Source organism: Amycolatopsis cynarae (assembly GCF_026802195.1).
GTDB classification, from domain to species: Bacteria; Actinomycetota; Actinomycetes; order Mycobacteriales; family Pseudonocardiaceae; genus Amycolatopsis_E; species Amycolatopsis_E rhizosphaerae.
On record NZ_CP113836.1, the window covers coordinates 5,374,754 to 5,431,098 of the forward strand.

Annotated in this window: 54 protein-coding genes (1 of these 54 cut by a window edge); 21 read left to right on the forward strand and 33 right to left on the reverse strand. The window is 71.2% G+C overall.

Annotated features, from left to right (window positions below):
- The 3 genes in view from ORV05_RS25675 to ORV05_RS25685 are tightly spaced (at most 33 nt apart) and all read left to right on the forward strand, a layout consistent with a single transcriptional unit that may run on beyond the window.
- Positions 1-541, forward strand: the 3' portion of a protein-coding gene (locus tag ORV05_RS25675; protein WP_268754568.1) for a TIGR03620 family F420-dependent LLM class oxidoreductase. It extends 305 nt beyond the left edge of the window; the window shows 541 of its 846 coding nt (coding positions 306-846); its start codon lies off the left edge, out of view; the stop codon is at positions 539-541.
- Positions 542-574: 33 nt separating this feature from the next.
- Positions 575-1,336, forward strand: a complete 762-nt coding sequence (locus tag ORV05_RS25680) for a hypothetical protein (protein ID WP_268754569.1) — start codon at positions 575-577, stop codon at positions 1,334-1,336.
- A 21-nt stretch (positions 1,337-1,357) separates the two neighbouring features.
- Positions 1,358-2,230 (forward strand): nuclear transport factor 2 family protein, encoded by an 873-nt coding sequence (locus ORV05_RS25685; protein WP_268754570.1) that lies wholly within the window; start codon positions 1,358-1,360, stop codon positions 2,228-2,230.
- Between the two features lie 18 nt (positions 2,231-2,248).
- Here the strand turns inward: ORV05_RS25685 and ORV05_RS25690 are convergent, their stop codons facing one another.
- Positions 2,249-2,731, reverse strand: coding sequence for a winged helix-turn-helix transcriptional regulator (locus ORV05_RS25690; RefSeq protein WP_268759898.1), 483 nt, complete (start codon positions 2,729-2,731; stop codon positions 2,249-2,251).
- Positions 2,732-2,853: 122 nt separating this feature from the next.
- On the opposite strand from ORV05_RS25690, the gene ORV05_RS25695 reads away from it, so the two are divergent.
- Both ORV05_RS25695 and ORV05_RS25700 read left to right on the forward strand, forming a co-directional pair.
- On the forward strand, positions 2,854-3,525 hold the full coding sequence (locus ORV05_RS25695; RefSeq protein ID WP_326938086.1) for an SDR family oxidoreductase: 672 nt from the start codon (positions 2,854-2,856) through the stop codon (positions 3,523-3,525).
- A gap of 32 nt (positions 3,526-3,557) precedes the next feature.
- A complete protein-coding gene (locus ORV05_RS25700) occupies positions 3,558-3,983 on the forward strand; it encodes a tautomerase family protein (protein ID WP_268754572.1) in 426 nt (141 codons plus the stop codon).
- A 20-nt stretch (positions 3,984-4,003) separates the two neighbouring features.
- Here the strand turns inward: ORV05_RS25700 and ORV05_RS25705 are convergent, their stop codons facing one another.
- From ORV05_RS25705 to ORV05_RS25720, 4 genes are all read right to left on the reverse strand, one after another.
- Positions 4,004-4,279, reverse strand: coding sequence for a DUF397 domain-containing protein (locus tag ORV05_RS25705; RefSeq protein WP_268754573.1), 276 nt, complete (start codon positions 4,277-4,279; stop codon positions 4,004-4,006).
- A 99-nt stretch (positions 4,280-4,378) separates the two neighbouring features.
- Positions 4,379-5,392 carry a ketol-acid reductoisomerase gene (gene ilvC / locus ORV05_RS25710; RefSeq protein ID WP_268754574.1) on the reverse strand — a complete coding sequence of 338 codons (1,014 nt, stop codon included), beginning with the start codon at positions 5,390-5,392 and terminating at the stop codon, positions 4,379-4,381.
- 41 nt (positions 5,393-5,433) lie between these two features.
- A complete protein-coding gene (gene ilvN, locus ORV05_RS25715; protein ID WP_144592135.1) occupies positions 5,434-5,940 on the reverse strand; it encodes an acetolactate synthase small subunit in 507 nt (168 codons plus the stop codon).
- The gene (locus ORV05_RS25720) at positions 5,937-7,799 is read right to left on the reverse strand and encodes an acetolactate synthase large subunit (RefSeq protein ID WP_268754575.1); all 1,863 of its coding nucleotides are present in this window, start codon (positions 7,797-7,799) and stop codon (positions 5,937-5,939) included. Before ORV05_RS25720 ends, ilvN begins: the two co-directional genes overlap by 4 nt.
- 351 nt (positions 7,800-8,150) lie before the next feature.
- Here ORV05_RS25720 and ORV05_RS25725 point away from each other — a divergent pair, with 351 nt between their 5' ends.
- Positions 8,151-8,603, forward strand: a complete 453-nt coding sequence (locus tag ORV05_RS25725; RefSeq protein ID WP_268754576.1) for a PH domain-containing protein — start codon at positions 8,151-8,153, stop codon at positions 8,601-8,603.
- An 80-nt stretch (positions 8,604-8,683) separates the two neighbouring features.
- Here ORV05_RS25725 and ORV05_RS25730 read toward each other — a convergent pair whose 3' ends face one another.
- From ORV05_RS25730 to ORV05_RS25745, 4 genes are all read right to left on the reverse strand, one after another.
- A complete protein-coding gene (locus tag ORV05_RS25730) occupies positions 8,684-8,878 on the reverse strand; it encodes a hypothetical protein (protein WP_268754577.1) in 195 nt (64 codons plus the stop codon).
- 13 nt (positions 8,879-8,891) lie between these two features.
- Positions 8,892-10,310: an amidase gene (locus ORV05_RS25735; protein ID WP_268754578.1), complete on the reverse strand. Its 1,419-nt coding sequence runs from the start codon at positions 10,308-10,310 to the stop codon at positions 8,892-8,894.
- On the reverse strand, positions 10,307-11,053 hold the full coding sequence (locus ORV05_RS25740; RefSeq protein ID WP_268754579.1) for a GntR family transcriptional regulator: 747 nt from the start codon (positions 11,051-11,053) through the stop codon (positions 10,307-10,309). Before ORV05_RS25740 ends, ORV05_RS25735 begins: the two co-directional genes overlap by 4 nt.
- 86 nt (positions 11,054-11,139) lie before the next feature.
- Positions 11,140-12,792, reverse strand: coding sequence for a purine-cytosine permease family protein (locus tag ORV05_RS25745; RefSeq protein ID WP_268754580.1), 1,653 nt, complete (start codon positions 12,790-12,792; stop codon positions 11,140-11,142).
- Between the two features lie 219 nt (positions 12,793-13,011).
- On the opposite strand from ORV05_RS25745, the gene ilvD reads away from it, so the two are divergent.
- Positions 13,012-14,856 (forward strand): dihydroxy-acid dehydratase, encoded by a 1,845-nt coding sequence (gene ilvD, locus ORV05_RS25750; protein WP_268754581.1) that lies wholly within the window; start codon positions 13,012-13,014, stop codon positions 14,854-14,856.
- 121 nt (positions 14,857-14,977) lie between these two features.
- Here the strand turns inward: ilvD and ORV05_RS25755 are convergent, their stop codons facing one another.
- A complete protein-coding gene (locus ORV05_RS25755; RefSeq protein WP_268754582.1) occupies positions 14,978-15,613 on the reverse strand; it encodes a DoxX family protein in 636 nt (211 codons plus the stop codon).
- Positions 15,614-15,661: 48 nt separating this feature from the next.
- Positions 15,662-16,576, reverse strand: coding sequence for a 2-hydroxyacid dehydrogenase (locus tag ORV05_RS25760; protein ID WP_268754583.1), 915 nt, complete (start codon positions 16,574-16,576; stop codon positions 15,662-15,664).
- Positions 16,577-16,711: 135 nt separating this feature from the next.
- On the opposite strand from ORV05_RS25760, the gene ORV05_RS25765 reads away from it, so the two are divergent.
- The gene (locus tag ORV05_RS25765; RefSeq protein ID WP_268754584.1) at positions 16,712-17,905 is read left to right on the forward strand and encodes a PQQ-dependent sugar dehydrogenase; all 1,194 of its coding nucleotides are present in this window, start codon (positions 16,712-16,714) and stop codon (positions 17,903-17,905) included.
- A 186-nt stretch (positions 17,906-18,091) separates the two neighbouring features.
- Complete coding sequence (locus ORV05_RS25770) at positions 18,092-18,913, forward strand: HEAT repeat domain-containing protein (protein ID WP_268754585.1); 822 nt, start codon at positions 18,092-18,094, stop codon at positions 18,911-18,913.
- 95 nt (positions 18,914-19,008) lie between these two features.
- Here ORV05_RS25770 and ORV05_RS25775 read toward each other — a convergent pair whose 3' ends face one another.
- The 4 genes from ORV05_RS25775 to gatC are packed head-to-tail and all read right to left on the reverse strand — an operon-like array spanning position 19,009 to position 22,892.
- Positions 19,009-19,590 (reverse strand): hypothetical protein, encoded by a 582-nt coding sequence (locus ORV05_RS25775; protein ID WP_268754586.1) that lies wholly within the window; start codon positions 19,588-19,590, stop codon positions 19,009-19,011.
- Between the two features lie 3 nt (positions 19,591-19,593).
- Positions 19,594-21,102, reverse strand: coding sequence for an Asp-tRNA(Asn)/Glu-tRNA(Gln) amidotransferase subunit GatB (gene gatB, locus ORV05_RS25780; RefSeq protein ID WP_268754587.1), 1,509 nt, complete (start codon positions 21,100-21,102; stop codon positions 19,594-19,596).
- Complete coding sequence (gatA, locus tag ORV05_RS25785; RefSeq protein ID WP_268754588.1) at positions 21,099-22,592, reverse strand: Asp-tRNA(Asn)/Glu-tRNA(Gln) amidotransferase subunit GatA; 1,494 nt, start codon at positions 22,590-22,592, stop codon at positions 21,099-21,101. Before gatA ends, gatB begins: the two co-directional genes overlap by 4 nt.
- On the reverse strand, positions 22,593-22,892 hold the full coding sequence (gatC, locus tag ORV05_RS25790) for an Asp-tRNA(Asn)/Glu-tRNA(Gln) amidotransferase subunit GatC (RefSeq protein WP_144589260.1): 300 nt from the start codon (positions 22,890-22,892) through the stop codon (positions 22,593-22,595).
- Between the two features lie 215 nt (positions 22,893-23,107).
- Here gatC and ORV05_RS25795 point away from each other — a divergent pair, with 215 nt between their 5' ends.
- A complete protein-coding gene (locus tag ORV05_RS25795; RefSeq protein ID WP_144589262.1) occupies positions 23,108-23,761 on the forward strand; it encodes an ACT domain-containing protein in 654 nt (217 codons plus the stop codon).
- Positions 23,762-23,809: 48 nt separating this feature from the next.
- Here ORV05_RS25795 and ORV05_RS25800 read toward each other — a convergent pair whose 3' ends face one another.
- Both ORV05_RS25800 and ORV05_RS25805 read right to left on the reverse strand, forming a co-directional pair.
- The gene (locus tag ORV05_RS25800) at positions 23,810-25,270 is read right to left on the reverse strand and encodes an SDR family oxidoreductase (RefSeq protein WP_268754589.1); all 1,461 of its coding nucleotides are present in this window, start codon (positions 25,268-25,270) and stop codon (positions 23,810-23,812) included.
- A 14-nt stretch (positions 25,271-25,284) separates the two neighbouring features.
- Complete coding sequence (locus tag ORV05_RS25805) at positions 25,285-27,339, reverse strand: MMPL family transporter (RefSeq protein ID WP_268754590.1); 2,055 nt, start codon at positions 27,337-27,339, stop codon at positions 25,285-25,287.
- 67 nt (positions 27,340-27,406) lie between these two features.
- Between ORV05_RS25805 and ORV05_RS25810 the strand changes: the two genes are divergently transcribed.
- A complete protein-coding gene (locus tag ORV05_RS25810) occupies positions 27,407-27,856 on the forward strand; it encodes a MarR family winged helix-turn-helix transcriptional regulator (RefSeq protein WP_268754591.1) in 450 nt (149 codons plus the stop codon).
- A gap of 31 nt (positions 27,857-27,887) precedes the next feature.
- Here ORV05_RS25810 and ORV05_RS25815 read toward each other — a convergent pair whose 3' ends face one another.
- Genes ORV05_RS25815 through ORV05_RS25830 form a run of 4 tightly spaced genes read right to left on the reverse strand, consistent with a single transcriptional unit; the run spans position 27,888 to position 32,260 of the window.
- On the reverse strand, positions 27,888-28,385 hold the full coding sequence (locus ORV05_RS25815; RefSeq protein ID WP_268754592.1) for a GNAT family N-acetyltransferase: 498 nt from the start codon (positions 28,383-28,385) through the stop codon (positions 27,888-27,890).
- Entirely contained in the window at positions 28,378-30,474 is a 2,097-nt protein-coding gene (gene ligA / locus ORV05_RS25820) for an NAD-dependent DNA ligase LigA (RefSeq protein WP_268759899.1), read from the reverse strand. Before ligA ends, ORV05_RS25815 begins: the two co-directional genes overlap by 8 nt.
- A gap of 37 nt (positions 30,475-30,511) precedes the next feature.
- Positions 30,512-31,222, reverse strand: a complete 711-nt coding sequence (locus ORV05_RS25825) for a hypothetical protein (protein WP_268754593.1) — start codon at positions 31,220-31,222, stop codon at positions 30,512-30,514.
- Positions 31,223-31,231: 9 nt separating this feature from the next.
- Entirely contained in the window at positions 31,232-32,260 is a 1,029-nt protein-coding gene (locus ORV05_RS25830; RefSeq protein ID WP_268754594.1) for a uroporphyrinogen decarboxylase/cobalamine-independent methonine synthase family protein, read from the reverse strand.
- Between the two features lie 63 nt (positions 32,261-32,323).
- Between ORV05_RS25830 and ORV05_RS25835 the strand changes: the two genes are divergently transcribed.
- Positions 32,324-33,058, forward strand: coding sequence for an LURP-one-related/scramblase family protein (locus tag ORV05_RS25835; protein WP_268754595.1), 735 nt, complete (start codon positions 32,324-32,326; stop codon positions 33,056-33,058).
- An 86-nt stretch (positions 33,059-33,144) separates the two neighbouring features.
- A complete protein-coding gene (locus tag ORV05_RS25840) occupies positions 33,145-34,188 on the forward strand; it encodes an MBL fold metallo-hydrolase (RefSeq protein ID WP_268754596.1) in 1,044 nt (347 codons plus the stop codon).
- Here ORV05_RS25840 and ORV05_RS25845 read toward each other — a convergent pair.
- Entirely contained in the window at positions 34,173-35,453 is a 1,281-nt protein-coding gene (locus ORV05_RS25845) for an MFS transporter (protein WP_268754597.1), read from the reverse strand. The two genes, ORV05_RS25840 and ORV05_RS25845, sit on opposite strands and share 16 nt — an antisense overlap.
- Positions 35,450-35,908 (reverse strand): carboxymuconolactone decarboxylase family protein, encoded by a 459-nt coding sequence (locus ORV05_RS25850; protein ID WP_268754598.1) that lies wholly within the window; start codon positions 35,906-35,908, stop codon positions 35,450-35,452. The genes ORV05_RS25845 and ORV05_RS25850 overlap by 4 nt, the downstream gene beginning before the upstream one ends.
- Positions 35,909-35,955: 47 nt before the next feature.
- On the opposite strand from ORV05_RS25850, the gene pdxR reads away from it, so the two are divergent.
- Entirely contained in the window at positions 35,956-37,365 is a 1,410-nt protein-coding gene (gene pdxR, locus ORV05_RS25855; RefSeq protein WP_268754599.1) for a MocR-like pyridoxine biosynthesis transcription factor PdxR, read from the forward strand.
- A gap of 50 nt (positions 37,366-37,415) precedes the next feature.
- Here pdxR and ORV05_RS25860 read toward each other — a convergent pair whose 3' ends face one another.
- Positions 37,416-38,918 (reverse strand): fatty acyl-CoA synthetase, encoded by a 1,503-nt coding sequence (locus ORV05_RS25860; RefSeq protein ID WP_268754601.1) that lies wholly within the window; start codon positions 38,916-38,918, stop codon positions 37,416-37,418.
- Positions 38,919-38,963: 45 nt separating this feature from the next.
- Between ORV05_RS25860 and ORV05_RS25865 the strand changes: the two genes are divergently transcribed.
- Positions 38,964-39,407 (forward strand): GNAT family N-acetyltransferase, encoded by a 444-nt coding sequence (locus ORV05_RS25865; protein ID WP_326938161.1) that lies wholly within the window; start codon positions 38,964-38,966, stop codon positions 39,405-39,407.
- Here the strand turns inward: ORV05_RS25865 and mnmA are convergent.
- The 6 genes from mnmA to ORV05_RS25895 all read right to left on the reverse strand — a co-directional run bounded on the left by mnmA (position 39,397) and on the right by ORV05_RS25895 (position 45,363).
- Complete coding sequence (mnmA, locus tag ORV05_RS25870) at positions 39,397-40,515, reverse strand: tRNA 2-thiouridine(34) synthase MnmA (RefSeq protein ID WP_268754603.1); 1,119 nt, start codon at positions 40,513-40,515, stop codon at positions 39,397-39,399. The genes ORV05_RS25865 and mnmA overlap by 11 nt on opposite strands.
- Entirely contained in the window at positions 40,515-41,711 is a 1,197-nt protein-coding gene (locus tag ORV05_RS25875) for a cysteine desulfurase family protein (RefSeq protein ID WP_268754604.1), read from the reverse strand. The genes mnmA and ORV05_RS25875 overlap by 1 nt, the downstream gene beginning before the upstream one ends.
- Positions 41,712-41,781: 70 nt before the next feature.
- Entirely contained in the window at positions 41,782-42,648 is an 867-nt protein-coding gene (locus tag ORV05_RS25880; protein WP_268754605.1) for a lysophospholipid acyltransferase family protein, read from the reverse strand.
- Complete coding sequence (locus ORV05_RS25885; protein WP_268754606.1) at positions 42,645-43,427, reverse strand: GNAT family N-acetyltransferase; 783 nt, start codon at positions 43,425-43,427, stop codon at positions 42,645-42,647. Before ORV05_RS25885 ends, ORV05_RS25880 begins: the two co-directional genes overlap by 4 nt.
- A 172-nt stretch (positions 43,428-43,599) precedes the next feature.
- Positions 43,600-44,559 carry an electron transfer flavoprotein subunit alpha/FixB family protein gene (locus ORV05_RS25890; RefSeq protein ID WP_268754607.1) on the reverse strand — a complete coding sequence of 320 codons (960 nt, stop codon included), beginning with the start codon at positions 44,557-44,559 and terminating at the stop codon, positions 43,600-43,602.
- Positions 44,560-44,577: 18 nt separating this feature from the next.
- Positions 44,578-45,363: an electron transfer flavoprotein subunit beta/FixA family protein gene (locus ORV05_RS25895; RefSeq protein WP_144584738.1), complete on the reverse strand. Its 786-nt coding sequence runs from the start codon at positions 45,361-45,363 to the stop codon at positions 44,578-44,580.
- A gap of 212 nt (positions 45,364-45,575) precedes the next feature.
- Here ORV05_RS25895 and ORV05_RS25900 point away from each other — a divergent pair, with 212 nt between their 5' ends.
- From ORV05_RS25900 to ORV05_RS25920, 5 genes are all read left to right on the forward strand, one after another.
- The gene (locus ORV05_RS25900; RefSeq protein WP_268754608.1) at positions 45,576-46,418 is read left to right on the forward strand and encodes a DegV family protein; all 843 of its coding nucleotides are present in this window, start codon (positions 45,576-45,578) and stop codon (positions 46,416-46,418) included.
- A gap of 93 nt (positions 46,419-46,511) precedes the next feature.
- Complete coding sequence (locus tag ORV05_RS25905; protein ID WP_268754609.1) at positions 46,512-47,339, forward strand: ATP-binding protein; 828 nt, start codon at positions 46,512-46,514, stop codon at positions 47,337-47,339.
- Between the two features lie 25 nt (positions 47,340-47,364).
- Entirely contained in the window at positions 47,365-48,138 is a 774-nt protein-coding gene (locus tag ORV05_RS25910) for a class I SAM-dependent methyltransferase (protein ID WP_268754610.1), read from the forward strand.
- Positions 48,135-49,616: a glycoside hydrolase family 57 protein gene (locus ORV05_RS25915; RefSeq protein WP_268754611.1), complete on the forward strand. Its 1,482-nt coding sequence runs from the start codon at positions 48,135-48,137 to the stop codon at positions 49,614-49,616. The genes ORV05_RS25910 and ORV05_RS25915 overlap by 4 nt, the downstream gene beginning before the upstream one ends.
- Positions 49,617-49,733: 117 nt before the next feature.
- A complete protein-coding gene (locus ORV05_RS25920; RefSeq protein ID WP_268754612.1) occupies positions 49,734-50,987 on the forward strand; it encodes a glycosyltransferase family 4 protein in 1,254 nt (417 codons plus the stop codon).
- 71 nt (positions 50,988-51,058) lie between these two features.
- Here ORV05_RS25920 and ORV05_RS25925 read toward each other — a convergent pair whose 3' ends face one another.
- The 3 genes from ORV05_RS25925 to aceA all read right to left on the reverse strand — a co-directional run bounded on the left by ORV05_RS25925 (position 51,059) and on the right by aceA (position 54,690).
- Positions 51,059-51,514, reverse strand: a complete 456-nt coding sequence (locus ORV05_RS25925) for a nuclear transport factor 2 family protein (protein WP_268754613.1) — start codon at positions 51,512-51,514, stop codon at positions 51,059-51,061.
- A 209-nt stretch (positions 51,515-51,723) separates the two neighbouring features.
- Positions 51,724-53,328, reverse strand: a complete 1,605-nt coding sequence (gene aceB, locus ORV05_RS25930) for a malate synthase A (RefSeq protein ID WP_268754614.1) — start codon at positions 53,326-53,328, stop codon at positions 51,724-51,726.
- A gap of 84 nt (positions 53,329-53,412) precedes the next feature.
- Positions 53,413-54,690: an isocitrate lyase gene (aceA, locus tag ORV05_RS25935; RefSeq protein ID WP_268754615.1), complete on the reverse strand. Its 1,278-nt coding sequence runs from the start codon at positions 54,688-54,690 to the stop codon at positions 53,413-53,415.
- A gap of 226 nt (positions 54,691-54,916) precedes the next feature.
- Here aceA and ORV05_RS25940 point away from each other — a divergent pair, with 226 nt between their 5' ends.
- The gene (locus ORV05_RS25940) at positions 54,917-56,341 is read left to right on the forward strand and encodes a short-chain fatty acyl-CoA regulator family protein (RefSeq protein WP_268754616.1); all 1,425 of its coding nucleotides are present in this window, start codon (positions 54,917-54,919) and stop codon (positions 56,339-56,341) included.
- The last annotated feature ends 4 nt before the right edge of the window (positions 56,342-56,345 follow it).

The window sequence follows — 56,345 nt, forward strand, 5'->3', positions numbered from 1 at the left end:
CGTCGCGTCGATCCGGGAGTACCTCGACGGGATGGACGCCGCCGCACTGTCCATTCCGGACGCCACACCGCGGCCCCGCCGCGTGCTGGCCGCGCTCGGGCCGAAGATGCTGCGCCTGGCCGCGGAGCGCGCCGACGGCGCGCATCCGTACTTCGTGCCGCCCGAGCACACGGCGCGGGCGCGGGAGGTCCTCGGACCGGACGCCTACCTCGCGGTCGAGCAGGGGGTGGTGCTGACGGCGACGGGGGCGCGGGACATCGCGCGCCGCGAGGCGGCGGTGTACCTGGAGCAGGCCCGGCATCACCGGGAGAACCTGCGGCGGCTCGGGTTCACCGACGACGATCTCGCCGGGGGCGGGAGCGACCGGCTGATCGACGCCGTCATCGCCTTCGGCGAGGAGGGCATCGCCGAGCGGGTGCGGGCGCATCGCGACGCGGGCGCCGACCATGTGTGCGTCCAGGTGCTCACCGGCGACGACCGCCTGCCCCGCGCCGAATGGCGCGCACTCGCCGCGGCGCTCGCCGGACCCGCCGAACCGTGAGCATGCCATCGTGATCGATGCGAGCATCGGTGCATGGATCTGCCGCCCGTACCCGCCACCGTCGCCGCCCTGACCTCGGGCGGGGGCCCGAGAGGGGCCGTGGCGCTCGCCGCGGCGTACAGCCGTTTGGAAGACCTCGACGACTGGGACGACCCGGACGACGTGGACGAACAAACCGGCCGAGTCGTCGATCTACTCAAGGAAGCCGAAGCCAACGGCGTCGCCGAGGACGAGACCGCCGAGCTGTGGCGGTATGCCGAACACCTCCAGAGCCGCGCGGCCGAGAACCGGCAGTACCAGGAGGAAATGGCGGCCTACGTCGCCAAGCACGGGACGACGCCGCGAGGGCGGCTCGACGCGAAGCTGAGGCAGGCGCGCGAACTCCACGAGGCCGGGGATCGTGCCGCGGCACTCGCGTTGTTCCGCGAGGTCGCGGAAATCAGCCCCTGGGACAGCGAGTTCAGCGGCTGTCTCGACCGCATCGACACCGGCTGGTGCCGTCTGCTCCACGACGCGGCCCGCGTCGAGGGACCGGCGGCGGCGCGGAAGATCTGGCAAGAAGCCAGGACCCACTACCGGGCGGCAAAGTTCCCCATCACGCCGCACGCCTGGCCGCTGGTCGAACTGCTGCTGGGCACCGGCGTGCCGGACCTCGTCGAGGTCGTCATCCGCGAGTGGATCGAGGCCGCCGAACAGCGCGGCGAGGCGGACGTGCCGGTGACCGAGGACGAGCAGCGGATCTTCGCGCTCGCCCTGGCCGAAATCGAGGGCGCCCGCACTGGACAACCGGAGTGATCAGTCCGTATTTTCGGGAGCATGAGCGACTCACCCCGTGAAGTGTTCTTCCGGCTGTCCGAAGGCATTTCGGACGGCCGCTGGACCGAACTCGGCGACCTGTACGCCGAGGACTGCGTCGTCGAGCACCCCCAGCGCCCCCCGGCGGGCTCCCGGATGACCGGGCGGAAGGCCGTCGCCGACCGGTTCGCGGCGACGGCCGGTTCGATCGAGTTGAAGGCCCGTGACGTGGTGGTCCACGAGACCACCGATCCCGAACTGGTCGTGGCGGAATTCGCCTACCATGGGCGCCACGGCGAGCGCACCTTCCGCAGCGCGAACGTGCAGGTGCTGCGGGTCCGCGACGGCCTGATCGTGCACTCGCGCGACTACCACGACTACCTGAAGATGGCCGCCGCGCGGGACGGGCTGGACGCACTGGCGGCGCAGTACGCGCCGGGGAGCGCGCCGCTGCCCACGTCACCCGAGGTGACCGTCTCCGCCCCCGGGAGCAGCCCGCGCGGGATCATCGAGCGGCTGCTCCACGGCGTCACGAACGGAGAGGGCGCGGCTCTCGCCGGGCTGTACGCCGAGGACTGCCACGTGACACACCCGTTCCATCCGACGGCACCGGTGCTGACCGGCCGCGACGAACTCCGGGCACACTTCGCGCCCGCGCGCGGCGCCCGGCTGCGGGCCCATGACCTGGTCACCTACCAGGGCCAGGATCCGGAACTGATCGTCTCCGAGTTCCGCTACGCCGACCGCGGCGGCCTCTTCGTGCTCTCGAATCTGTTCGTCACCTACATCCGCGACGGCCTCATCACCCGGTCGCGTGACTACGGCGACCATCTCGCCCTCGCCGCGGGCACCAGTACCCTGCCCGAACTGCTGGACGCCGCGCGCGCCGCGTGACCCGCGCCTGGCGGCCCGCTAGCCTCGCCGCCAGGCGGGGTTCAGCCGGATCTCGATGTCGTCGGACCTCGCCTCCGGCGCCGGGTCGGCGGTGGCGCGGACCCGTATCGCACGGCCGGTGTCCGCGTCGACGAACGACAGGGGCGGGCGGCCTTCCTGCAGGTACTTGTCGCCCCATTGCATCAGTGACAGGAACACCGGCAGCAGGTCCTCGCCGGCCTCGGTCAGCCGGTACTCCTCGCGGGCCCGGCTTCCCGGCTCCCGATAGGGAACGGGCGCGACGATCCCCGCGGCCTTCAGCTGTTTGAGTGCCCGCGACACCGCGGGTGCCGAGGTCCCGATCCGCGTCACGAAGTCGTCGAACCTGGTCGTGCCGTAAAAGAATTCCCGGACCACCAGGAACACCGTCTTGGTGCTGAGCAGGTCCAGCACCCGCCCCGCCGAGCATCCGTCACCGATGGACCAGGCATCCCGGTCGCGCAACCGTTCCTCGAACGTCATGGCCACCTCGTCATTGTAACTAATGCTTGCGTTACCCAGCAGGGCGTGGTTCCATCTGGCTAACGAGTACGTTATTCAGATGGAGGGGTGCCGTGGTTTCATTAGCGGGCAAGGTGGCCTTGGTGACCGGGGGGCGGCGCGGACTCGGCGCGGCACTGGTGGACGAGGCGCTGGCGCGTGGGGCGCGAAAGGTGTACTCCACCGCGCGCTCTGGCTACCTCGACGACCGCCCGGAGGTGGTGACCGCCGAACTGGAGGTCCGTTCGGCGGCGTCGGTCGCCGCCCTCGCGGAGGTCGCCTCCGACGTCGAGATCGTGTTCAACAACGCGGGGATCCTGCTGCCGGATCCGCTGCTGACGGGCGATTTCGAGCGCGTCACCGACACGTTCGACATCAACGTCTTCGGGCCGCTGCGGGTGGCGCGGGCGTTCGCGCCGATCCTGGCCGCGAACGGCGGGGGCGCACTGGTGAACATGCACTCGGTGCTGTCCTGGCTGGCCGGCAGCGGCGCCTACGGGGCGTCCAAGGCGGCGGCGTGGTCGCTCACCAACTCGCTCCGGCTCGAACTGGCGGGCCAGAACACCCGGGTCGTCGGCGTGCACGCCGGGTTCATCGACACGGAGATGGTCTCCGCCGTCAAGCTGCCGAAGGCGACCCCGGCCGAGGTGGCCGCGCGGATCATGGACGGCCTTGAGGCCGAGGCCACGGAGGTGCTCGCCGACGACGTCACCGTCACCGTCAAGGCGGCGCTGTCCGGCCCCGTGGAAAGCCTGACCTTCTCAGCCCTCCGCTGACACCAACATCGCGACACTCGAGGAGTACGAACATGCCACTGTGGACCATCCACCACACGCCGGGAATCTTCACCGACGAGGAAAAGCACCAGCTCGCCTCGCGCATCGCGGACCACTACGAACAGGTCGGGCTGCCCCGGTTCTACGTGGTCACGCTGTTCCACGAGACCCGGCCCGAGGACTTCTACGTCGGCGGGAAGCCCACGCCGGCCGGGGTCCGCATCGCCATCGACCACATCGCCCGGCGCAACCCCGACCAGGAGAGCCGGCGCCGGACCGCCCAGTGGGTCAAGGGCATGCTGCGGCCCCACCTCGACCGGATCGAGGGACTGCACTGGGAATTCCACATCGACGAGACCAGCGACGAACTCTGGATGATCAACGGGATCGTACCGCCCCCGGGGGGCTCCGACGCCGAGAAGCTCTGGGCCGAAAGCAACTCGGCGTCCCCCTACTGACCGGCTCCGCCGGGCAGGTCTTAGTCCACGGGAAGGTCGAACTCGCCGTCGCGGGCTCCGGCCACGAAGGCGGACCACTCGGACGGGGTGAAGACGAGCACCGTGCCGTCCGGTTCGGACGACTGCCGCAGCACCGTGTAGGTCACCCCGTCGGTGTGCGGTACCAACGCGAACTCGAGAGCGTCCTCAATGGTCTCGCCGGGTGGTTCGGCACGCTGCCACTCAACGGCATCCCAATCCAGTTCGTCCCGGACATCGGCCTTGTCGTCGGTAGCCCCTTTAGCGCCTGTAGTCATGGTTTCACGGTAGCGCTGCCACCCGGGAGCCGAAACACGACAAGGGGCTCCAGCGTGGACAATCCACGCCGGAGCCCCTTGCCGGACTTGGGCCGCTGGTCAGGCGGTCTCGGTGATGGGACGGTCCACCCAGGACATCAGGCCGCGCAGCTTGCGGCCGGTCTCCTCGATCGGGTGGCGCTCGCCGGCTTCCTGGAGCTTCTGGAAGTTCGGCCGTCCGGCCTCGTCCTCGGCGACCCATTCGCGGGCGAACGTGCCGTCCTGGATCTCGCCCAGGATCTTGCGCATGTTCTCCTTCACCTCGGGGGTGATCACGCGCGGGCCGCGGGTGAGGTCGCCGTACTCGGCGGTGTCCGAGATGGAGTACCGCATGCGGGCGATCCCGCCCTCGTACATGAGGTCGACGATGAGCTTGAGCTCGTGCAGGACCTCGAAGTAGGCGATCTCCGGCGCGTAACCGGCCTCGGTGAGCACCTCGAAACCGGTCTGCACGAGGGCGGAGGCACCACCGCAGAGGACGGCCTGCTCACCGAACAGGTCGGTCTCGGTCTCCTCCTTGAAGGTGGTCTTGATGACACCGGCCCGCGCCCCGCCGATGGCGGCCGCGTAGGACAGCGCCAGCGCCTGCGCGTTGCCGGAGGCGTCCTGCTCGACCGCGATCAGGCAGGGCACGCCCTTGCCGTCGACGAACTGGCGGCGCACCAGGTGCCCCGGGCCCTTCGGGGCCACCATCGCGATGTCCACATTGGCCGGCGGGTTGATCAGGCCGTAGCGGATGTTGAAGCCGTGCCCGAAGAAGACGGCGTCGCCGTCGGACAGGTTCGGCTCCACGTCCTCGGTGTAGATGAAGCGCTGCTTGGTGTCCGGCGCCAGGATCATGATCAGGTCGGCCTCCTTGGAGGCCTCCGCCGGGGTGAGCACCCGCAGGCCCTCTTCCTCGGCCTTCGCGCGCGACTTCGACCCCTCCGGCAGACCGATGCGCACATCGACACCGGAGTCACGCAGGCTCAGCGCGTGGGCGTGGCCCTGGCTGCCGTACCCGATCACGGCGACCTTGCGACCCTGGATGATGCTCAGATCGGCGTCGTCGTCGTAGAAGATTTCGACTGACATGAGGGGAACTGACTTCCTTTCGGTTTTCTGCGTTCGTGGTGCTAGCGCGGTGAGGTGGCGGTGATGGAACGGGCGCCCCGGCCGACCGCGACCATGCCCGACTGCACGATCTCACGGATACCGTAGGGCTCCAGCATCCGCAGCAGCGCGCCGAGCTTGTCACCGGTGCCGGTCGCCTCGATGGTCAGCGCCTCGGGTGACACGTCGACCACCTTCGCGCGGAACAGCTGCACGGTCTCCAGCACCTGGCTGCGCACCGTGGCGTCGGCTCTGACCTTCACCAGCAGCAGCTCGCGCTGCACGGACGTGGACTGCTCGAGTTCCACGATCTTGATGACGTTGACCAGCTTGTTGAGCTGCTTGGTCACCTGTTCGAGCGGTAGCTCCTCAACGGCGACCACGATCGTCATCCGGGACACCTCGGGGTTTTCCGTGGGCCCGACTGCGAGGGACTCGATGTTGAAACCGCGGCGGGAAAACAGCCCGGCAACCCTGGCGAGCGCCCCGGGCACATTCTCCACCAACACGCTCAGCGTATGCGTGCTCACTTGGTCACCTCGTCGTCGTCGAAGAGCGGGCGGATCCCGCGGGCGGCCATGACCTCGTCGTTGCCCGCCCCGGGGCCGACCATCGGCCACACCTGGGCATCCTTGCCGACCACGAAGTCGATCACGACGGGACGGTCGTTGATCTCCATCGCGCGGCGGATGACGTCGTCGACGTCCTCCTTCGTCTCACACCGCAGCCCGGCGCAGCCCAGCGCCTCGGCCAGCAGGGTGAAGTCGGGGATGCGGTGCTTGTGGGTACCGAGATCGGTGTTGGAGTACCGCTCGGCATAGAACAGGTTCTGCCACTGGCGAACCATGCCCAGATTGCCGTTGTTGATCACGGCGACCTTGATCGGGGCGCCCTCGATCGCGCAGGTGGCCAGTTCCTGGTTGGTCATCTGGAAGCAGCCGTCGCCGTCGATCGCCCACACCGCCTTGTCGGGCCTGCCGAACTTCGCGCCCATCGCCGCGGGCACCGCGTAGCCCATGGTGCCGAGGCCGCCGGAGTTGAGCCAGGCGCGGGGCTGCTCGTAGCGGATGAACTGGGCCGCCCACATCTGGTGCTGCCCCACGCCCGCGGCGTAGATCGCGTCCGGGCCGACGAGCTTGCCGATCCGTTCGATCACGTACTGGGGCGAGAGGGTGCCGTCGGCGGGCCACTCGTAGCCCGCGGGGAAGGTCTGCCGCCATGCGTCGATCTGGGTCCACCACGCGGTCAGCTCCGGCGCGCCGGAGCGCTCCGTCTCGGCCTTCACCGCCTCGATGAGGTCCTTGATGATTTCGGCGCAGTCGCCCACGATCGGCACGTCCGCCTTGCGGTTCTTGGAGATCTCCGCCGGGTCGATGTCGGCGTGCACCACGGTGGCGTCCGGCGCGAACGAGTCGAGGCGCCCGGTCACCCGGTCGTCGAAGCGGGCACCGAGGGCGACCAGCAGGTCGGCGCGCTGCATCGCGGCGACCGCGGCGACCGTGCCGTGCATGCCGGGCATGCCCAGGTGCTGGGGGTGCGAGTCGGGGAACGCACCCCGCGCCATCAGCGTGGTCACCACCGGGATGCCGGTCATCTCCGCCAGTGTGCGCAGCTGCTCGGAAGCCTCCGCCTTGATCACCCCGCCACCGACGTAGAGCACCGGCCGGTGCGCCTGCGCGATCAGCCGGGCCGCCTCACGCACCTGCTTGCCGTGGGGCCGCAGTGTGGGCCGGTATCCGGGAAGGTGCATCTCCGGGGGCCACGAGAAGGAGGTCTGCTCCTGCAGGACGTCCTTGGGGATGTCCACCAGCACCGGGCCGGGGCGGCCGGTGGAGGCCAGGTGGAAGGCCTCCGCGATCACCCGCGGGATGTCCACCGGGTCCTTGACCAGGAAGTTGTGCTTGGTGATCGGCATGGTGATGCCGCAGATGTCGGCTTCCTGGAAGGCGTCGGTGCCGATCAGGGACCGGGTCTGCTGCCCGGTGATCGCGACCACCGGAACCGAGTCCATGTTGGCGTCGGCCAGCGGCGTGACCAGGTTCGTCGCGCCGGGGCCGGAGGTGGCCATGCACACCCCGACCTTGCCGGTGGCCTGGGCGTAGCCGGTCGCGGCGTGCCCGGCGCCCTGTTCGTGGCGGACGAGGACGTGACGCACCTTCGTGGAGTCGAGAAGCGGGTCGTAGGCCGGCAGAATCGTGCCACCCGGAATGCCGAACACGACCTCGACGCCGACCGCCTCGAGCGAGCGCACCAGCGACTGCGCACCGGTGACCCGTACCGGCGTACCGGCGGGCGGCGCGGGCTTGGGGCGGGCCCCGAGCTGGGCGGGCGACGCGGGAGCCGGCGCTTGGCCGGCCTTTGTTTCCGATCGCGGGGTGGCGCTTGTCATCTGTTCTGCCTCGTCGGTCTCGTGGGGGGTGTCACTCGTTCGGGTGGGCTTGGTCGGGTTTGCCGCTCGGGCAACAAAAAACCCTCGCCGACCACAAAGGTCGCACGAGGGTCGCGCGTCGACGCAGCGGGCTTCGTCCCCTAAGCGTCGACGCGCCGGGGAAGTACGAGGCCGTTCTGCGATGTCACGGGCACGACGTTAACGGCTCGTTGCAACGAGTGTCAACTCTGCGGGATCGTGATCCCGGATACTGGGCAGTCCCACAGTCGGACGCCCGGTGGTTCCCCGCGGGCCGTCCGGGAGAGGACCCCCGTCTTCGCCGGGGAGGACCGCGCGGTGCACCATCTTGGGGTGGCCGACAAACAGCCCGAGCCGGGCCGGAAGGCGGTGTTCCGCATCCCGGGAACCGCGTTCCTCGCGATCGTGTTCCTGATGGTGTGCCTGATTCCGGTGTCCTTCAACGGGGTTCCGGGCCTGTGGGCGCTCTACCTCGTGCCGCTGGGCCTGATCCTGTTCGTGGTGCGCACCCGCACCGTGGCCACCGCGCAGGGCCTGGCGATCCGCACCATGCTCGGCCACCGCGACCTGCCGTGGGAGGCGCTCAAGGGCCTGGCCATCACCAAGCGGTCGAAGGTGCGTGCCGTGCTGGGCGACGGCAGCCAGATCACGCTGCCCACCGTGCGCCCCCGGCACCTGCCGGTCATCTCGCTGGCCAGCGGAGGCCGGGTGAAGGACCCCAGCGGCCTCACCGACGACATCACCCCCGAAGACCTCGCCCCCGGCGACTCCCCCGGCCAGGACTGACCGCCGCTGCCCGTGCCCTGAAGGTCGCCTGCAAACAGGGCCGTGAGGGACCCCCTCACGGCCCTCGTCCGCCGCTCGGGTCAGGCCGACCAGTCCTCGATCCGGGCGGAGGCGCGGAAGCGCAGGGCCGGGTCGGCGTAGCGGGCGGCGCTCACCTCGTACAACGCGTCCACGGCCGCGCGCTGCGGTCCGTAGGCGGCCGCGTAGGCGGCGATCTCGGTTTCCGACGCGGGCAGTTTCGCGGCGGCGAGCAGGGTTTTCAGCACTTCGATCATCGCGGGATCCTTCTCAGGCGGCGGCGGGCAGGGCGGGGGCGGGGACGCGCAGGTGCCAGTCGGTGCTCTGCTGGAAGGCGTCCCCCGTGCGCAGGAGGACGGCCTCCCCGAAGGCGGGGCCCGCCAGTTGCAGGGACAGCGGCAGCCCGCCCGCGGTGAAGCCCATCGGCACCACCAGGACCGGATTGCCGACGCTGTCCCAGTACGGCGTGTGGATCAGCTGGAACAGCCCGGCCACGTCGATCTGCCCCTCGGGCCCGGTCAGTGACTCGTAGCTGGGTGCCCCGACGGAGATCGCCGGGCAGGCGATCACGTCGACGGTGGAGAACAACCGCCCGATCGCGTCCTGCGCGACCCGTCGCACACGCTGCGCCTGCACGTAGTCCGCGCCGGACACCTGCGCGCCGAGCGCCAGCATCGCCCGGGTGGCCACGAAGTAGTCGTTCCACCTGCCGGACAGATCGGTCCGGTGGTAGGCGAGCGCCTCGCAGCCCATGGTGATCATGTCCGCGGTGATCATCTCCTGCCAGTACGGCAGGGTGACCTCCACGACCGTCGCGCCCCGCGCCGTCAGCACGGCCACCGCGGCGTCGAACACACCCTCCAGCGCCGGGTCGCTGCCTTGCGGGAAGTGGTGCTCCCGCACCACACCGATGCGCAGCCCCGTCAGATCGCCGTCGAACTCCGGCGCGCTGAACGGGGCGTCCACACAGTCCGGGTCGCTGGCGTGCGGCCCGGCGATCACCTCCAGCACGGCCGCGCAGTCCCGGGCGCTGCGGGCCAGCGGCCCGACGTGGTCGAGGCTGTATCCGAGCGGCACACAACCGGACTTCGGCACGCGACCGAACGTCGGCATCAGCCCGCTCACCCCGCAGAACGCGGCCGGGATGCGGATGCTGCCCGCGGTGTCGGTGCCGAGGCCGGCCAGGAACATCCCGGCCGCGACGCCGCTGCCGGTGCCGGAACTGGACCCGCCGGGCCAGGTGTCGGGATTCCACGGATTGCGCGGGATGGGGAACGGTTTCGCCGGATCCGGCATGCCCACGGCGAACTCCATCGTCGTCGTCTTGCCGGTGATCACCGCCCCCGCGGCCTTGAGCCGCGCCACGGACGGCGCGTCCTTGCCCGCGCCCCAGGCGCGGTCGAGCACCAGGCTCTGTGCCGTCGTCGGCCCCTCCGCCATGGCGAGGATGTCCTTGACGCCGAAGGGAATGCCGTGCAGCGGTCCCCGGTCCACCCCCTGCGCCAGTTCGGCGTCGGCCGCCGCGGCGCGTTCCAGGGCGTACTCGTCGAACCGGGCGAGGTAGGTGCCGAGCACCGCGTCGGAGGCGTCGGCGGCGGCGATCGCGGCCTCAGTCAGCCGCACCGAAGTGACGGTGCCCTGGCGCAGTGCCTCGGCGGCGCCGGTGAGGGTCTGGGGCAGCTCGGTCATGAAAACTCCTTGCGGGTGCGCCACGCGCGCGAGACGAACCGGAAACGCTCGCCGCGGGTGTGGATGAAGGCCAGGTCGAAGGGACGGCCGTGGGGGTCGTAGATGATCTGCTCGCTGATGATCAGCGGGGCGCCCACGCGGACGCCGAGCGCCGGAGCCACCAGCGGGTCGGCCGGTTCGCAGCCGAAGATGAACTCCGATTCGGACAGTTCGACGCCGGCGTCGGCCAGCAGGGCGTACCAGTCGGACACGAACGGGGTGTCACGCACGCGCGCCGCCTCGGGGAACAGCACGTAGTTGGTGACCAGCCCGACGGGCTCCTCCTCGTGCAGCGCGACGTACTCCAGGCGCAGGCAGGGGGTGCCTTCCGGCACCGCGAGGCGCTCGGCGACGGTGGCGGGCGCCTCGACCACCGAACGGTCGAGCACGCGTGGCCGCATGCGCCGGTTGAACACGCTGTCGCGGCTGGGGGCCATCACGCCATGGGCCTCCGGCAGTGCGGTGTCCACCGGCTGCACCACCACGTGCGTGCCGATGCCCTGGACGCGTTCGATGAGCCCCTCGGCCCGCAGCAGGGCGAGCGCCTCCCGCACCGTGGCGCGGGTGGCGTGGTGGGAGGCCATCAGATCGGCTTCGCTGGGCAACTGCCCGTCGGGATACCGGCCGCCCTGCACGGCCGCGCGCAACATGTCCCGCAGGCGGCGCACCTCGTGCGCCCGCTGCCGCCGTGAATCGGAGGTCATTCCGGGGGACGGTAAGTACCCGGCGTTGCCCCCCGGTCTCCGCAAGATCACCTCGCCGTTAAGCGGGGCGGCGCTGGTGGAGACGCTCATGCCACCTCCAGCGTCTCGGCCTCGGGCGAACGGGTTCCGGGCAGGCCGAGCGGGACCGCGCCCTTCGGCGGACGCCAGGCGCTGGGCTTGCAGGCGTCGTGGCACCGGCCCTCCGTGGAGCAGCACAGCGAGCAGATGGTGCCGCCATGGAACGGGCAGGTCGCCATGTCGGCCACGTCGTAGTCGCCCTCGCACACCGAACACGGCAGTTCGGCCGCGTCCTCCGGCAACTCGGAGACCCGGGCGACGTACCAGCGCCCCTTGGTCGCCAGTGCGACGACCGGGGGCAGCACGAGCGCCACGGCGAGCGCGATGAACGGCGACAACGCGGCGGCGGCCGCCCCGAAGGCGCCGTAGTAGGCGATCATCGACACCGCGCCCGCCGCGATCATCGAGCCGAATCCGACCGGGTTGACGTGGTAGAGGTGCGCCCGGTGGAACACCAGTTCCGCCGGGGCGAGCCTGAGCAGCCGCTTGTTGATCACCTGGTCGGAGACCATGGCGGCGATCCAGGCCACGCCGATGTTGGAGTACCAGGCCAGCACCTCCACGATGTGGCTGAAGATGTCGATCTCCATGAGCACCAGCGCCAGGCCCACCTGGAGGAACACCCAGGCGGCGCGGCCGGGGTGGCGGTGCAGCAGGCGGGAGAAGAAGTTCGACCAGGACAGCGAACCCGAGTAGGTGTTCATGATGTTGATCTTGATCTGGGACAGCAGCACCAGCAGGCCGGCGAGGACCAGCGCGACGGTGTGGTTGCCGGTCAGCCGCTCGTAGACCACGGTGAACAACTCCACCGGAACTCCGACCTGTTCCGCGCCGACCTTCGTGGAGGCGTAGCCGACCAGCAGCGTGGAGGCGAAGAAGATGCCGACGGCGAACAGGGCGAACCCGGGGCCGCCCATGATCACCGCGAGCCGCCACCGGCCCCGGTTGCCCTCCGCGGGGTCGGGCATCAGGCGCAGGTAGTCGCCCTGCTCGCCCACCTGCGTGGCCAGCGACAGTTGCGCGGCTGCGATGGTGAACACGGCGAGCACGGTCAGTCCGGCGCCGCCCGCCGGGGAGACCGTGGCCGGGTGCACCATGTCGTGCCCGGCGTCCGGCGCGGTCGCCGCGGTGCCCAGCGCCAGTCCGATCAGCGCGATCCAGACCGGCCAGGTCCAGGCCTGGAACCTGGCGCTGAACGACATGCCGTACAGGGTCAGCGGGATCATCACCGCGGACACCACCACGTAGGACAGGTGGATCTCCAGGTGGGTCAGCGCGGTCACCGCCTGCGCCATGATCGCGCCCTCGTAGGCGAGGAAGATCAGCGTGTACGTGGCGTACACCAGCGAGGTCAGCGTGGAGCCGAGGTAACCGAAGCCGGAACCCCGGGTCAGCAGGTCTATGTCGACGTGCTTGCGCGCGATCGCGAAGGCGATCACCAGTGTCAGCGGCAGCGTGACGGCCGCCGCGACGGCGAAACCGACGAGCGCGTTGGCGAAACCGAACGCGTCCACGAACGCCGCGTCGAGTGCGTAACCCGCCATCGCGGAAATGCCGACCAGGCAGGACAGGAACACCATCCAGGGCGACCACTGGCGAAACGCCGCCGGGGTGTAGCGCAGCGAGTAGTCTTCCATCCGCGGGTTATCGGCAAGCCCCATAATCCGCTCCCTTCGTTCGGTGGGGGAGGCGAATGCGAAAGCTAGAAATGGGTTATTGCCGGGATGTATCCGGTTTCCCCGCGCCCCGTTACGCCGGATGCCGGAACGGTCGCAGCGCTACCGACCTGCGTTTTCCCACATGTTGGGCACGGTTTCGCCGGATACCGGCCCGCCCCGGCCGCCGGGGCGGGCGCGCGGTGCCCGGCGTAACCTGATTGCATGCCTCAGTTGCGTTCCCGAACCACCACCCACGGCCGCAATGCCGCGGGCGCCCGCTCCCTGTGGCGGGCCACCGGCATGACCGACAGCGACTTCGGTAAGCCGATCGTGGCGATCGCCAACTCCTACACCCAGTTCGTGCCCGGCCACGTACACCTCAAGAACCTCGGCGAGATCGTGGCCGAAGCGGTGGCCGAGGCCGGCGGGGTGGCCCGGGAGTTCCACACGATCGCGGTGGACGACGGGATCGCCATGGGCCACGGCGGCATGCTCTACTCGCTGCCCTCGCGCGAGATCATCGCCGACTCGGTGGAGTACATGGTCAACGCGCACCAGGCGGACGCGCTGGTGTGCATCTCCAACTGCGACAAGATCACGCCGGGCATGCTCAACGCCGCACTGCGGCTCAACATCCCCACCGTGTTCGTGTCCGGCGGGCCGATGGAGGCGGGCAAGGCGGTCGTGGTCGACGGGGTCGCGCACGCACCGACCGACCTGATCACCACGATCTCGGCCTCGGCCAACGCCGCGATCGACGAGGAGGGCCTCGGCGTCGTGGAGCGCTCGGCCTGCCCGACCTGCGGCTCCTGCTCGGGCATGTTCACCGCGAACTCGATGAACTGCCTCACCGAGGCGCTGGGCCTGTCGCTGCCCGGGAACGGCTCCACCCTGGCCACGCACGCCGCCCGCCGCGCGCTGTTCACCGAAGCGGGCCGCACCGTGGTGGAACTGGCCAAGCGCTGGTACGGCGAGGACGACGAGAGCGCGCTGCCCCGCTCCATCGCGAACAAGAAGGCGTTCGAGAACGCCATGGCGCTGGACATGGCCATGGGCGGTTCGACCAACACCGTGCTGCACGTCCTCGCCGCCGCGCAGGAGGGCGAGGTCGACTTCACCATCGACGACATCGACGCGATCGGCCGCCGGGTGCCCTGCCTGTCCAAGGTGTCCCCCAACTCGGACTACCACATGGAGGACGTGCACCGGGCCGGTGGCATCCCGGCGATCCTCGGTGAGCTGAACCGCGCCGGCCTGCTGAACAAGGACGTCCACGCGGTGCACTCCCCCAGCCTCGAGGCGTGGCTGTCCACTTGGGACATCCGGGCCGAGTCGCCCTCCGCCGAGGCCGTGGAGCTGTTCCACGCGGCGCCGGGCGGGGTCCGCACCACCGAGGCGTTCTCCACCTCGAACCGCTGGTCCTCTTTGGACACCGACGCGGCGGGTGGCTGCATCCGCGACATCGAACACGCGTACACCGCCGACGGCGGCCTGGCCATCCTGCGCGGCAACCTCGCCGAGCGCGGCGCGGTGATCAAGTCCGCGGGCATCGACGAGTCGCTGTGGGTCTTCCAGGGCCCCGCGCGGGTCGTGGAGAGCCAGGAAGAGGCCGTCTCGGTCATCCTCGGCAAGAAGATCCAGCCGGGTGAGGTGCTCGTGGTCCGCTACGAAGGCCCCGCGGGCGGCCCCGGCATGCAGGAGATGCTGCACCCGACGGCGTTCCTCAAGGGCGCGGGCCTCGGCAAGAAGTGCGCGCTGATCACCGACGGCCGGTTCTCCGGTGGGTCGTCGGGCATCTCGGTCGGGCACATCTCCCCCGAGGCCGCTTCCGGCGGCGTGATCGGCCTGGTGCAGGACGGGGACCAGATCCTCATCGACGTGCACCAGCGCAGGCTCGAACTGCTCGTCGACGAGGAGGTGCTGGCCGAGCGGCGGTCGAAGATGGAGACGAGCGAGCGGCCGTGGCAGCCGGTCGACCGGCAGCGGCCGGTCACCGCCGCGCTGCGGGCCTACGCCCGGATGGCGACCTCGGCCGACACCGGCGCCGTCCGCGACGTCAACCGCTAAACCCCATCGAAAACGGCCGTGAGGGACCCCCTCACGGCCGTTTTTGCCGTTGGCCGGTGAATCCGGGGTGTCAGTGGTGCCGCGGGGGCGGACCCCGGGCCCCGGCCGGCGAATCCGGGGCTCAGCGGAACAGCGAGAGCACGATCGCCATCGCGCCGGCCGCCAGGACGAAGCCCACGAAGCCGAACGGCACCGGGCGGCGCCGCCAGGGGGTGTTGACGTCGAGGGAGATCCGGCCCGGACCGGTGAACAGCAGCGCGAGCGCGATCCCGCCGAGCACCAGGTGGTACTCGAAGCCGGAACCGGCGGCGTTGCTGTCGAGGAAGAACCCGGCGCGGTACTCCAGGTACACCACGTTCGCCGTGATCGCCAGCAGCGCGCCCGCGGCCGCCGGGGTGAACAGCCCCAGGACCAGCAGGCCACCGGCGACGATCTCGGTGACCCCGGCGACCCAGGACAGCGCGGTGGTCTGGCTGGTGTAGCCGTGCGCGGCGAGGATCCGGGCGAACTCGGCGATGCCCGGACCGGAGAACAGGCCGAACACCTTCTGCAGGCCGTGGGCGCCGAGGGCGCCACCGAGCACGATCCGCAGGATCAGCAGGCCGAAGTCCAGCCCGCCGTGCCAGCGCGCGGCCCGGTCGTCGTCGTAGGCCAGGCGGTCTTCCGGGTCCGGGAGGCCGGCTCCGGGGTCCTGCGGGTCGAAGTAGCCGGACTCCGTGAACAGGCTCGGCCGGGCGTACTCATCACCTTGGGTCACGCGCGCAGAGTAGGCCATCACGCCCGCCCGGCATAGCGGTTCGGCGCGTCAATATTCGCCGTGCACCAGATTGTGGGGCAGTTCGCCACCGGCGTAGCGCGCGATCTCCGCGGCGGCCACCGCGTAGGAACGCCGCTGCAGGCCCCGCGTCGCCCCCGCGACGTGCGGGGTCAGCACGAGGTTCGGGGCCGTCCACAAAGGATGTTCCGGGGGCAGCGGCTCGGGATCGGTGACGTCGAGGGCGGCCCGCAGCCGCCCGGAGGTCAGTTCCGCCAGCAACGCGGGGGTGTCCACGACCGGGCCCCGGGACACGTTGACCAGTACCGCGCCGTCGGCCATCGCGGCGAGGAACGCCGAGTCGGCCATGCGGCGGGTCCGCGAGGTCAGCGGGACCATGAGCACGACGACGTCGTGGGTTCCCAGCAGAGAGGGCAGCTCCGCCACGCCGCGCACCCCGGGGCGGGCCCGCAGCCCCACCATCGTGGTGACCGCGTCGAACGGCTCCAGCCTGCGGCGCAGCTGGTTGCCCAGATCGCCTGCCCCCACGATCAGCACCCTCTTGTCCTGCAGGGTGTCGGTGGTGTGCCGGTGCCACCGGTGGGCTGCCTGGTCGGCGGCGAACTCGCGCAGGTCGCGGAACATCGACAGCAGGGCCGCCACCACCCATTCGGCGGTGCTGCCGCCGTGGGCCCCGCGGCAGGTGGACAGCAGGACCCCGGCGGGCAGCGCACCCACCCAGTCCTCCGCCCCGGCGGACAGCAACTGGATCAGCTTCAGGTTGGGCAACTGCTCGAACAGCGTGCCCCGCTCGCCCGCCCGGTGCGTACCGGGGATCAGCACCTCCGCCCCGGCCGCCTCCGGTGGCAGCGGAGCTCCCCAGGTGTAGCGGACCGTCCGCACACCGGGGATCTCGGCGAGGGCGCGGACGCCGTCGTCGTCGGGAACCAGAACGGTGATGGTCATGATCACCACCGTATCGCCGCGGTGACGCCCTCGCGGCCGGTGCGATGTCCGCTCACCGCACCCGATCGGGGCCCTGGCCCGCCTCGGGCAGGCACTTACCGGTGTCTCACGCGCGCCCGCCTAGGCTTGAGTCCTATGCGTGTTCGGTTGGGGAGGACGTGGGGGGCCGCGCCGTGGCTGCTGGCCACTGCCGTCCTGCTCGCCGGATGCGCGCGCTTCGACGATCGCGCATCCGGGCAGAGTTTCACCCCCGCCCCGGAGCTGACCGCCCCCGCGGGCCCGCAGCCCCGACTGCCCGAGATCGACGGCACCTCCCGCACCAATCCCCGGCCCGGCGGCACCCCGACCTCGATCCCCCCGCCCCAGGGCTGCACCGACTACGACAAGGCGGTCGTGGCGACCTGCCTGGACACGGTGTCGGCGATCGCCGCGCTGCCGGGCGGCGGCTCGGATCCGGGGGCGCTGGCGGCGGAACGCCGCAGCGGCCGGATCATGCAGGTCTCCGCCAACACCAAACCCGTCCAGCTGGCCTCGCTCAAGGTCGACGCGACCGGTGACGGCGGGCTGACCGGGCTGGCGCTGTCCCCCACCTTCGGCGAGGACCAGCTCGTCTTCGCCTACATCACCACCGCCACGGACAACCGGGTGGTCCGGCTGACGAGGGGCCAGCAGCCCAAGCCGGTGCTCACCGGTATCCCGAAGGGCGCCACCGGCAACCGCGGTGCGCTGGCCGTCGACGGCAAGGGCGCGCTACTGGTGGCCACCGGGGACGCGGGCAATCCCGCCGCGGCCGCCGATCCCCGCTCGCTGGCGGGGAAGGTGCTGCGCATCGACACCGCGGGCAACGCCGCGCAGGGCAACCCCGCTCCCGGCAACCGGGTGATCGCCGGCGGGCTGCACTCCCCCGGCGGGATCTGCAAGTCCGGGGATCTGACGCGGCTGTGGGTCACCGACCACGGCACCATCGACGCGCTCTACCGGGTCAATCCGGGTGCCGCGCTGTCCGCGCCCGCCTGGACCTGGCCGGACCGGCCGGGGGTGGCGGGCTGCGCGGACGGCGGTCAGTCGGTGCTGGTCGCCACCGCGGGCAGCGCCGTCCAGCAACTGCCGCTCACCGCGGAGGGCGCCGTCGGCGGCACCCCGAAGCCCCTGCTGGACGGCAAGAACGGAACGGGTTACGGGCGCTACGGCGGCCTCGACCCGATCGACGGGCAGTTCGCCTTCATCGGCACGGTGAACAAGGACGGCGGGCAGCCCGTGTCCAGCGACGACCGCGTGGTCGTGATCCAGCTCCAGCCGAATCCCAACGGCGGCAGCGGCAAGGACTGACCCCGCCCGGCACGGGGCCTTCGAACCACCGGCCCGGCGCCGATCAAGGAGTCACTCGTCCTCGGCCACCAGGCCCCTGCGTCGTTCTTCCCGCACGAGGGCAACCCTGGTCAGCCGTGGGGTTCTCCGGCGAAAGCTGTAAAAACTCGTGCATGTGGTGCGCGGGGGTTGCCGTACCGTGGCGGCGTGGACGTGGAACCGGGTGAACTGGTCGACCGGGCTGCCGCCGTCTCCGACCCCGAGTCCGACGAGTACTGGGGACTCATCCGCCGCCTGCACGATCGCACGGACCGCGCCGTGTTCGACGTGGCGCTGACCGCCGCCCGATCGACGGAAATCCGGCGCCGGCTGGTCGGCCTCGATGCGCTCGGCCAGATCGGGTACGCCGCCGACCGGCCTTTCCGGGCCGAGACACTGGCCGCGCTGCTGGCCGAGGCGGCACAAGCCGCCGACGACCGGCTGATCGCCTCGGCCGTGACCGCACTCGGCCACCTGTCCGACCCGCGCGCGCGTCCCGGCATCCTGCGCCACGCCGCCCACCCGAGCAAGGAGGTGAGGTTCGCCGTCGCGGTGGCACTGCCCGGTGCGACGGACGCCGACGCACCCGACGCCGACGTCGTCGAGGCCCTGATCCGCCTGACCCGCGACCCGGACACCCAGGTGCGGGACTGGGCCACCTTCGGACTCGGCACCCAACTGGACGCGGACACACCGGCCGTCCGCGCGGCCCTGACCAACCGCCTCGACGATCCCGACGGCGACACGGCCGGGGAGGCTCTGCTCGGGCTGGCCCGCCGCCACGATCCGCGGGCCCTGCCCAGGGTGCTGGCCTGGCTCGACGACGACCCCGGCAACCTGATCATCGAGGCGGCCGGGGAACTCGCCGCCCCCGAGTGCCTGCCGGCGCTGCTGCGTCTGAAGGACCGGGATGACGGCGGAGACAACGCATGGTCGGCAGGACTTGACGAGGCCATCGCCGCCTGCGCGTCCGCCCGGCCGACGGGTTAGCGGTTTCCCGTGAGGGGACCCCTCACGGTCGTATTTGCTGTGAGGAGCCCCCTCACAGCAAAGTCCGGTCGGTTACGGATTGCCGCGAAGCGCTGTCAGCGACCGCGGCGTGACGGGGACGGCGCGAGAGCGCGCCTGGAGGCCCGTACGTCGAGCACGGCCACGGCCAGGGAGGCGAGCCCGCCCAGCATCCCCAGGTAACGGCCGAGACCACCGTAGGCCCCGACGCCGCCCTCCTGAAGGACCACCGACGCGTCCTCGCCGTGCACACGGTCGATGGAATGCCAGAGCACGCTGTCCATGGCCAGCCAGCCGAGGACCATCAGGACCACGGCCACCGCCGCGGCCATCAGCCACAGCTGCGGCAGGCCGCTCACCCGCGCCCGGCGGGACTGGCCGAACAGCACCACGGCCAGCCCCGTCAGCACCAGCAGCAACGGCCCCGCCCAGGCGAGGAACCCGGTGGCCCAGGCGTCGCGCGCGACCTCACCGGCCGGCACCTCGCGCAGGGCCTCTTCGGCGATCTGGTTGCGGGCCGCCAGGTTCGTCCAGGGCAGGAACAGCGCGGCCACCGCGACCGCCCCCGCGGCGAGCGCGGTCCACTCCCGCCAGGAGACCCGGCCGGGCGAGAACCAGCCCGCCCGCGGCGCGGGAACGGCCCCGGTCCGGCTGCCCACGGCCTAGCCCTGGCCGACTCGCTCGAGGATGAGCTCGCGCACGCGTTTCGCGTCGGCCTGGCCCTTGGTCGCCTTCATCACCGCACCGACGATCGCCCCGGCGGCCTGCACCTTGCCGCCGCGGATCTTGTCGGCGATGTCGGGCTGCGCGGCCAGCGCTTCGTCGACCGCGGCGAGCAGCGCCGAGTCGTCGGAGACGACCTTCAGTCCGCGCTTCTCCACGACCTCGTCGGGCTCGCCTTCCCCGGCGAGCACCCCCTTGACCACCTCGCGGGCCAGCTTGTTGGTCAGCTCACCGGTGGAGACCAGTTCGATCACCCTGGCCACCTGCCCGGGGGTGATCGGCAGGGCGGTCAGCTCCACCTCACGGGAGTTGGCCTCCTGGGCCAGGAAGTTGATCCACCAGCCGCGCGCGTCGCCGGGCTTCGCCCCGGCTGCGACCGTCGCCTCGACGTGGTCGACCGCGCCCGAGTTGAACAGGTCCCGCAGTTCCTCGGCGGTGAGCCCCCACTCGGCCTGGATCCGCTGCCGCCGGGCGGCGGGCATTTCGGGCAGCGTGCCGCGCAACTGCCCGACCCACTCCGCGGGCGGCGCGATCGGCACCAGGTCGGGCTCCGGGAAGTACCGGTAGTCCTCCGCGGTCTCCTTCGTGCGGCCGGGCGAGGTGGTGCCGTCGGCCTCCTGGAAGTGGCGGGTCTCCTGGGTGACCTTGCCGCCGTCGGCGAGCACCGCGGCCTGCCGGGTCATCTCGTAGCGCACCGCGCGCTCGACGCTGCGCAGCGAGTTGACGTTCTTGGTCTCGGTGCGGGTGCCGAACTCGGTGGCGTCCTTGGCCATCAGCGACACGTTCGCGTCACAGCGCAGGGAGCCCTGGTCCATCCGGACGTCGGACACGCCGAGCGCGAGCAGCAGGTCCCGCAGCGCGCTCACATAGGCCCGTGCCACCTCCGGGGCGCGGGCGCCGGTACCCACGATCGGCTTGGTGACGATCTCGATCAGCGGCACGCCTGCGCGGTTGTAGTCCAGCAGCGAGTGCTCGGCACCGTGGATCCGGCCGGTGGCACCGCCGACGTGCAGCGACTTGCCGGTGTCCTCCTCCATGTGCGCGCGCTCGATCTCCACGCGCACCACTTCGCCGTCGTCCAGCGTCACGTCGAGGTAGCCGTTGAACGCGATCGGCTCGTCGTACTGGGAGGTCTGGAAGTTCTTCGGCATGTCCGGATAGAAGTAGTTCTTCCGGGCGAACCGGCACCACGAGGCGATCTCGCAGTTGAGCGCCAGGCCGATCCGGATCGCCGACTCCACTGCCTTGCCGTTGACCGCCGGCAGCGAACCGGGCAGGCCGAGGCAGGTCGGGCAGACGTGTGTGTTGGGCTCGCCGCCGAAGAGGTTCGCGCAGCCGCAGAACATCTTCGTGTTCGTGTTGAGCTCGACGTGCACCTCGAGCCCGAGGACCGGGTCGAAGCGCTCGAGGACCTCGTCGTAGTCCATCAGGTCGGCAACCGCGGTCACAGCGTTGCTCCCTTCAGCTCCGGAACCCGGTCGATGATGCTGCCGCGCGCCACCTCGTAGGCGGCGCCGACGCGGTAGAGGCGGTCGTCGGCCAGCGCGGGGGCCATGATCTGCAGCCCGACCGGCAGCCCGTCCTCGTCGGACAGCCCGCTCGGCACGCTCATGGCCGCATTGCCCGCGAGGTTGGCCGGGATGGTGCACAGGTCGGCGAGGTACATCGCGAGCGGGTCGTCCACCCGCTCCCCGATCTTGAACGCCGTGGTCGGGGTGGTGGGCGAGACGAGCACGTCCACCCGCTCGAACGCGGCGTCGAAGTCCCGCTTGATCAGCGTCCGCACCTTCTGCGCGGAACCGTAGTAGGCGTCGTAGTAGCCCGAGGACAGCGCGTACGTGCCGAGCATGACGCGGCGCTTGACCTCGGCGCCGAAGCCCGCCTCACGGGTCAGCGACATGACCTCTTCGGCGCTGTGCCTGCCGTCGTCGGCCACCCGCAGCCCGTACCGCATCGCGTCGAAGCGGGCGAGGTTCGAGGAGCATTCACTGGGCGCGATCAGGTAGTACGCCGGCAGCGCGTAGGTGAAGTTCGGGCAGGAGACCTCGACGACCTCCGCGCCCAGTGCCCGCAGCTGCGCGACGGCGGCCTCGAAGGACCGCTGCACCCCGGCCTGGTAGCCGTCCCCGGCGAACTCGGTGACGACGCCGACCTTCACCCCGGTCAGGTCCCCGCGCAGGCCCTCGCGGGCCGCGGCGACCACCGGCGGCACCGGCGCGTCGATCGAGGTGGAGTCGAGCGGGTCGTGCCCGGCGATGACCTCGTGCAGCAGTGCGGCGTCGAGCACGGTGCGGGCGCACGGCCCGGCCTGGTCCAGCGAGGAGGAGAAGGCGACCAGGCCGTAGCGGGACACCCCGCCGTAGGTGGGCTTCACGCCGACGGTCCCGGTGACCGCGCCGGGCTGGCGGATCGAACCGCCGGTGTCGGTCCCGATGGCCAGCGGCGCCTCGAAGGCGGCCAGCGAGGCCGCCGACCCGCCGCCGGAACCGCCGGGGATGCGCGTGGGGTCCCACGGGTTGCGGGTGGGCCCGAACGCCGAGTTCTCGGTGGAGGAGCCCATCGCGAACTCGTCCATGTTCGTCTTGCCCAGGATCGGCACGCCCGCTTCGCGCAGCTTGCGCGTGACGGTCGCGTCGTAGGGCGGAACCCAGCCTTCGAGGGTCTTCGACCCGCAGGTGGTGGGCATGTCGCGAGTGGTGAGCACGTCCTTGAGCGCCAGCGGCACCCCGGCCAGCGCGGAGGCGGGCTCGGCGGCCTCGTCCACCGCCCTGGCGGCGGCGAGCGCACCCTCCGCGTCGAGGTGCAGGAAGGCGTGCACGGCGCCGTCCACCTCGGCGATCCGGTCCAGGTGCGCCTGCGTCACCTCGACGGCGGACACCTCGCGGGCGCGAATCTTTTCCGCCAGTTCGGCGGCGGTGAACCTTGTTAGGTCGGTCACTTACTGTTCCTCCCCCAGAATCCGCGGTACCCGGAACCGGCCCTCTTCGGCGGCCGGTGCGCCCGCCAGCGCCTGCTGCTGGGTCAGCCCCGGGCGCACGACGTCCTCACGGAAGACGTTGGTCAGCGGCACGGCATGCGAAGTCGGCGGGATGTCGTCCCCGGCGACCTCGCCGACCTTGGCAACCGCGTCCAGGATCTGGTCGAGCTGACCTGCGAAAACGTCGAGCTCGTCGTCGGTGACCGCCAGCCTGGCGAGTTTGGCGAGGTGCGCGACCTCGGCACGGGAAATGTTGGGCACGCGGGTTACTCCCGGGGTGTGCTGTCAATGGTTTCGGTAAGGGGCAAGTCTATGGCGAGCGCCGCAGGTGGCTCGACGGGGTTGTGCACAGCTTGCGTGCGGAACGGTCTCGGAACGCGGACAGCACCTCCCCCCGCGCCGCCCCGTCTGTCACAATCGGCGACCGGCAGCACTCCACGGCAAGGCTGGAGCGCTCGACCCGAAAGGGGTTCACGTTGTCCTTCCTGATCCGGGTTCAACTCCCGGACTCCCCAGGAACCCTCGGTGCGGTCGCCACGGCGCTCGGCACGATCGGGGCGGACATCCTCAGCGTGGACGTGGTCGAGCGTACCGGTGGGATCGCCATCGACGACCTGGTGATCGAACTGCCGTCGGGGCGGCTGCCGGACGCGCTCATCACGGCCGCCGAGAGCATCCCGGGGGTGGAGGTGGACGCGGTCCGGCCGTATGCCGGGCTGCTGGACTCCCACCGGGAGCTGGAACTGGTCGAAGACATCGCCGCGCAGCCCGCCCGGGGCCTGGAGCTGCTGGTCGAGGGCGTGCCCAGGATCATCCGCGCGGGCTGGTCGATCGTGGTTTCCCACGCCGAGGACGGCATCCACCGCCTGGCCTCCTCGAGCGCCGCGCCGGAGGTGCCGATCACCGAGCTGCCCTGGCTGCCCCTGCAGCGGGCCACCGTGCTGGACGGCGAAGACGCGTGGGTGCCCCAGACCTGGCAGGAGCTGGGCACCGAACTGGCGGCGACCCCGCTGGGCAAGCCGGACCGTGCCCTGCTGGTCGGCCGCCCCGGCGGGCCGATGTTCCGCGCGGCCGAGGTCGCGCGGCTGGCCCATTTCGCCGGGATCGTCGCCGTCGTCCTCGACGGCTGAGCTCGCGCTTCCGGGTGAAAGTGCGCGCCCAGCGCATGCCGTGTCCGCTCAGCGCAACCCGTGTTCGGCGGCACCGGTGATGTTGCGCGCCATCCCGCCGAAGATCACCCGGTGCCAGGGCACGAGTGCCTTCCAGTACAGGTGCCCGGCCAGCCCGTGGGGCAGGAAGATCGCCCGCTGCCGGTAGACCGACCCCCCGCCGGTGTCCTGGTTCGCGGACAGTTCGAGCCAGGCCCGGCCCGGCAGGCGCATCTCGGCACGCAGGCGCAGCAGGTGCGGCCGCTCGACGCGTTCCACGCGCCACCAGTCCAGCGCCTCGCCCACGTGCAGGCGGCGCGGATCGCGCCTGCCGCGCCGCAGGCCCACGCCCCCGGCCAGCCGGTCGATCCAGCCCCGCACCGCCCACGCGAGCGGGAAGGAGTACCAGCCGTGCTCGCCGCCGACGGCCTCGATCACCGACCACAGCGTGCCGGCGTCCGCCGGGGTCCGGAGCTCCCGCACGTCCTGGTACACGCTCCCGCCGGACCAGCGGGGATCGGTGGGCAGCGGATCGGAGGGCGCGCCCGGGGTGCTCGCGTCCGACCACCGGGTCGGCACGTCGGCGGCGCGGGTGCGCGCCAGCGCCAGTTCCACGGCCCGGTCGTAGGGGGTGAGGCCGCCCTCGGGATCGGGGATCCACGCGGCGATGTCGCGGTCGTGGCAGACCACCTCGTGGACCAGGGACTCGATGAGCGGCACCGCGATGCTGCGCGGCACGGGCGTGACCAGGTTGACCCACTGCGCGGACAACCACGGCGTGAGCACGGGGACCGGCACCACCAGCCGCCGCGGCAGCCCGGCCACCACCGCGTACCGGCGCATCATCTCCAGGTAGGTGAGCACCTCGGGGCCGCCGATGTCGAACGCCCGGTTCACCTCCGGCGGCAGTTCGGCCGCCCGGACCAGGTAGTGGAGTACGTCGCGGACGGCGATGGGCTGGATCCGGTTGTGCACCCAGCGCGGGGTCACCATGGCGGGCAGCCGCTCGGTCAGGTAGCGCAGCATCTCGAAGCTGGCCGAGCCCGAACCGAGGATGATCGCGGCGTTGAGCACCACGGTCGGCGCCCCCGAGCCGAGCAGAATGCGGCCGACCTCGGCCCGGGAGGCCAGATGGGCGGACAGGGGTTCACCCTCGGGCGTGATCCCGCCCAGGTAGACGATCCGGCCCACGCCCGCCCGGGCGGCCTGCCCGGCCACGGTTTTCGCGCCCTGCCGGTCCAGGCGGACGAAGTCCTTCCGGTGCAGGGAGTGGACGAGGTAGTAGACCACCTGCCGTCCGTCCAGGGCGGCGGCGACGCTCGGCGCGTCGCCGACGTCGCCGCGCACCACCTCCACCCGGTCGTGCCAGGCGGTTTCGGCCAGCTTCCCCGGATCCCGGGCCACGGCACGGACCTCGTGCCCGGCCCTGAGCAGTTCCGGGACCAGGCGCCCGCCGAGGTAGCCGGTGGCGCCGAACACCACGCACCGCATCCTCCGATCGTCGCTCAGGTCAGGCGCGACGGCCACCAGACGCGCTTGTCCAGCTCCAGTGACAGCGCCGGGACCAGCAGGGAACGCACGATCAGGGTGTCCAGCAGCACCCCGAAGGCGACCAGGAAGGCGATCTGCGCGAGGAACAGGATCGGGATCACCGCCAGGGCCGCGAAGGTCGCCGCCAGCACCACGCCGGCCGAAGTGATCACGCCGCCGGTGAGGGTGAGCCCCCGCAGAACCCCCTTGTGGGTGCCCAGGCTCAGGGTTTCCTCCCGCACCCGGGTCATCAGGAAGATGTTGTAGTCCACGCCGAGCGCGACCAGGAACACGAACGCGAACAGCGGCACCGCCGGATCGGCGCCCGGGAAGCGGAACAGGTGGTTGAACACCATCGCCGAAACACCCAGTGTCGCGCCGAAGGACAGCAGGACGGTCACGATCAGCAGCAGCGGGGCCACCAGTGCGCGCAGCAGCAGCGCCAGGACCACGAAGATCACCGCGAGCACGATGGGGATGATCACCGCCCGGTCGCGCCGCGAAGTCTGCTGGGTGTCGAGTTGGATCGCGGTCCGCCCGCCGACCTGCGCGTCCGCGCCCGGCACGGCGTGCACGGCGTCCCGGATGCGCTGCACCGTGGCCAGTGCCACCTCGGAGTCCGCCGGGTCCGACAGGACCGCGTACACCTGCGTGCGGCCGCCCACGGTGGTGGTGGGTGCGACCTGCGCGACCCCCGGCACGTGGGCGGCGCGGACCACCTCGTCGGCACGCCCCGCGTCGGCGATGATCACGGTCGGGGAGCCGGAGCCGCCGGGGAAGTGCCGGGCCTGCGCCCGCTGCCCGCTCACCGAGTCCACTTTGGTCAGGAACAGATCGGACTGCGCGGTCCCGGAGGCCTTCAGCTGGGGCAGGAAGGCGACCCCGGCCAGGAGGACCACGCTGGTGACCACCCAGACCGTGCGGGGCCGGGCCTCGACGGCGCGGGCGATCCGCGCCCAGAGCCCGCCGGTTTCGGGATGCGGCGAGCCGAGTTTCGGGCGCAGCGGCCAGAACGCGGCGCGCCCGCACAGCGCGAGCGCGGCGGGCAGGAAGGTGAGCGAGGCCAGCAGGGCCGCGACGATGCCGATGGCGGCGACCGGACCGAGTCCGCGGTTGGACTGCAGATCGGAGAACAGCAGGCAGAGCACCCCCAGCACGACCGTCACCGCGGACGCGACGAGCGGGGGGAGCACGGCGCGCCAAGCGATCCTCAAGGCCTCGAACCGGTCTTCGGTGTCCCGGAGCTGCTCGCGGAACCGGGACACCAGCAGCAGGGCGTAGTCCGTGGCGGCGCCGAAGACGAGAATGAACAGGATGCCCTGGCTCTGGCCGTTGAGCGTGAGCAGGTCGTGGTCGGCCAGCACGTACACGGCGAGGCTGGCCAGGCCGAGCGCGAACACGGCCGAAAGCAGCACCAGGACGGGCAGCAGCACGCTGCGGTAGACCAGCACGAGGATCACCGCCACCACCAGGCCCGCCACGACCAGCAGGAGCCCGTCGATGCCGCCGAAGGCGGTGACCATGTCCGCGATCTGCGCGGCGGGCCCGGTGACCAGCACGGTCAGCCCGGACGGGGGTGAGGCGAGTTCGGCGCGGATCGTCTTGACCACTTCACCGGGTTTCTGCCCGGTCTTGATCGGTACGACCAGTTGCAGGGCCTGCTTGTCTTCGGACAGCTGTGCCCGGGGCAGCGGCCCGGCGACGCCCGGGATCTGTCCGATCCGGACGGCCGTCTCGGTGAGGAAGGCCGTGTCCGGCCCGGTGATCCCGGCCGGGCGCTCGGCGACGACGACGGCGGGCAGCACCTGCGTCGGCGAGAAGGCGCGCTGCTCGTCCTGGACCCTGGTGGACTCGGCGGAGGCGGGCAGGAACGCCGAGCTGTCGTTCTTGGCGACCGAGCTGAGCTTGCCGGTGTAGGGCCCGCCGAAACCGCCCACCACCAGCCAGACGAGCAGCAGCAGCGCGGGAACCAGCCAGCGGGTACGGCGGACGGCCGGAGTGCGCGGCAGGACGGGTGAGGTGCTTGGCATGACGGATACAGTCCTCCGGGTCGCCATTTGTTCAGCAGGCTGAGCATTCTTATCATGGGGAGGTCTCGTGGCCGGCGAAGAGGACACGACGAAGAGCACCGAAGAGGGCATCACGTCGTGGCCGACGGGCCGCCTGCTCTCCGCCGCGGCACGCCTGGTGGAGCAGCGCTGGACCGACCGGCTCGACGCACTCGGCCTGTCGCACGCCGGTCTGATCGTATTGCACACCCTGCGTGGCGGCGCGTTGTCGCAACGGGAGCTTGCCCGGCGCTGCCAGGTGACCGATCAGACCATGAGCCGGACCCTCGACCGGCTCCAGCGGGCCGGTCACCTGGAGCGCGTGACCGACCCGGCCGACGCACGGCGCCAGCTCGCGCGGCTCACCGAGGCGGGCAGGCAGGCCCACCGGCAGGCCGACCGGCTCGCCCGCGAGGACACCGGGGTCCTGGGCGCGCTCGGGAACGACAGCGCCTTCCGCGCCCAGTTGATCACGCTGATCGAGCGGCTGCGCGGCTGAAGCCCGCCGCGCTCGGCGACCCGGGCGTGGGTCAGGTGAGGGGGAGGGCGAAGGCGCGGAGCCAGAAGCCGGGGACGGGTTCCCAGTCGCGTTCGGGGAGGCGGGTGAAGCCGAGGCGGGTGTAGAGACGGTGGGCCGCGGTCATGGCCTCCAGGCTGGACATCACCACGCACTCGGCGCCGAGTTCCCGGGCTCGGTCGACCACGGCGCGCGTCAGTGCCTCGCCGATCCCGCGGCCCCGCGCCGCGGGCGCGGTGGCGAGCATGCGGAACTCCAGCTCGCCCGGCCGGGAGATCTCGGCCATCGGACTGCCCGGCGGGGTCAGCGTGACCGAGCCCAGCACCTGTCCCCCGCCGTCCACCGCCACCAGCAACTCCGAATGCGCGGCGCGGCCGGCCGCGTCGGACAGCTCGTGCACGTAGTCCGGGTCGGCGACCAGCAGGCCGTCCTCCTGGTAGGCCGCGACCGTCAGCGCACCGACCACCGCCAGTTCCTCCGGCCGCACGGGCCGAACCACGAACTCACTCACCGGTCTGCTCACCCTCGGCGGGCAGTGCGACCTCCGCCGCCGCCTCCGGTCCCTTTTCCAGCAGCACCCGGAAACCGTTTTCGTCCAGGACCGGCACCTTCAGCTGCACGGCCTTGTCGTACTTGGACCCGGGCGCGTCCCCGACCACCACGAAGGCCGTCTTCTTCGACACCGAACCGGCCGCCTTGCCGCCGCGGGCCATGATGGCCTCCTTGGCCTCGTCCCGGGAGAATCCGGTCAGCGATCCGGTCACCACGATGGACAGCCCCTCCAGGATGCGCGGGATGGATTCGTCGCGCTCCTCGGCCATCCGCACCCCGGCCCGCCGCCATTTGGCCACCACCTCCCGGTGCCAGTCCACGGTGAACCACTCGCGCACGGCCGCCGCGATCGTCGGGCCGACACCGTCCACATCGGCCAGCGCCGTCTCGTCGGCCGCCTCGATCGCTTCCAGCGAACCGAATTCGCGGGCGAGCGCCTGGGCCGCGGTCGGTCCGACGTGCCGGATGGACAACGCCACCAGCACCTTCCACAGTGGCCGGTCCTTCGCCGTTTCCAGGTTGGCCAGCAGCTTGCCCGCGTTCGCCGAAAGCTCCCCCGACTTGGTGCGGAACAGCTCGACCTGCCGCAACTTCTCCTCGTCCAGGGCGAAGATGTCGCCCTCGTCGGCCACCACACCCGACTCCAGCAGCGCACTCGCCGCCTCGTAGCCGAGCACCTCGATGTCGAAGGCGCCGCGGCCCGCCAGGTGGAACAGGCGCTCCCGCAACTGGGCCGGGCAGGACCGGGCGTTGGGGCAACGGATGTCGACGTCGCCCTCCTTCTGCGCGGCCAGCGGGGTGCCGCACTCCGGGCACCGCGTCGGCATCACGAACTCGCGCTCCTCGCCGGTGCGCACCTCGACCACCGGGCCGAGCACCTCGGGGATGACGTCGCCCGCCTTGCGGATCACCACCCGGTCGCCGATCAGGACGCCCTTGCGCTTGACCTCCTCGGCGTTGTGCAGGGTGGCCATCGCGACCGTGGACCCGGCCACCTTCACCGGCTCCATCACCGCGAACGGGGTGACCCGCCCGGTGCGGCCGACGTTGACCTGGATGTCGAGCAGCTTGGTGTTGGCCTCTTCCGGCGGGTACTTGTACGCCACGGCCCAGCGCGGGGCGCGTGAGGTGGTGCCGAGGCGGCGCTGCAGGGCGACCTGGTCGACCTTGATCACCACGCCGTCGATCTCGTGTTCGGCGTCATGCCGGTGCTCGCCCCAGTACCCGATGTGGGCCAGCACCTCCTTGGCGGTGTCGAACACTTTGGTGTGGGCGGACACCGGCAGGCCCCAGGCGGCGAGCGCCTCGTACGACTGCGACTGGCGCTCGGGCTCGAAGCCGTCCCGCCTGCCCAGCCCGTGGCAGATCATCCGCAGGCGGCGGCTGCGGGTGACGCGGGGATCCTTCTGGCGCAGCGAACCGGCGGCGGTGTTGCGGGGGTTCGCGAACGGCGACTTGCCCGCCTCGACCAGCTTCGCGTTGAGGTCGAGGAAGTCCTCGACCCGGAAGAACACCTCGCCGCGCACTTCGATCAGCTCCGGCACCGGATACTCGTCGGTGCCGGTGAGCGTGTCCGGCACCTGCTCCAGGGTGCGCACGTTGAGCGTGACGTCCTCGCCGGTGCGCCCGTCGCCGCGGGTCAGCGCGCGGGTGAGCCTGCCGCGCTCGTAGAGCAGGTTGACGGCGAGGCCGTCGATCTTGAGCTCGCACAGGTACTGCGTCGAGCCGCCGACCTCGCGTTCGACCCGGTCGATCCAGGCCAGCATCTCCTCGGTGTCGAACACGTTGTCGAGGCTGAGCATGCGCTCGAGGTGGTCGTGGGCGGCGAACTCGGTGGAGAAGGTGCCGCCCACGTTCTGCGTCGGCGAGTCGGGGGTGACCAGGCCTGGGTACTCGGCCTCGAGCCGTTCGAGCCGGTGCATGAGCTCGTCGAACTGGCCGTCGGAGATGGTGGGCGCGTCCAGCACGTAGTAGCGGAACTGGTGGCCGCGGATCTCTTCGGCCAGCGCACCGTGCCGTTCCCGCACCTCGGCGGGAACGTCGGACATGTCCTGGACTACCGGCTCGTCACTCACAGTCGGCAGCTTAATCAGTGCCACCGACAGTTTCCGGGTCCCGGCGGTCGAGCCCGCGGACCAGGTCCCGGAACTCCACGAGCGTGAGCGCCTCTTCCGGTTCGGTGCCCACCACCTCGACGCGGCGCAGCCACCGCCCGGCCAGCCGCTCCCCCAGCGCGGCGTCCAGGGGCAGGAAGGTCATCGCCGAACGCGACGCTTCTTCCAGGCCGGCGAGCTGGGGGTGGTAGACGGCGACGTCGACCGCCCCGGCGCCGGGGTCGACGGTGGCGCCGACCCGGAAATCGCCGAGCCTGATCCGGTGCGCGCCGAGGTTGACGGTGACCTCGGTGGGATCGGGCACCGGGGGCACCGAATCGTGGTACTCCCAGATGGCGTCCTCCTCCGGCGCCGCCGCCCGCCACGCGTCCGTGTAGGGGCGCAGTGCTGGGTCCTCCTGGGCGCTCACCACGAGCGCGTAGATGGCGCGCTGCCCGCGTTCGAGGGAGAAGTGCAGCTCCGGGTGCAGCCGGGCGACGGCGGCGGCCAGGTCGTTCTCGACGCGCTGCGGCGCGCGGTCACCGAGGGCGGCGTTGGTCTCGGGCAGCATCGCGAACCAGGTCTGCCAGAACTCCTGTGCCGCGGCCTCCGGATCCGCGGGCACCTCCTGCTCGGGCCAGGGGGTCCGGGGGTCGGGCGGGTCTGGGGCAAGGTCGTCGGTCTTCCGGCGGAACCATCGCATCGCCTCTTACTACCAGCCTTCCGGGGGCTCCACGAACGCTTTGCCCACATCCCTGGTCAGGGACAGGGCCCGGCGCAGCCAGCCGGCGCCCGCCCCGGCCAGACCGCAGGCAGGAGTGGGCACGGCCTGGGTGGCCAGCACCGACCGGTTGAACCCCAGGCGGTCCACCAGGCGGAACGCGGGTGCCGCGACCTCCTTGAGGGTGGGGCGGGTAGCCGGTTCGACGGCGGGGACCAGGCCGAGGAACAGCACCACGCCGCTGTCCAGCGTCTCGCCGAGGTCGTCGAGCAGTGTGGCGGGCGAGCCGTCGAGCCGCGTGGCGTCCAGTGCGAGCGCTCCGGCGCCCGCCGACCGCAGCAGCGCGACCGGCGGCCGGGTCGCGCAGCAGTGCACCACCACCGGCTGGCCGGTGAGCTCGCCCGCCCGCTCGATCGCGGTGGCGAGCAGCTCACGGGCGCGCGGCTCGTCGACTGCGGGCACCGTGCCGTAACCGGACGGTGTGGGCAGCGATCCGGCCAGCACGTCGGGCAGCGCGGGTTCGTCGAACTGGACGACGACCTCGGCGCCGGTACGGGCCTTCAACTCGGCGACGTGCGCCGCCAGCCCTTCGAGCAGGGACTCGGTGAACTCGCGGACCGCGCCGTGGTCGGTCAGCACGCGGTGGCCGCGCGGCAGTTCGATGCCCGCCGCCAGCGTCCACGGCCCGGCGAGCTGCGTCTTGATCACCGGCGGCGTGCCCGCGGCGGCCTCCTGCACGGCGTCGAGGTCCCAGCGCAGCAGGTCGACCGCGCGGCGGTGGTCGTGGCCGGGGTGGGCGGCGACCCGGTACCCGCTGGGCACGACCTCGACCGCGAGGTCGACCAGCAGCGCGGCGCTGCGGCCGAGCAGGTCGGCGCCGACGCCCCGGGCGGGCAGTTCGGGCAGGTGCGGGAACTCGGGCAACTCACCGAAGACGACGGCGGCCGCTTCGGCGGGATCGGATCCCGGCAGGGAACCGATCCCGGTGGCGGCTCCGGCGGGCCAAGCTCGTTCAGTCACGGCCCCCATTGTGACCGGTGTCGCGATCCGGCCGCCCCGGCACCCCGCGCGGCGCGTCCACATTTGAGCGAAAGCGCATCGGAAGCCGCGGCGGGGCGGGGATTCCGACATTTCTCCGCAATTCGCCGGGACGCTCCCGCCACCGGTTTTCCGTGGCTAGGCTTTGAAAGCATGACAGGCGATTCACGGCGCGCCGGCGGCGGCACGCTGTTCACCGAGCCGATCCTGGTGGTCAACCAGAAGGCCAGACTGGTCGAGACGGTCAGCGAATTCGGGGTCTTCGACCAGTACGGCCGCCCGCTCGGTGCCGTGGCCGAGGTGGGTCAAAGCCTGTTCCGGAAAGCCGTGAGGCTGTTGACGAATTACGACCGCCAGCTGTCTCACCGTTTTGAGGTCCGCGATGTCGGCGGCAGTGTCGTACTGAAAGTGACGCGTCCGGCGAAAATGGTCAAATCACGATTCCTGGTCACCCGCCCGGATGACTCCCCGATCGGTGAGATCAGCCAGGAGAACGTGTTCGGCAAGATCCGGTTCTCGTTCACCGCGCGCGGCGAACCGGTCGGCGAACTGCGCGCCGAGAACTGGCGGGCGTGGAACTTCACGATCATCGACCGGGCCGGCGCGGAGGTCGCGCGGATCACCAAGACCTTCGCCGGGTACCTCGAGGAGGCCTTCACCACCGCCGACAACTACGTGGTCGAGGTGCACGGACAGCTCGCCGATCCGCTGGCCAGCATGGTGGTGGCCTCGGCGCTGACCGTCGACACCGCGCTCAAGCAGGGCGAAGGCGACACGTGACGCGCGTCTCAACGTGAGCGTGTAGACAATCCGTCCCCGATCGTTTCACAGTAATCGAACAGGGAGCGAAGGGACGATGAGGTCGCGTGGAACCACTCGCCGAGGACACAGCACGGCCGTGGGCCGAACCCGGGATCTACCGGGTGGCGCCCGGTGTCTACCGGATCCCGCTGCCGCTGCCCAATGACGGCCTCCGCGCGGTCAACGTCTACGCCATCACCGACGGCACCAGCCTGGTGATGATCGACTCCGGCTGGGCGCTGGACGAGGCCCGCGAGCAACTGCGCGCCGCGCTCGCCGCGATCGGGGCCGAACTCGGGGACATCAGCCAGTTCCTGGTCACCCACGTGCACCGCGACCACTACACGCAGGCCGTGGCGCTGCGCCGGGAGTTCGGCAACAAGATCGCGCTCGGCGAGCACGAAGAGGCCTCGCTGAAGATCACCGCGAACCCGCAGGGCACGCCCATCACGGCGCAGATCCGGCTGCTGTGGCAGGCCGGTGCGGACCCGGTGGTGGACGAGTTGCGCAGGGTGTTCGGCGACCAGCCCAGCGAAAGCGGCGCGGCGATCTGGGAAGACCCCGACCAGTGGCTGACCGAGGGCCGGTTCACCGTGCTGCCCGATCGCGAACTGGACGTGGTGCACACCCCCGGTCACACCGCGGGCCACGTGGTCTTCGACGACGGCGCCGCGGGGCTGATGTTCACCGGCGACCACGTGCTGCCGCACATCACGCCGTCGATCGGGTTCCAGCCCGCCGAGACGGAGATGCCGCTGCGGGACTTCCTCGGTTCACTGCGGCTCGTGCGCGGCATGCCCGACCGCCGGATGCTGCCCGCGCACGGCCCGGTGTCGGAAAGCGTGCATCAGCGGGTGGACGAACTGCTGGCGCACCACGAACAGCGGCTGGCCACCACCGCCGACACGGTCGTGGCGGGCGCCACCACCGCCTACGAGGCCGCACAGCGACTGGGGTGGACCCGGCGGGAGCGCCGCCTCGCCGAACTCGACCCGTTCAACCAGATGCTGGCCGTGTCCGAGACGAAGGCACACCTGGATCTGCTGGTCTACCAAGGGAAACTGGCCGCCACCGAGGTGGACGGCGTTCTCCGCTACCGCGTCGCGTAAGCGCTCTCTTCGGCTGGCCGCTGGCGACGCGGGACCGGGAGCCGGTGAAGCCGAGTGCGGTGAGCGCGGTGACGACGATCCCGGCCGCGGCCAGGAAGACCGCCGTCCGTAGCCCGTCCACAGTGGCCAGTCGCAGCGCCTCGCCGGACAGGTCCCGCGTACCGGCGTTGGCCACCGCCACGAACAAGGCCACCGCGCCGCCGGTCTGCTGGGCGGTCGAGGCCACACCGGCGGCGACCCCCTGCTCCCGCGCCGCGACACCGGCCGCCGCGGCACCGAACATCAGGGTGTATCCGGCGCCCTGGCCGAGTCCGAGCACGACCAGCGCGGGCACCAGGGCCGCGTAGGACGCGCCGGCGCTCATCACCGACCCCAGCGCAACCGTGCCGATCCCGCCCACGACCAGGCCGGCCACCAGCACCAGCCTGGTGCCGTAACGTCCCCATGTAGAGGAACGTCACCACGACGCCCGTGCCCAGATTGCGTTCGCGCAGCAGGCGCAACGGCAGCAACGGATCACGGCCGCGCCCTTCGAGTACGGCGAACGTCACCAGCAGGGCGGCGCCCGCCGCCGCGGCCACGAGCACCACGGGAGACGTCCAGCCGAGCTCCGGGCCTTCGACGAGCGCGAACACCACCGATGTCATGCCCAGTGTGGCGGTCACGGCGCCGCCGAGGTCGAACCGGCGGCCCGGTTCGCGCGGCGGGTCCGCGGCCAGCAGCGGGAACGCGAGCAGGGCGGCGACCGCGGCGAGCGGCACGTTCACGAAGAACACCGCCGCCCAGCCGTAGAGCTGGGTGAGCAGGCCGCCGAGCAGCGAACCCAGGATCATCCCGCTGCCGCCCGCGGTGCCCCACACCGCGAACGCCCGGTTGCGGGCGCGCCCCTCCGCGAAGCTGGTGCTGACCAGCGTGAGCGTTGCCGGGAACAGCAGCGCGCCGCCCAGGCCCTGCCCGGCGCGGGCCGCGACGAGCAGGCCGGGGCCGGCGGCCAGCCCGCCGGCCAAGGACGCTCCGCAGTAGAGGCCCAGGCCGAGCGAGAACATCCGGCGGGGCCCGAACAGGTCGCTGGCCCGGCCGCCCAGGAGAAGGAAACCGCCGAACGTCACGGCGTAGGCGCTGACGACCCACTGCAGGCTCTGAGTCCCGAAACCCAGAGCGTGGCCGATTTCGGGCAGCGCCACGTACACGATGTTGTAGTCCAGGGAGATGATCAGCTGCGCGAACGCCAGCAGGGCCAGCACGAGGCCGGGGCGGCGGCTCACCGGGCCACTCGCTCGTCGGTGCCGGGCACCTTCGCGGTGGCGATCGCGATGCGGTTCCACGTGTTGATCGTGAAGATCAACGCGAGCAGCTGGGCCAGTTCCTGGTCGTCGAACCGCGCAGCCGCTTCGCGGTAGACCTCTTCCGGCACGCCACCGGAGATCAGGGTCACCGCTTCGGTCAATGCGAGCGCGGCCCGCTCCCGCTCGCTGAAAAAGGTCTGTGCCTCGTGCCAGACGGCGACCATGTGCAGTCGCTCCTCGGTCTCACCGGCCTTGCGCGCGTCGGAGGTGTGCAGGTGCAGGCAGTAGGCGCAGCGGTTGAGCTGCGACGCCCGGATCTGCACCAACTCGACCAGCGCGGGGTCCAGCCCGGCGCGAGCGGCGGCGTCGAAGCCGATCAGTGCCTTGAACGCCTTCGGCGCGGCCTTGGCGAAGTTGATCCTCGAGTTCGTCATGCCCAGAACGCTAGGACCCGAATGACCCGTGTGTATGGTGCATTCTCGTGCCGGAATCATGGGTCAATCTCGGCGAGCGGCTCGGCGTCGACCTGCACCTGGAGCTGGCGGGAACCGGCAGCAAGCGAGCCGTGCTGATCACCGCGCTGCGGGACGCCATCCGCGACGGGCGGCTGGCGCCGGGCACGCGGCTACCGCCGTACCGGTCGCTGGCCGCGGACCTCGGCCTTGCCCGCAACACCGTCGCCGACGCCTACGCCGAACTGGTCGCGGAGGGCTGGCTCACCGCCATCCAGGGCTCGGGAACCCGCGTCGCCCCGCGAGCCGAGCCGGTCGCCCTGGCGGCCAGACCGAAGAAGGCGCCCGTCGGGACGGCCCGTGGAGTGCACGAACTCCGCCAAGGGCGGCCGGACGCGGGCTCGTTCCCGCGGGCGGCGTGGCTGGCGTCGGCTCGCCGCGCCCTGAACGCCGCGCCTAACGACGCCTTCGGTCCTGGCGATCCCCGCGGCCGCCCCGAACTGCGGGAGGCACTGGCGGAGTATCTGGCCCGGGCGCGCGGCGTGCGGACCGGGCCGGACCGGATCGTCGTCTGCTCCGGCTTCGGGCACGCGCTCCGCTTGCTGTGCCGGGGGATCATCCCCGGCCGGCTGGCGGTGGAGGGGTACGGCCTCCCGTTCCACCGGTCGATCTTCGACACCGCGTCGATCCGCACAATCCCGCTGCCGGTGGACGCGGACGGCGCCCGCGTCGAGGAGCTCACCCCGGACGTCCCGGCCGTCCTGCTCACGCCCGCCCACCAGTTCCCGACCGGCGGCCCCCTGCACCACCGGCGGCGGGCGGCCGTCGTGGACTGGGCCCGCGCGGTCGGCGGACTGGTGATCGAGGACGACTACGACGGCGAGTTCCGCTACGACCGGCAGCCGGTGGGCGCGGTGCAGGGCCTCGACCCGGAACGGGTGCTCTACGCGGGTTCGGTGAGCAAGAGCCTGTCCCCGGCGATCCGGCTGGGCTGGCTCGTGCTGCCGGAACACCTGGTCGACGCCGCGCTCGCGGCGAAGGGCGAGCGGGAGGCGTGGGCGGGCGTGACCGAACAGCTCACCCTGGCCGACTTCATCGTGTCCGGCTCGTACGACCGGCACGTCCGGAGGATGCGGCAGCGGTACCGGCGCCGGCGCGACCACCTCGTGGCCGCACTGGCCGAGCACGCCCCGCACGTCGAGATCACCGGCATCGCGGCCGGCCTGCACGCGGTGCTGCGCCTGCCGCCCGGCGCCGAAAACGCGACGGTGCGAGCCGCGGAGCGCCGGCACGTCGCGCTCGACGGGCTGACCTCGTTCCGGCACCCGGACAGCAGGATGCCCACAGTGGACGGTCTGGTCATCGGCTACGCCGCACCGCCGGACCACGCCTACGGTGCGGCCATCGAAGCACTGTGCCGCACCCTGCCTCCCGGCTGAGGCCCGGCCCGCGTCCGGGGCGCGGCGCCGCGCCCCGGACGCGGCAACCGTCAGGCGCCGCCCAGCTTCGTGCGCAGCTCCCGCTTGAGGATCTTGCCCGAGGCGTTGCGCGGCAGCTCGTCCACGAAGTGGACCGCCTTCGGCACCTTGAACGCCGACAGGCGCTCCCGCACGTGCTCGACCAGCACGTCCGCGCTCACCTCGTCCTTGGGGACCACGACCGCGGTGATCGCCTCGATCCACTTCGGATCCGGCACACCGACCACCGCGACCTCGCCGACCGCCGGATGCGTGTACAGCGCGTCCTCCACCTCGCGCGAAGCGACCAGCACCCCGCCGGTGTTGATCACGTCCTTGATCCGGTCGACCACGTAGAGGTAGCCCTGTTCGTCCTGGCGCACGAGATCACCGGAGTGGAACCAGCCGTCGCGGAAGGCTTCCTCGGTCTCTTCGGGCTTGTCCCAGTACCCCAGGCACAGCTGGGGCGAGCGGTAGACGACCTCACCGAGTTCGCCCGCCGGCACGTCGTTGCCCAGTTCGTCGACCACGCGCAGTTCGACGAACAGGGCCGCGCGGCCCGCGGATTCGGGACGCTCGGCGTGGTCGCCCGGGCCGAGGATCGCGGCCAGCGGGCCGATCTCCGACTGGCCGAAGCAGTTGTAGAAACCCAGTTGCGGCATGGCTTCCCGCAGCCGCTCCAGGATCGGCCCCGGCATGATCGACGCCCCGTAGTACGCCTTGCGCAGCGCACCGAGGTCGAGCGTGGCGAAGTCGGGGTGGTTGGCCAGCGCAACCCACAGGGTCGGCGCGGCGAAGAAGGCGCCGTGCCGGTCCTCGGCGAGGCGCCGCAGGATCTCGCCCGGATCGGGCACCTCCAGCAGCGTGTTCGTCGCCCCCACGGCCAGCCAGGGAACCAGGAAAACGTGCATCTGCGCGGAGTGGTACAGCGGCATCACGTGCAGCGGGTCGTCGTCGGCGGTGAGGTCCAGGCCCGCCAGGCAGGACAGGTACTCGTGCACGAGGGCGCGGTGGGTCATCATGGCGCCCTTAGGCCGGGACGTGGTGCCGGAGGTGTAGAGCAGTTGCACCAGATCGGTGTCGGACACCTCGACGTCCAGTTCGGGCACCTCACCCGAACTCGCCGTCCGCAGCAGCGAGTCTTCGGTGTCCCGCAACGGAACGGCCCGCACCCGGTCCTCGATCCTGGGCAGCAGCGCCGGATCGGCCAGCACGAGCGAGCTGCCGGACTGGGTGAGCAGGTAGTCCAGCTCGTCGCCGGTGAGGTTGTAGTTGATCGGCACGTGCACCAGCCCGGCACGGGCACAGGCGAGGAAACCGATCAGGTAGGCGTCGGAGTTCTTGCCGTAGGCGGCGACCCGGGCGCCCTTGGCCAGGCCGAGCGAAAGCAGGTGGGCCGCGGCCCGGGTGACGGTGGCGTCGAGCTCGGCGTAGGTCCACTCCCGGTCGGCGAACCGCAGCGCCACGCGCTGGGGCGTCCTGGCGGCGCTGCGCCGGAGGATGTCCGCGACGGTACTGGAACGAAGTGAGGTCATGGGAACCCTCCTGGCGACGGTGCCATACTCGGGTGAGTGAGCGAAATCCACATTAGACGTGCCCGGGCGGGAGATGTCGAGCACATCGTGACCCTGATCGCGGACGACCGGCTGGGCAGCGGCAGGGAGTCACTCGACGACTTCGAGCCGTACCGGCGGGCCTTCGCCGAGATCGACGCCGACCCGCGGCAACTGCTCGCGGTGGCCGAGGACGCGGGTGGGATCGTCGGGACCCTGCAGCTGACCTTCATCCCCGGGCTGTCCCGGCGCGGCGCGACGCGAGCGCTGGTCGAAGCGGTGCGGGTGCGCGCGGACCGGCGGGGCGCCGGGCTCGGCGGCGAGCTGATGCGGTGGGCGATCGACGAGGCGCGCCGCCGCGGCTGCGCCCTGGTCCAGCTGACCTCCGACGGCACGCGCACGGAGGCCCACCGGTTCTACGAGCGGCTGGGCTTCATCGCAAGCCACAAGGGTTTCAAGCTCACGCTGTAGCGGTGATCTTCGCGCTGCCCAGCACGAGGTCGCCCGCCGGGTCCGGCCGGTAGAGCACCACGACCTGCCCGGGCGCCACTCCTCGCAGCGGCTCCCGCAACTGGATCCGCACCTGCCCGGCCGCACCCCCGGCGCCGGAGCCGGAACCGGAGCCGGCCTCGGCCACCGCTTCCGCGGTGCCGCCGTGCGCACGGACCTGGACCACGCATTCGGTCGGGCCCTCGATCGGGTGCTCGCCCGGCCACACGGGCCGGTCGGCGTGGATCTCGCGGACGGCGAGCCGCTCGGCCGGGCCGACCTTCACGGTGCCGGAAACCGGTTCCAGGGACAGCACGTAGCGTGGCCTGCCGTCCGGAGCGGGCTGTTCCAGCCCCAGTCCCTTGCGCTGGCCGATGGTGAAGCCGTGCACGCCGGTGTGCCGTCCGAGCACGGCACCGGTCTCGGCGTCGACGAGGTCTCCGGGGCGCTCACCGAGCTTGCGCTCCAGGAACTTCTTCGTGTCGCCGTCGGGGATGAAGCAGATGTCGTGGCTGTCGGGCTTGCGGGCCACGGCCAGTTCACGCCGTTCCGCCTCGGCCCGCACGTCGCTCTTGTGCGAGTCCCCCAGCGGGAACAGCGAGTGGCGCAGCTGTTCCGGGGTGAGCGAAGCGAGCACATAGGACTGGTCCTTGCCCTCGTCCGCGCTGCGCCGCAGCTCCGGCACGCCATCCACAATGGACAGACGCGCGTAGTGCCCGGTGGCCACCGCGTCGAACCCGAGCGCCATCGCCTTGTCCAGCAGGGCCTCGAACTTGATCTTCTCGTTGCAGGTGACGCACGGGTTCGGGGTGCGGCCCGCCGCGTACTCGCCGACGAAGCTCTCGATCACGTCCTCGGTGAACCGCTCGGCGAAATCCCAGACGTAGAAGGGGATCCCGAGGATGTCGGCGGCGCGCCGGGCGTCCCGCGAATCCTCGATGGTGCAGCAGCCGCGCGACCCGGTCCGCAGCGTGCCGGGCTTCGCCGACAGCGCGAGGTGCACCCCGACGACATCGTGCCCGGCGTCCACGGCGCGGGCGGCCGCCACCGCCGAGTCCACTCCCCCGCTCATCGCGGCCAGTACCCGCATCACACCTCCTGCTTCTGCCTGCGCATCCCGGACAGTCCCGCCTGCCGGGCCCTCGCCACCACCGCGGCGATCTCCCGGCCGACCGCCGCCACGTCCTCCCGCGTCGAGGTGTGCCCGAGCGAGAACCGCAGCGAACAGCGCGCGGACACCGGGTCCGCGCCCATCCCGAGCAGCACGTGGCTCGGCTCGGCCACCCCGGCCGTGCAGGCCGAACCGGTCGAGCATTCGATGCCCTTGGCGTCGAGCAGCATCAGCAAGCTGTCCCCGGCGCAGCCGGGGAAGGTGAAGTGCACGTTGCCGGGCAACCGCCCGTCGCCGGGCGGGGCGCCGTTGAGCACCGCGTCGGGCACCTCGCGCAGGATGGTCTCGATGAGCTCGTCCCGCAGCCCGGACACGATCTTCGCACGGTCCCCGAGCTCGGCCACGGCGGCCCGGACCGCGGTGGCGAAGGCGTGGATCGCGGGCACGTCCAGGGTGCCGGAACGGACGTCGCGTTCCTGGCCGCCGCCGTGCAGCAGCGGCACGCAGGGGGTGTCGCGCGAAAGCAGCAGCGCGCCCACACCGTAGGGGCCGCCGAGCTTGTGCCCGGTCAGGGTCAGCGCGCTGACGCCGGAGGCGGCGAAGTCGACCGGCACCGCGCCCACGGCCTGCACGGCGTCGGAATGCAGCGGAATGCCGTACTCGGCGCAGATCGCGGCCAGTTCGGGAATCGGGTTGACCGTGCCGACCTCGTTGTTCGCCCACATGACGGTGGCCAGTGCCACCGCGCCGGGGTCGGCCTCGACGGCCTTGCGCAGCGTCTCCGGCAGCACGCGGCCGTTGGCGTCCACCTCGAGCCAGGTGACCTCGGCCCCGGCGTGCTCGGCCAGCCAGCCCACCGCGTCGAGCACGGCGTGGTGTTCCACCACGCTGGCCAGTACCCGGCGGCGCCGGTCGTCGGCCTGGCGGCGCGCCCAGTAGATCCCCTTGACGGCGAGGTTGTCGCTTTCGGTGCCGCCCCCGGTGAAGATCACCTCCGAGGGGCGCGCGCCCAGTGCCGCGGCGATCCCCTCGCGGGCCTCCTCGACCATCCGGCGGGCCCGGCGTCCGGAAGAATGCAGCGAGGAGGCGTTGCCCACGGAGGACAGCGCCTGGCTCATCGCCGCAACGGCTTCCGGCAGCATCGGGGTCGTCGCCGCATGGTCGAGATAGGTCATCGCTTAACCAGGGTAGACCGTCTGATCGCCCCTTGGGTGGCACCTGCGCCTCCCGGGACAGTTGCCTGCCTCACCCCGCCAAAGGCACGCCCACCGGCCGGCGGCGGCGCCGGGCGGGCGTCCGCACGGTGCCCAGCGCGGAGTGCACCGCCGATTCGGCGAGCGCGGCGAGTTCGCGGCGGTCGGCCGCCCGTCCCGGCGCGATCTCCTCGCACACCGTCATCTCCAGCACCAGTCCACGCAGGCGCACCACCCGGCGCAGCGAGTCGATCAGCGACTCCGGCCCGATGAACGCGGGCTGCGTGGTCTCCCGGCCGTCCGCCAGCCGGTACCGCAGCGCGATCGGCCGCACCGGCACCCCGCCGTCGATCGCGGCCTGGAAGGCCGCCGTGGCGAACCGGCCCGAGGCCAGCCCGCACCAGGTGGTGCCCTCCGGCGTGACGTTGACCAGCGAACCGGACCGCAGCGCCACCGCCAGTTCCGCGATCGTGGCGGGCAGCGTGGACAGCCGTTCCCGGTCGAGGAAGATGCTGCCGCCGCGCGCGACCAGGGTGCCCAGCACCGGCCAGTCCGCGATCTCCCGCTTCGCCAGTGCCCGCATCGGCCGCACCGCGTTCACCGCGATGATGTCCAGCCACGAAATGTGGTTGTTCACCACGAGCGCGCCCCGGCCGTCCACGGCGGCCAGTTCCTCGCCGCCGTGCACCACCAGACGCACCCCGAAGGCACGCAGCACCGAGCGGAACACCAGGCGCACCAGGCTCTCCCGCACCCGGCCGCGAGTCACCAGCAGCAGCGGCACCACCAGGAACGCCAGCAGCACCGCGGCGGCGGCCGCGACACACCGCAGTAGCCGCCGCACCGGGGAAACGGTGGGCGCGCCCGTCGTGAGGCACCCGTCGCCGCACGGCGAAGCGGGCATCCACGCGTGGCTCACCGCCCGCCGCCCAGGAAGTACTTCAGGTACCGCTCGTCGACCTGCTGGAGGTCGAGCAGGGTGAAGAAGTCGGCGACGCCGAAGTCCGGGTCGTGCGCGGGCGGTCCGCATACCTTCGCCCCCAGCCGCGTGTAGCCCTTGAGCAGCGGCGGCAGCATCGCGCGCGTCGGGCGGGCTATCCCTGCGGTGTCCCACGGGTTCAGCGGGGTGACGCGCTGGGCTTCGGGCGCGTAGTGCTTGGCCTGGATGGCGTCCCAGACCCCGGCGGCGTAGGTGCCCCCCTCGGTCAGCGGCACCGAGGCGCACCCGCCGAGGTAGCGGTGCCCGGCCAGCAGCATGTAGCGGCCGATGCCCGCCCACACCAGGCTCACCACGGCGCCGCTGCGGTGGTCGGGATGCACGCACGAACGGCCGGTCTCGACCAGCGAGCCGCGCAGGTCGTCCAGATTGCCCAGGTCGAATTCGGTGTCGGAGTAGAGGCCGCCGGCTTCGGCCGCGCGCTGGGGCGGGAGCATGCGGTAGGTACCGACGATTTCGCCGGTGTTGTCGTCCCGCACCACGAGGTGGTCGCAGAACTCGTCGAATCGGTCGACGTCGAGCCCCGGGGATGGCGTGTGCAGGGTCGCGCCCATTTCTTCCGCGAAGACGAGATACCGAAGTCTTTGCGCGGCGACGACTTCTTCCGGTTCGGAGGCGACGAGCAGTGAATAGCGGGGAGCACCGTCGGCGGGTTCGTCACCGGGCGAATCGGTGCTGACGAGTAGCTGTGACCGCGTCATACCTGTAGGTCTACCGAGGCCACGGCGACCATCAGGAGCCCCGCGGTATGACGTCTTTATGCACTTTGCGTGAACCCCCGGTACCCCGGCTTCGGAAAGCCCGGAAACCGAAAGGCCGCCGCCATGGCGGAATCACCATGGCGGCGGCCTCGCGGGCTGTGCGGAAAGGGGATCAGCCCTTGCGCTTGGCGACCTCTTCGGTCAGCTGCGGGGCGACGTTGAACAGGTCGCCCACGACACCGAAGTCGGCGATCTCGAAGATCGGCGCCTCGGGGTCCTTGTTGACCGCGACGATCGTCTTCGAGGTCTGCATCCCCGCCCGGTGCTGGATGGCCCCGGAGATGCCCAGCGCGATGTACAGCTGCGGCGAGACCGTCTTACCGGTCTGGCCGACCTGGAACTGCGCCGGGTAGTAGCCGGAGTCGACCGCGGCACGCGAGGCGCCGACCGCCGCGCCGAGCGAGTCGGCCAGCTTCTCCACGACCTCGAACTTCTCGGCGGAACCGACACCGCGGCCACCGGAGACCACGATCGAGGCCTCGGTCAGCTCGGGGCGGTCGCCGCCGACCAGCGGCTCGACCCCGGTGATCCTGGCCGACTTGGCCGGGTCCGCCGCCGGGAGCTCGATGCTCTCCTGCGCCGCGGCACCCTCGGCCTGGACGGCCTCGACCGCACCGGGGCGGACCGAGATGACGGGCAGGCCCTTGGCCGCCTTCGCCTTCACCGAGTAGGCGCCACCGAAGATGGACTGCTCGACGGTGCCGTCGGAGTTGACGCCGACCGCGTCGTAGAGCAGCGCGCCGCCGAGGCGCGCGGCCAGCCTGCCGGTGACCTCCTTGCCCTCGGCCGAAGCCGAGACCACGACGGCCGCCGGCGAGACCCGCTCGGCGAGCAGGGCCAGCGCGTCGACCTTCGGGGTGACCAGGTAGCCCGCGGCGTCGGCGGACTCGGCCACGTAGACCTTGGCGGCGCCGTAGGCGCCGAGGGCCTCGGAGAACTTGCCCGCGGTACCGGGCGCGCCCACCACGACGGCCGACGGCTCGCCCAGCGCGCGGGCGGCGGTCAGCGCTTCGAAGGTGGACTTCTTCAGCTCGCCGTCGACGTGGTCGACGAGAACCAGAACCTCAGCCATTGATTCGTCTCCTTACCCTCAGATGAGCTTCTGGCCGACCAGGAACTCGGCGATCTTCGCGCCGCCGTCGCCCTCGTCCTCGACACGCTGCCCGGCCTGGCGCGGCGGCTTCGGGGCCGCCTCCGCCACGACGGACGCGGCGTTGGCCAGGCCGACCTCGCTCGCGTCGATGCCGAGGTCGGCGATCGTGAGGGTGTCGACCGGCTTCTTCTTCGCGGCCATGATGCCCTTGAAGGACGGGTAACGCGGCTCGTTGATCTTCTCGGTCACGCTCACCAGCGCCGGGAGGGCGGCCTCGAGGTGGGTGAGCCCGTCCTCGGTCTCGCGGTCGGCCTTGACGGTGGAACCGTCGATGGTCAGCTCGCGGACGTAGGTCAGCTGCGGCAGGCCCAGCAGCTCGGCGAGGATGGCGGGGATCGCCCCTGCCCGGCCGTCGGAGGCCTCGTTGCCCGCGATGATCAGGTCGTAGCCGTCGACCTTGCCGATCGCGGCCGCGAGCACCTTCGCGGTGGCCAGCGCATCGGAGCCGTGCAGCGCCGCGTCCGAGACGTGGATCGCCTTGTCGGCGCCCATGGACAGGGCCTTGCGGATGGCGTCGGTGGCGCGGTCGGGCCCGACCGAGATCACGGTGACCTCGCCCTCGCCGGCTTCCTTGATCTTGAGGGCCTCTTCGACGGCCTTCTCGTTGATCTCGTCGAGCACGGCGTCCGCGGATTCGCGGTCCAGCGTGTGGTCAGCGTCGGAGAGCTTGCGCTCCGAGTAGGTGTCTGGCACCTGCTTGACCAGGACAACAATCTTTGTCATGGGTCCCCTTCGACCTCCCGATAACAGCCCTACTAGCCGGTAGCGTAGGGAAGGTTCCCGGCGCTGGCCCGCCGAGGTGACGGCATTCACCTCGATCGCCAATCTATTGGGACCATAGTCCCAGTAGTCCTTCCCGGCCTTGAGGCTACTCTTGGTAGCCGCTCTACGGATGGGGTACACGGAATAGCCCTTTCGGGCTAGCCTCACACCCCGTGTCCAACCACGTTGCGGTCGTGACCGACTCGACGGCCTCCTTACCCAGCCAGCTCGTCCGCCAATGGGGCATCCAGGTGATCCCGCTCCAGCTGCAGGTGGCGGACCGGATCGACGACGAGAACCGGTTCGACAGAGCCGAGGTCGTCAAGGCACTGCGGGCGGGACACCACGTCAGAACCTCGCCCCCGGACCCCGGCGCGTTCTTCTGGGCCTACCAGGACGCGGCGAGCAAGGGCGCCGCCGCCGTGGTCAGCCTGCACCTGTCCGGCCGCATGTCCAGCACCGTGCAGGCCGCCCGCCAGGCCGCCGACCAGGTCCGGATCCCGGTGTACGTGCTGGACAGCGCCACGACCGGGATGAGCCTGGGCTACGGCGTGCTCTCGGCCGCACGGGCCGCGGGCGCGGGCGGGCAGGTCGACCGCGTGATGGAGGCGGCCGAACGGCGCTTCACCGCCAGCTCCGAACTGATCTACGTGGACACCCTCGAATACCTGCGCCGCGGCGGGCGGATCGGTGCGGCCTCCGCCCTGTTCGGCACCGCGCTGTCGATCAAACCGCTGCTCACCCTGAAGGAGGGCGAGGTGGCTCCGCTGGCGCGGGTGCCGGGCAGCCGCCGGGCGCTCACCCGGCTGGCGGAGGTGGCCGCCCAGCGGGCCGGGGACCGGCCCGCCGAAGTGGCGGTGTCCTGCTTCCGGCCCAGCGACCGCGAGCTCACCCTGGTCGGCGAGTTGCGGGAGCGGATCCCCCACCTGCGGGAACTGCTCGTGGTGGAGGCCAGCGCGGTGATCTCCGCGCACGTCGGCCCAGGGGCGGTGAGCATCACGGTGTCACCTGCCTGACAACTCGGGGCGGACCTGTAACGGATCGGCGAGCTCACCCGATAGGGTTAACCCCCATCGCATAGTTGTGCTTGAGCGCAAGGGAGCCGCTGAGTGCACCAGCCGGGGACCATCACTCGCGAAGCGAGTCCGGACGAGCAGTCCCTGCTCGCCGAAACCAGGCGCTTCGCCTCCGCTCCGTTCGACGCCCGGCCGGTACTCACCGCGACCGAAAGCGATCTGGACGTCCGCCTGTTCCGCACCACCTACCTGCCCGCCTTCGTGGCCGTCGAGTCGCTGGAGGAGAACCAGCGGCCGGTCGAGGCCGACCTGGCCTGGCTGCGGCTGACCACGCCCGGCGGGATGCCCACCGCGCTCGGTGTGCTCGCCGTCGGCAAGGACCCCAGCGCGCACGTGCCCGGCGCGTACGTGCAGTTCATCCGGTACCAGGGCACGGATCTGGATGCGCCCGTGGTGGACCAGCACGAGCTGCGGGGCAACCTCGTCGGCACCGCCACCCGCCTGAGCGCGCTGCTCGCCAGTCACCTGCGCACCCGGCTCGCCGAGGGCACCGAGCTGTTCCGGGAGGAGCAGCTGCCCGACTACCCGCTCGAGGCCCTGCGCGAGATGTGCATGAACGCGATCATGCACCGCGAGTACGAGGTTTCGCACGCGCCGGTGCGCATCGCCTGGTTCGACGACCGGATCGAGGTGACCAATCCCGGCGGCCCGTTCGGGCAGGTCAGGGCGGACAACTTCGACCGGGTCAACGACTACCGCAACCCCGGCCTGGCCAGGGCGATGAAGGCGCTCGGCTACGTCAACCGGTTCGGCCGCGGGATCTGGCGCATCCGCTCCGCGATGGCCCGCGCCGGATCGCCGGTGCCCGAGTTCCGCATCGACGACTCCTCGTGGTCGGTCGTCTTGCGGAAGTGGCCGTGAACAGGGGCCAGTAGGGTCTGGGCCTGTGACCACCTCATCCGCGCGCGCCGAAGCGCTGCACCTCACCGGGGAACGAACCGTGCCGGGGATACCGGAGGAGAACTACTGGTTCCGGCGGCATGAGGCGGCCTACCTGGCGCTGGCGCCCGTCTGCGCCGGGGCGACGGTGCTGGAGGCGGGCTGCGGCGAGGGCTACGGCGCCGCGCTGATCGCGCGGCAGGCGCGGCGAGTGGTGGGCATCGACTACGACGAACCGACCGTCGCCCACGTGGCGCGCCGCTACCCCCAGGTCCACCCCGTCCGCGGCAACCTCGCCTGGCTGCCGATCGCGTCGTCCGGTGTGGACGTGGTGGCGAACTTCCAGGTGATCGAGCACCTGTGGGACCAGGCGGGCTTTCTCGCCGAATGCTTCCGCGTGCTGCGGCCCGGCGGCCGCCTGGTGGTCACCACCCCCAACCGCATCACGTTCTCCCCCGGCAGCGACACGCCACTCAACCCGTACCACACGCGCGAGCTCTCGGCGTCCGAATTGGACAATCTGCTGCGGGAGGCCGGGTTCGTGGTGGAGTCACTGCGGGGCCTGCACCACGGTCCCGCCCTGCGGGCGCTGGACGAGCGCCACGGCGGCTCGATCATCGACGCGCAACTGGAGGTGGTGATGGGCCAGCTGCCGGGACAGGCCCGCTGGCCGGCCGGGCTGCTGGCCGAAATCACCGCGATCGGTGCGGGAGACTTCGAAATCCACGACGAGCGCCTCGACGAGAGCCTCGACCTGATCGCGGTGGCGGTGCGGCCATGAGCACGAACACCGAAGGGACCTTCTGCCTGGTCCTGCACAGCCACCTGCCCTGGCTGCCGCACCACGGCTCCTGGCCCGTCGGCGAGGAATGGCTCTACCAGGCCTGGGCCCACTCCTACCTCCCCGTGGCGAACCTGCTGCGCCGGTTCGCCGAGGAGGGCAGGCGCGACGTGCTGACCCTCGGAGTCACCCCCGTCCTGGCCGCCCAGCTCGACGACCCGTACGCACTCAAGACCTTCCACGAATGGCTCGGGCACTGGCAGTTGCGAGCACTGCAGGCAAGCACCCTGTGGCGGTCCGACGAGGTGCTGCGCGACCTCGCCGCGGCCGAGTACCTGGCCGCCACCTCCGCGCAGGAGGATTTCGAAACCACGTGGCGCCACGGCTTCTCACCCCTGCTCCGGTCTCTTGTGGACAGTGAGGTGATGGAGCTGATCGGCGGCCCGCTGACCCACCCGTTCCAGCCGCTGCTGGACGAGCGGATCCGGTCCTTCGCGCTGCGCACGGGACTGGACGACACCGAACTGCGCATCGGGCACCGCCCCGAGGGCATCTGGGCCCCGGAATGCGGGTACGCGCCGGGCATGGAGGACGGGTACGCCGCGGCCGGGGTCCGCCGCTTCCTCGTCGACGGCCCGTCCCTGCACGGCGACACCGCGGCGGCGCGCCCCGTCGGTTCCTCCGACGTGGTGTGCTTCGGGCGCGATCTCGAAGTCACCTACCGGGTCTGGTCGCCGAAGGCGGGCTACCCCGGGCACGCCCACTACCGCGACTTCCACACCTGGGCACACGAAGTGGGGCTGAAGGCCTCCCGGGTGACCGGCAAGCAGATCGCCCCGCAGGACAAGGCGCCCTACGATCCCGCTCTCGCCGCCGAGACCGTCCGGCTGCACGTCAAGGACTTCGTGGACACCGTGGTGGCGCGCCTGCGCGCACTGCGGGAGCAGCACGGCCGCCCCTCGCTGGTGGTCGCGGCGTTCGACACCGAACTGTTCGGCCACTGGTGGCACGAGGGGCCCGCCTGGCTGGAGGGCGTTCTGCGGGCCCTGCCCGAAGCCGGGGTCCGCGTGAGCACGCTGCGCGGCGCGCTCGAAGCCGGGCACCTCGGCGCCCCCGTCGACCTTCCCGCCTCGTCCTGGGGTTCGGGCAAGGACTGGCGGGTCTGGGACGGCGAGCAGGTGGCGGACATGGTCGAGGCCAACGCCGCCCTGCAGCGCCGCCTGCTCGCGCTCACCGCGCCCGCGCTGCGCGACCCGGTGCTGGACCTGGCCGTCAACGAGGCGATGCTGGCGCTCTCCAGCGACTGGGCGTTCATGGTGACCAAGGATTCCGCGGCCGACTACGCGCGGCGCCGCGCCCGCGTGCACACCGAACGGTTCGACGCACTGGCCCAGGGCAAGAAGGGAGTCCCGCTTCCGCTGGACGACCGGGTGTTCGGCCATCTGGACGCCCGTCTGCTCCTGCGACCGGACCGGTGACGGTCGGCGATAACCGTGTCACAGAAGAGAAAACGGCGGGTGACCAAAGTCACTATCTCGCAGGCGAGGGCATTCCGGCAGTTCTGGTGCAAGTTGACTTGTGAGTAACCTCCCCTCATGCGCGTGCTGATGCTGTCCTGGGAATACCCGCCCGTCGTGGTCGGCGGGCTCTCCCGCCATGTGCACGCCCTGGCCCGGCATCTGGCGCGCGACGGGCACGAGGTCGTCGTGCTGTGCCGGCACGTCGCGGGCACCGACGCGCACACGCATCCCACCACCGACCGGATGGTGGACGGGGTCAGGATCATCCGGGTCGCCGAGGACCCGATGCACGTCACCTTCGAGCAGGACCTCGTCGCCTGGACCCTGGCCATGGGGCATGCGATGGTCCGCGCCGGGCTCACCCTGCTGCGCACCTGGCAGCCGGAGGTGGTCCACGCGCACGACTGGCTCGTCGCCCACCCCGCGATCGCGCTGGCCGACGCGACCGGCGTGCCACTGGTCGCCACCATCCACGCGACCGAGGCGGGCCGCCACTCCGGCTGGCTGTCCCACCCGCTGAACCAGCAGGTGCACTCCGCGGAATGGTGGCTGGCCAACCGCGCCGACGAGCTGATCACCTGCTCGCAGGCGATGCGCACCGAGGTGGCCGGCCTGTTCGAGGTGCCGGCCGAGGACATCACCGTGATCCACAACGGCATCGAGGAACGCGGCTGGCGGGTGCCGCCCGCCGAGATCGCCGAAGCACGCCGGGCCTACGCGCCGGAGGGCGAGCCGCTGCTGCTGTACTTCGGGCGGCTGGAATGGGAGAAGGGCGTGCAGGATCTGCTGGCCGCGCTGCCGCAGATCCGCCGGGACCACCCGGGTACGCGCGTGGTGGTCGCCGGGCGCGGGCGGCACCTCGAACCGCTCGTCGAACAGGCTCGCAAGCTGCGCATCCGGCGCGCGGTCCGGTTCGCGGGCCATCTGCCCGACCGGGAACTGCGGGCCGCACTCGCCGCCGCCGACGCCGTGGTGCTGCCCAGCCGGTACGAACCGTTCGGGATCGTGGCACTGGAGGCGGCCGCCTCGGAGGCGCCGCTGATCGCCTCGACCGCGGGCGGGCTCGGCGAGGTGGTGATCGACGGCATCACCGGGCTGGCGTTCGATCCCGGCGACGTCGTCGCGCTGCGCACGGCCGTCGATTCGGTGCTCCGTGACCGGAAATCGGCGAAGCGGCGCGCCCGCACCGCCCGCGCCCGGCTGTCCGTGGACTTCAACTGGGCGCACATAGCGGAGGCGACGGCCGAGGTCTACCGGCGCGCCCGCGCCGGGGAACCGGCCGAACTCGGGCGCCCCAAGATCCCCACGGGCAACATCTTCCACCCCTGACCCGGCCGACGGGCCGCACCGTTACGTCAAGTTGCGTCAAGTGCGGCCCGGTCGTGGGGGGTGCGGAGCGGTCAGAAGACCGGAATCGACCGGCCGCGCTCGGCTTCGGGGCGGGGGCCGAAGATGCGCCGGTCGCTTTCGGCGATCGGGACGTCGTTGATGCTGGCCTCCCGGCGCCGCATCAGGCCGTCGTCGGTGAACTCCCACAGTTCGTTGCCGTAGCTGCGGAACCACTGCCCCGAGGCGTCGTGGGACTCGTACTGGAACCGCACCGCGATCCGGTTGCCACGGAAGCCCCACAGCTCCTTGCGCAGCGCGTAGTCCAGTTCGCGTTCCCACTTCTGGGTGAGGAACTCGACGATCTCCTCGCGGCCGACGACGTAGCGGTCCCGGTTGCGCCACACCGAGTCTTCGGTGTAGGCGAGGGCGACCTTCCCGGGGTCGCGCGTGTTCCACGCGTCCTCGGCGGCCTGCACCTTCTGCGCGGCGGTGGTCTCGTCGAACGGCGGGAACGGGGGGCGGGACATGGGCACTCCTGAGATGAGAACGATGGTTCTCCATCAGGGTAGAGAACTACCGTTCTCCGTGTCCAGGGCGGTGGCGCCTCGGCCTGCGGACAGGAAAAGGGCCCGGTAGGAGTTGGGGCGCCTACCGGGCCTTTCCCCGCGCTGTCCGGCCAGAGAGCAGCGCGAGCCGTTTTCCCGTCAGGAGGGAGGAAAACGACCGTCGGTGCGGATCACAGATCGGTCAGGTACCTGGCGTAGGCACCCGTGGTGAGGAAGCTGGGCAGCTTCTCCCCCAGCGCGGTCTCCACGAAGATCTCGCGCGCATCGCCGAGCCGGTTGGGCTCGCCGAGGTCCGCGCGGACCTCGGCCAGTTCCTCGTCCAGCCAGCGGTGCACCAGTTCGGCGGTGATCGCCGTGCCGTCGCCGAGCTTCGTACCGTTGCGCACCCACTGCCACACCTGGCAGCGGGCGATCTCGGCGGTGGCCGCGTCCTCCATCAGGTTGAAGATCGCCGCCGCACCCGTCCCGCGCAGCCACGAATCGATGTAGCGCAGGCCCACGTTGATGTTGGCGCGAACGCCCTTCTCGGTGACCTCGCCACCGGCACTGGCCACGTTCAGCAGGTCCTCCGCGGTGACCCGGACGTCCTCGCGCAGCCTGCCGAGCTGGTTCGGCCAGCCGCCGAGCACCTCGTCGAAGGCCGCTTCGCAGACCGGGACCAGCCCGGGGTGCGCGACCCACGAACCGTCGAAACCGTCGGCCGCCTCGCGCTCCTTGTCCTGGCGCACCTTCTCCATCGCGGTGGCGTTCACCGCGGGGTCCTTGCTGGGGATGAAGGCCGCCATCCCGCCGATGGCGTAGGCGCCGCGCTGGTGGCAGGTGCGCACCAGCAGTTCGGTGTAGGCGCGCATGAAGGGCACCGTCATGGTGACCTGCGCCCGGTCCGGCAGCACGAAGTCCGCGCCGTGGCCGGCGAAGTTCTTGATCAGCGAGAAGATGTAGTCCCACCGGCCCGCGTTGAGCCCGGCCGCGTGCTCCCGCAGCTCGTAGAGGATCTCGTCCATCTCGAAGGCGGCGGTGATCGTCTCGATCAGGACGGTGGCGCGGATGGTGCCCTGCGGGATGCCGAGCTCCCGCTGCGCCAGGCGGAACACGTCGTTCCACAGCCGCGCCTCGAGGTGGCTTTCCAGCTTGGGCAGGTAGAAGTACGGGCCGCTGCCCCGCGCCAGGAGCTGGCGCGCGTTGTGGAAGAAGTACAGGCCGAAGTCGACCAGGCTGGCCGACACGGGCCGTCCGTCGATGCGGATGTGCTTTTCCACCAGGTGCCAGCCGCGGGGGCGCGCGACGATGGTGGCCGGGCTTTCCCCGACGCTGTAGCGCTTGCCCGCCTCGGTGGTGAAGTCGATGTTGCGGCGGATCGCGTCGTAGAGGTTCAGCTGACCGCCGATGATGTTGGCCCAGGTCGGCGAGGTGGCGTCCTCGAAGTCGGCCAGCCACACCCGGGCGCCCGAGTTCAGCGCGTTGACCGTCATCTTGCGGTCGGTGGGCCCGGTGATCTCGACCCGCCGGTCCTCCAGGCCGGGCGCGGGGGGCGCCACCTGCCAGGACGGGTCGGTGCGGATGGCGCGCGTCTCGGCCAGGAACCCGAGCCGCTCCTCGCCCGAGGCGAGGCGTTCCCGCCGCTTGCGGCGGGCGTCGAGCAGTTCGCGCCGGCGTCCGGCGAAGGCGTTGTCCAACCGGGCGATGAAGTCCACCGCGGCCGGGGTGAGGATCTCGTCAAACCGCTCCCCGGCGGGACCGGCAACGTCGATCCGGGACGTGAACCTAGTGGGCATGACGGGCCTCTCTTCGGCAACGGGAGAAAGGGCGCTTCGGCGCCAAGGCGCCCCCGAGGGGTCACCTTGGCGCCGAAGGGGGAATCAGAACTGGGCTTCCTCGGTGGAACCCTTGAGCGCGGTGGTGGAGCTCTCCGGGTTCAGCGCGGTCGAAACCAGGTCGAACCAGCCGGTGCCGACCTCGCGCTGGTGCTTGGTGGCGGTGTAGCCCCGCTCCTCCGACGCGAACTCGCGCTCCTGCAGGTCGACGTAGGCGGTCATGCCCTCGCGGGCGTAGCCGTGCGCCAGGTCGAACATCGAGTAGTTGAGCGCGTGGAAGCCGGCCAGCGTGATGAACTGGAACTTGTAGCCCATGTGGCCCAGCTCGCGCTGGAACTTCGCGATGGTCGCGTCGTCCAGGTGCTTCTTCCAGTTGAACGACGGCGAGCAGTTGTAGGCCAGCATCTGGTCCGGGAACTTCGCCTTGATCGCCTCGGCGTACTTGCGGGCCACCTCCAGGTCGGGCTCGGAGGTCTCCATCCACAGCAGGTCGGCGTACTCGGCGTAGGCCAGACCGCGGTCGATGCAGGGGTCGATGCCGTTGGTGACCTCGTAGAAGCCCTCGGAGGTGCGGCCGCCGGTCAGGTACTTGCGGTCACGCTCGTCCACGTCGCTGGTCAGCAGCGTCGCGGCCTGGGCGTCGGTACGGGCGACGATCAGCGACGGCACGTTCAGCACGTCGGCCGCGAGACGGGCCGCGTTCAGGGTGCGCTCGTGCTGCTTGGTCGGGATGAGCACCTTGCCACCGAGGTGGCCGCACTTCTTCTCGGAGGCGAGCTGGTCCTCCCAGTGCACGCCCGCGGCACCGGCCGCGATCATGCCCTTCATCAGCTCGAAGGCGTTGAGCGGGCCACCGAAGCCGGCCTCGGCGTCGGCGACGATCGGGGCGTACCAGTCGATATCGGTGTTGCCCTCGGCCCAGTTGATCTGGTCGGCGCGGCCCAGCGCGTTGTTGATCCGGCGGACCACCGCGGGGACCGAGTTGGCCGGGTAGAGGCTCTGGTCGGGGTAGGTCTGCCCGGCCAGGTTGGCGTCGGCGGCGACCTGCCAGCCCGACAGGTAGATGGCCTTGAGGCCCGCGCGGACCTGCTGGACGGCCTGGTTACCGGTCAGGGCGCCCAGAGCGTGGATGTAGTCCTCGGTGTGCAGGAGGTCCCACAGCTTCTCGGCACCGCGGCGCGCCAGGGTGTGCTCCTCGACCACGCTGCCGCGCAACTTGATCACATCGGCCGCGCTGTAAGACCGCTTGACGCCCTTCCACCGGGGGTCGGTCTCCCACTGCTTGGCCAGCTCTGCGGCTGCCTGCTCGAAGTTCTGTGCCATTGGATGTCTCCACCTTTGCAAACTTTGCGATTGCCTCGCGGTCTGCCCAGACCATGACATACGCAGGGGAAACGTGACCACCGCTCCAATTTGCAAATTTCTGCTAATTTTTCGTACGATGTTGCAAAGTTTGCGAAACCGGGTTTCGCAGGCACCGGAAAAGACGGGGACTGAACCGTTTTCTTGATCGGTCAGGCCCGGAAGATCTGCGTCAGGAAGGCAGGCCATGGAGAAGACTTTCGCCGGCGGGCGGCTGCGGCATCTGCGCGAGAGCCGGTCGATGAGCCAGGCCGACCTCGCCCGGCTGCTGGAAATCTCCCCCAGCTACCTCAACCAGATCGAGCGCAACTCCCGTCCCTTGACCGTTCCAGTGCTCCTGCGGATCACCGAGGCCTTCGGCGTGGACACCGAGTTCTTCGCCAACAACGACACGGCACGGCTGGTCGCCGACGTCAAGGAGGCACTCCTGGACGAGGCGATCGGGCTCGAGGCGACGACCAGCGAACTCAACGAACTGGCCACGAACCTGCCCGACATCGCCCAGGCCCTGGTGAAGCTGCACCGCAGCTACCGCAACGCCGTGGAGGCCACGGCCGCGCTGGTCACCGAGAACGGCATGGGCCTGCACGGCAGCGCCGCCGCCCCGCTCCCCCACGAAGAGGTCCGGGACTTCTTCTACGAGCGGGAGAACTACGTCGCCGAACTCGACGAACGCGCGGAGAAGATGGCAGGAGACATCGACCTGCGGCGCGGCGCGGTGCACCAGAAGCTCCAGGACCGCCTCACCGACTACTACGGCGTCCAGATCACCACCGAGGGCATCGACGAGGCCGCCGGGCAGCAGCACCGGTACGAGCCCGGCGCGCGCGTCCTGCGGCTCGCGCCGAGCCTGCGCATCGGACAGCGGGCCTTCCGCATGGCCTCCCAGATCGCGCTGCTGGAGTACGACGACCTGATCACCGAACTGGCCGACTCGTGGGCCTTCTCCGGACCGGCCGCCCGCTCGCTCGCCCGGGTCGGGCTCGCCAACTACTTCGCCGGGGCGCTGATCCTGCCCTACGGCCCGTTCCTGGCCGCCGCCGAGAAGTTCCGCTACGACATCGAGCGGCTGTGCGACCACTTCGGGGTCGGATTCGAGACGGTCTGCCACCGCCTGTCCACCCTGCAGCGCCCGAAGATGCGGGGCGTCCCGTTCTCGTTCGTCCGCGTCGACCGGGCGGGGAACATGTCGAAGCGGCAGTCGGCCGCGGGGTTCCACTTCTCCCGCGTCGGCGGTGCCTGCCCGTTGTGGAACATCTACGAGGCCTTCACCGCGCCCGGCAAGATCGTCACCCAGATCGCCACCCTGCCCGACGGCAAGAGCTACTTCTGGGTGGCGCGGACCATCGCCCGCAACATCGGCGGCTACGGCAGCCCCGGCAAGATGTTCAGCGTCGGCCTCGGCTGCGAACTGCGGCACGCCAAGCGGCTGGTCTACTCCACCGGCCTGGACCTCGACGACCGGGCCGCGGCCACGCCGATCGGCATGGGCTGCAAGGTGTGTGACCGGCCCGCCTGCCCGCAACGCGCCTTCCCGACCATCGGCAAGCAGCTCACCGTGGACGAGAACACCAGCACCTTCGTGCCTTACCCGGCGGTGCCCGCGAGCTGAAGCG

Coding starts and splice junctions, on each gene's coding strand:
- ORV05_RS25680 (WP_268754569.1), top strand. CDS start 575: ATGGATCTGCCGCCCGTACCCGCCACCGTCGCCGCCCTGACCTCGGGC.
- ORV05_RS25685 (WP_268754570.1), top strand. CDS start 1,358: ATGAGCGACTCACCCCGTGAAGTGTTCTTCCGGCTGTCCGAAGGCATT.
- ORV05_RS25690 (WP_268759898.1), bottom strand. CDS start 2,731: ATGACGTTCGAGGAACGGTTGCGCGACCGGGATGCCTGGTCCATCGGT.
- ORV05_RS25700 (WP_268754572.1), top strand. CDS start 3,558: ATGCCACTGTGGACCATCCACCACACGCCGGGAATCTTCACCGACGAG.
- ORV05_RS25705 (WP_268754573.1), bottom strand. CDS start 4,279: ATGACTACAGGCGCTAAAGGGGCTACCGACGACAAGGCCGATGTCCGG.
- ilvC (WP_268754574.1), bottom strand. CDS start 5,392: ATGTCAGTCGAAATCTTCTACGACGACGACGCCGATCTGAGCATCATC.
- ORV05_RS25720 (WP_268754575.1), bottom strand. CDS start 7,799: ATGACAAGCGCCACCCCGCGATCGGAAACAAAGGCCGGCCAAGCGCCG.
- ORV05_RS25730 (WP_268754577.1), bottom strand. CDS start 8,878: ATGATCGAAGTGCTGAAAACCCTGCTCGCCGCCGCGAAACTGCCCGCG.
- ORV05_RS25735 (WP_268754578.1), bottom strand. CDS start 10,310: ATGACCGAGCTGCCCCAGACCCTCACCGGCGCCGCCGAGGCACTGCGC.
- ORV05_RS25740 (WP_268754579.1), bottom strand. CDS start 11,053: ATGACCTCCGATTCACGGCGGCAGCGGGCGCACGAGGTGCGCCGCCTG.
- ORV05_RS25745 (WP_268754580.1), bottom strand. CDS start 12,792: ATGGGGCTTGCCGATAACCCGCGGATGGAAGACTACTCGCTGCGCTAC.
- ilvD (WP_268754581.1), top strand. CDS start 13,012: ATGCCTCAGTTGCGTTCCCGAACCACCACCCACGGCCGCAATGCCGCG.
- ORV05_RS25760 (WP_268754583.1), bottom strand. CDS start 16,576: ATGACCATCACCGTTCTGGTTCCCGACGACGACGGCGTCCGCGCCCTC.
- ORV05_RS25765 (WP_268754584.1), top strand. CDS start 16,712: ATGCGTGTTCGGTTGGGGAGGACGTGGGGGGCCGCGCCGTGGCTGCTG.
- ORV05_RS25800 (WP_268754589.1), bottom strand. CDS start 25,270: ATGCGGTGCGTGGTGTTCGGCGCCACCGGCTACCTCGGCGGGCGCCTG.
- ORV05_RS25805 (WP_268754590.1), bottom strand. CDS start 27,339: ATGCCAAGCACCTCACCCGTCCTGCCGCGCACTCCGGCCGTCCGCCGT.
- ligA (WP_268759899.1), bottom strand. CDS start 30,474: ATGTCCGACGTTCCCGCCGAGGTGCGGGAACGGCACGGTGCGCTGGCC.
- ORV05_RS25825 (WP_268754593.1), bottom strand. CDS start 31,222: ATGCGATGGTTCCGCCGGAAGACCGACGACCTTGCCCCAGACCCGCCC.
- ORV05_RS25850 (WP_268754598.1), bottom strand. CDS start 35,908: ATGACGAACTCGAGGATCAACTTCGCCAAGGCCGCGCCGAAGGCGTTC.
- ORV05_RS25860 (WP_268754601.1), bottom strand. CDS start 38,918: ATGACCTCACTTCGTTCCAGTACCGTCGCGGACATCCTCCGGCGCAGC.
- mnmA (WP_268754603.1), bottom strand. CDS start 40,515: ATGCGGGTACTGGCCGCGATGAGCGGGGGAGTGGACTCGGCGGTGGCG.
- ORV05_RS25875 (WP_268754604.1), bottom strand. CDS start 41,711: ATGACCTATCTCGACCATGCGGCGACGACCCCGATGCTGCCGGAAGCC.
- ORV05_RS25885 (WP_268754606.1), bottom strand. CDS start 43,427: ATGACGCGGTCACAGCTACTCGTCAGCACCGATTCGCCCGGTGACGAA.
- ORV05_RS25890 (WP_268754607.1), bottom strand. CDS start 44,559: ATGGCTGAGGTTCTGGTTCTCGTCGACCACGTCGACGGCGAGCTGAAG.
- ORV05_RS25895 (WP_144584738.1), bottom strand. CDS start 45,363: ATGACAAAGATTGTTGTCCTGGTCAAGCAGGTGCCAGACACCTACTCG.
- ORV05_RS25915 (WP_268754611.1), top strand. CDS start 48,135: ATGAGCACGAACACCGAAGGGACCTTCTGCCTGGTCCTGCACAGCCAC.
- ORV05_RS25920 (WP_268754612.1), top strand. CDS start 49,734: ATGCGCGTGCTGATGCTGTCCTGGGAATACCCGCCCGTCGTGGTCGGC.
- ORV05_RS25925 (WP_268754613.1), bottom strand. CDS start 51,514: ATGTCCCGCCCCCCGTTCCCGCCGTTCGACGAGACCACCGCCGCGCAG.
- aceB (WP_268754614.1), bottom strand. CDS start 53,328: ATGCCCACTAGGTTCACGTCCCGGATCGACGTTGCCGGTCCCGCCGGG.
- aceA (WP_268754615.1), bottom strand. CDS start 54,690: ATGGCACAGAACTTCGAGCAGGCAGCCGCAGAGCTGGCCAAGCAGTGG.
- ORV05_RS25940 (WP_268754616.1), top strand. CDS start 54,917: ATGGAGAAGACTTTCGCCGGCGGGCGGCTGCGGCATCTGCGCGAGAGC.